This is a genomic window from Streptomyces daliensis, from assembly GCF_054782395.1.
The window spans coordinates 50,468-107,009 of the sequence record NZ_BAAGSO010000029.1 but is presented as its reverse complement, the minus strand read 5'-3'; the positions used below and the strand labels follow the sequence as shown (position 1 = coordinate 107,009).

The 56,542-nt window shown below is 72.0% G+C and carries 49 protein-coding genes and 1 pseudogene (1 of these 50 only partly in view); 31 read left to right on the top strand and 19 right to left on the bottom strand.

What is annotated here, in order from left to right:
• Positions 1-1,074, top strand: partial view of a HelD family protein gene (locus tag ACYVOO_RS06900; RefSeq protein WP_461014727.1) — the 3' end only. 1,245 nt of this gene lie to the left of the window's left edge; the window shows 1,074 of its 2,319 coding nt (coding positions 1,246-2,319); its start codon lies beyond the left edge, outside the window; its stop codon occupies positions 1,072-1,074.
• Positions 1,075-1,421: 347 nt separating this feature from the next.
• Here ACYVOO_RS06900 and ACYVOO_RS06895 read toward each other — a convergent pair whose 3' ends face one another.
• The 4 genes from ACYVOO_RS06895 to ACYVOO_RS06880 all read right to left on the bottom strand — a co-directional run bounded on the left by ACYVOO_RS06895 (position 1,422) and on the right by ACYVOO_RS06880 (position 4,121).
• Positions 1,422-1,916, bottom strand: a complete 495-nt coding sequence (locus ACYVOO_RS06895; RefSeq protein WP_461014726.1) for a hypothetical protein — start codon at positions 1,914-1,916, stop codon at positions 1,422-1,424.
• Between the two features lie 14 nt (positions 1,917-1,930).
• Positions 1,931-2,194, bottom strand: a complete 264-nt coding sequence (locus ACYVOO_RS06890) for a hypothetical protein (RefSeq protein WP_461014725.1) — start codon at positions 2,192-2,194, stop codon at positions 1,931-1,933.
• A complete protein-coding gene (locus ACYVOO_RS06885) occupies positions 2,191-2,601 on the bottom strand; it encodes a hypothetical protein (RefSeq protein ID WP_461014724.1) in 411 nt (136 codons plus the stop codon). Before ACYVOO_RS06885 ends, ACYVOO_RS06890 begins: the two co-directional genes overlap by 4 nt.
• 299 nt (positions 2,602-2,900) lie before the next feature.
• Positions 2,901-4,121: a helix-turn-helix domain-containing protein gene (locus ACYVOO_RS06880; protein WP_461014723.1), complete on the bottom strand. Its 1,221-nt coding sequence runs from the start codon at positions 4,119-4,121 to the stop codon at positions 2,901-2,903.
• 281 nt (positions 4,122-4,402) lie between these two features.
• Between ACYVOO_RS06880 and ACYVOO_RS06875 the strand changes: the two are divergent.
• Positions 4,403-5,650 (top strand): annotated as a pseudogene (locus tag ACYVOO_RS06875) (helix-turn-helix domain-containing protein).
• 100 nt (positions 5,651-5,750) lie between these two features.
• Here the strand turns inward: ACYVOO_RS06875 and ACYVOO_RS06870 are convergent.
• On the bottom strand, positions 5,751-5,957 hold the full coding sequence (locus tag ACYVOO_RS06870) for a cold-shock protein (protein ID WP_453348391.1): 207 nt from the start codon (positions 5,955-5,957) through the stop codon (positions 5,751-5,753).
• 300 nt (positions 5,958-6,257) lie between these two features.
• On the opposite strand from ACYVOO_RS06870, the gene ACYVOO_RS06865 reads away from it, so the two are divergent.
• Both ACYVOO_RS06865 and ACYVOO_RS06860 read left to right on the top strand, forming a co-directional pair.
• Positions 6,258-7,676 carry a malic enzyme-like NAD(P)-binding protein gene (locus ACYVOO_RS06865; RefSeq protein ID WP_461014722.1) on the top strand — a complete coding sequence of 473 codons (1,419 nt, stop codon included), beginning with the start codon at positions 6,258-6,260 and terminating at the stop codon, positions 7,674-7,676.
• A gap of 419 nt (positions 7,677-8,095) precedes the next feature.
• Positions 8,096-8,377 (top strand): HU family DNA-binding protein, encoded by a 282-nt coding sequence (locus ACYVOO_RS06860; RefSeq protein WP_453348389.1) that lies wholly within the window; start codon positions 8,096-8,098, stop codon positions 8,375-8,377.
• A 352-nt stretch (positions 8,378-8,729) separates the two neighbouring features.
• Here ACYVOO_RS06860 and murA read toward each other — a convergent pair whose 3' ends face one another.
• Positions 8,730-10,049: a UDP-N-acetylglucosamine 1-carboxyvinyltransferase gene (gene murA, locus ACYVOO_RS06855; RefSeq protein WP_453351269.1), complete on the bottom strand. Its 1,320-nt coding sequence runs from the start codon at positions 10,047-10,049 to the stop codon at positions 8,730-8,732.
• Between the two features lie 265 nt (positions 10,050-10,314).
• Here murA and ACYVOO_RS06850 point away from each other — a divergent pair, with 265 nt between their 5' ends.
• The 13 genes from ACYVOO_RS06850 (at position 10,315) to mycP (ending at position 26,581) form a co-directional block, all read left to right on the top strand.
• On the top strand, positions 10,315-11,055 hold the full coding sequence (locus tag ACYVOO_RS06850; protein ID WP_461014721.1) for a YqgE/AlgH family protein: 741 nt from the start codon (positions 10,315-10,317) through the stop codon (positions 11,053-11,055).
• A gap of 11 nt (positions 11,056-11,066) precedes the next feature.
• Complete coding sequence (locus ACYVOO_RS06845) at positions 11,067-11,372, top strand: DUF3039 domain-containing protein (protein ID WP_453351271.1); 306 nt, start codon at positions 11,067-11,069, stop codon at positions 11,370-11,372.
• Positions 11,373-11,671: 299 nt separating this feature from the next.
• A complete protein-coding gene (locus ACYVOO_RS06840) occupies positions 11,672-12,976 on the top strand; it encodes an extracellular solute-binding protein (protein ID WP_461014720.1) in 1,305 nt (434 codons plus the stop codon).
• Positions 12,973-14,013, top strand: coding sequence for a carbohydrate ABC transporter permease (locus ACYVOO_RS06835; protein WP_461014719.1), 1,041 nt, complete (start codon positions 12,973-12,975; stop codon positions 14,011-14,013). The genes ACYVOO_RS06840 and ACYVOO_RS06835 overlap by 4 nt, the downstream gene beginning before the upstream one ends.
• A complete protein-coding gene (locus ACYVOO_RS06830; protein ID WP_461014718.1) occupies positions 14,010-14,900 on the top strand; it encodes a carbohydrate ABC transporter permease in 891 nt (296 codons plus the stop codon). The genes ACYVOO_RS06835 and ACYVOO_RS06830 overlap by 4 nt, the downstream gene beginning before the upstream one ends.
• Positions 14,901-14,957: 57 nt before the next feature.
• The gene (locus tag ACYVOO_RS06825; RefSeq protein ID WP_461014717.1) at positions 14,958-16,511 is read left to right on the top strand and encodes a beta-N-acetylhexosaminidase; all 1,554 of its coding nucleotides are present in this window, start codon (positions 14,958-14,960) and stop codon (positions 16,509-16,511) included.
• Between the two features lie 492 nt (positions 16,512-17,003).
• Positions 17,004-17,864, top strand: a complete 861-nt coding sequence (locus ACYVOO_RS06820) for an FAD binding domain-containing protein (RefSeq protein WP_453348874.1) — start codon at positions 17,004-17,006, stop codon at positions 17,862-17,864.
• Entirely contained in the window at positions 17,861-20,608 is a 2,748-nt protein-coding gene (locus ACYVOO_RS06815) for a (2Fe-2S)-binding protein (RefSeq protein ID WP_461014716.1), read from the top strand. Before ACYVOO_RS06820 ends, ACYVOO_RS06815 begins: the two co-directional genes overlap by 4 nt.
• A complete protein-coding gene (locus ACYVOO_RS06810; protein ID WP_461014715.1) occupies positions 20,605-20,751 on the top strand; it encodes a hypothetical protein in 147 nt (48 codons plus the stop codon). The genes ACYVOO_RS06815 and ACYVOO_RS06810 overlap by 4 nt, the downstream gene beginning before the upstream one ends.
• Complete coding sequence (locus ACYVOO_RS06805) at positions 20,748-23,117, top strand: xanthine dehydrogenase family protein molybdopterin-binding subunit (RefSeq protein WP_461014714.1); 2,370 nt, start codon at positions 20,748-20,750, stop codon at positions 23,115-23,117. Before ACYVOO_RS06810 ends, ACYVOO_RS06805 begins: the two co-directional genes overlap by 4 nt.
• A gap of 203 nt (positions 23,118-23,320) precedes the next feature.
• Positions 23,321-23,818, top strand: a complete 498-nt coding sequence (locus ACYVOO_RS06800) for a hypothetical protein (RefSeq protein WP_461014713.1) — start codon at positions 23,321-23,323, stop codon at positions 23,816-23,818.
• Between the two features lie 41 nt (positions 23,819-23,859).
• Positions 23,860-25,332 carry a WXG100 family type VII secretion target gene (locus ACYVOO_RS06795; RefSeq protein ID WP_461014712.1) on the top strand — a complete coding sequence of 491 codons (1,473 nt, stop codon included), beginning with the start codon at positions 23,860-23,862 and terminating at the stop codon, positions 25,330-25,332.
• A 28-nt stretch (positions 25,333-25,360) separates the two neighbouring features.
• The gene (gene mycP / locus ACYVOO_RS06790; protein ID WP_461014711.1) at positions 25,361-26,581 is read left to right on the top strand and encodes a type VII secretion-associated serine protease mycosin; all 1,221 of its coding nucleotides are present in this window, start codon (positions 25,361-25,363) and stop codon (positions 26,579-26,581) included.
• Between the two features lie 7 nt (positions 26,582-26,588).
• Here mycP and ACYVOO_RS06785 read toward each other — a convergent pair whose 3' ends face one another.
• Complete coding sequence (locus ACYVOO_RS06785) at positions 26,589-27,467, bottom strand: alpha/beta fold hydrolase (RefSeq protein ID WP_461014771.1); 879 nt, start codon at positions 27,465-27,467, stop codon at positions 26,589-26,591.
• Positions 27,468-27,593: 126 nt separating this feature from the next.
• Between ACYVOO_RS06785 and ACYVOO_RS06780 the strand changes: the two genes are divergently transcribed.
• Complete coding sequence (locus ACYVOO_RS06780; protein WP_461014710.1) at positions 27,594-29,216, top strand: MFS transporter; 1,623 nt, start codon at positions 27,594-27,596, stop codon at positions 29,214-29,216.
• A gap of 160 nt (positions 29,217-29,376) precedes the next feature.
• Here ACYVOO_RS06780 and ACYVOO_RS06775 read toward each other — a convergent pair whose 3' ends face one another.
• Complete coding sequence (locus tag ACYVOO_RS06775; RefSeq protein ID WP_461014709.1) at positions 29,377-30,438, bottom strand: M28 family metallopeptidase; 1,062 nt, start codon at positions 30,436-30,438, stop codon at positions 29,377-29,379.
• Positions 30,439-30,656: 218 nt separating this feature from the next.
• Here ACYVOO_RS06775 and ACYVOO_RS06770 point away from each other — a divergent pair, with 218 nt between their 5' ends.
• The 4 genes from ACYVOO_RS06770 to ACYVOO_RS06755 all read left to right on the top strand — a co-directional run bounded on the left by ACYVOO_RS06770 (position 30,657) and on the right by ACYVOO_RS06755 (position 35,434).
• Positions 30,657-31,562, top strand: coding sequence for a LysR family transcriptional regulator (locus ACYVOO_RS06770; protein ID WP_453348851.1), 906 nt, complete (start codon positions 30,657-30,659; stop codon positions 31,560-31,562).
• A 100-nt stretch (positions 31,563-31,662) separates the two neighbouring features.
• On the top strand, positions 31,663-32,241 hold the full coding sequence (locus ACYVOO_RS06765) for a cysteine dioxygenase family protein (protein ID WP_461014708.1): 579 nt from the start codon (positions 31,663-31,665) through the stop codon (positions 32,239-32,241).
• Complete coding sequence (locus ACYVOO_RS06760; protein WP_461014707.1) at positions 32,241-33,392, top strand: YeiH family protein; 1,152 nt, start codon at positions 32,241-32,243, stop codon at positions 33,390-33,392. Before ACYVOO_RS06765 ends, ACYVOO_RS06760 begins: the two co-directional genes overlap by 1 nt.
• A 248-nt stretch (positions 33,393-33,640) precedes the next feature.
• On the top strand, positions 33,641-35,434 hold the full coding sequence (locus ACYVOO_RS06755; protein ID WP_453348848.1) for a DEAD/DEAH box helicase: 1,794 nt from the start codon (positions 33,641-33,643) through the stop codon (positions 35,432-35,434).
• Between the two features lie 85 nt (positions 35,435-35,519).
• On the opposite strand, the gene ACYVOO_RS06750 is transcribed toward ACYVOO_RS06755, so the two are convergent.
• Entirely contained in the window at positions 35,520-35,705 is a 186-nt protein-coding gene (locus tag ACYVOO_RS06750) for a hypothetical protein (protein ID WP_461014706.1), read from the bottom strand.
• Positions 35,706-36,057: 352 nt separating this feature from the next.
• On the opposite strand from ACYVOO_RS06750, the gene ACYVOO_RS06745 reads away from it, so the two are divergent.
• Positions 36,058-36,702, top strand: a complete 645-nt coding sequence (locus ACYVOO_RS06745; RefSeq protein WP_453348846.1) for an IclR family transcriptional regulator — start codon at positions 36,058-36,060, stop codon at positions 36,700-36,702.
• 149 nt (positions 36,703-36,851) lie between these two features.
• Positions 36,852-37,655, top strand: coding sequence for a S16 family serine protease (locus tag ACYVOO_RS06740; RefSeq protein ID WP_461014770.1), 804 nt, complete (start codon positions 36,852-36,854; stop codon positions 37,653-37,655).
• 54 nt (positions 37,656-37,709) lie between these two features.
• Here ACYVOO_RS06740 and ACYVOO_RS06735 read toward each other — a convergent pair whose 3' ends face one another.
• The 5 genes from ACYVOO_RS06735 to ACYVOO_RS06715 all read right to left on the bottom strand — a co-directional run bounded on the left by ACYVOO_RS06735 (position 37,710) and on the right by ACYVOO_RS06715 (position 42,257).
• Positions 37,710-38,762: a glycine betaine ABC transporter substrate-binding protein gene (locus tag ACYVOO_RS06735; RefSeq protein WP_461014705.1), complete on the bottom strand. Its 1,053-nt coding sequence runs from the start codon at positions 38,760-38,762 to the stop codon at positions 37,710-37,712.
• Between the two features lie 17 nt (positions 38,763-38,779).
• On the bottom strand, positions 38,780-39,706 hold the full coding sequence (locus tag ACYVOO_RS06730; RefSeq protein WP_461014704.1) for an ABC transporter permease: 927 nt from the start codon (positions 39,704-39,706) through the stop codon (positions 38,780-38,782).
• Entirely contained in the window at positions 39,703-40,995 is a 1,293-nt protein-coding gene (locus ACYVOO_RS06725; RefSeq protein ID WP_461014703.1) for a betaine/proline/choline family ABC transporter ATP-binding protein, read from the bottom strand. The genes ACYVOO_RS06730 and ACYVOO_RS06725 overlap by 4 nt, the downstream gene beginning before the upstream one ends.
• Positions 40,988-41,635, bottom strand: a complete 648-nt coding sequence (locus ACYVOO_RS06720) for an ABC transporter permease (RefSeq protein ID WP_461014702.1) — start codon at positions 41,633-41,635, stop codon at positions 40,988-40,990. The genes ACYVOO_RS06725 and ACYVOO_RS06720 overlap by 8 nt, the downstream gene beginning before the upstream one ends.
• A 115-nt stretch (positions 41,636-41,750) precedes the next feature.
• Positions 41,751-42,257: an Lrp/AsnC family transcriptional regulator gene (locus ACYVOO_RS06715; protein WP_461014701.1), complete on the bottom strand. Its 507-nt coding sequence runs from the start codon at positions 42,255-42,257 to the stop codon at positions 41,751-41,753.
• Between the two features lie 134 nt (positions 42,258-42,391).
• Here ACYVOO_RS06715 and hppD point away from each other — a divergent pair, with 134 nt between their 5' ends.
• Positions 42,392-43,534: a 4-hydroxyphenylpyruvate dioxygenase gene (hppD, locus tag ACYVOO_RS06710; protein WP_461014700.1), complete on the top strand. Its 1,143-nt coding sequence runs from the start codon at positions 42,392-42,394 to the stop codon at positions 43,532-43,534.
• A 146-nt stretch (positions 43,535-43,680) separates the two neighbouring features.
• On the opposite strand, the gene surE is transcribed toward hppD, so the two are convergent.
• Entirely contained in the window at positions 43,681-44,664 is a 984-nt protein-coding gene (gene surE, locus ACYVOO_RS06705; protein WP_461014699.1) for a 5'/3'-nucleotidase SurE, read from the bottom strand.
• Between the two features lie 211 nt (positions 44,665-44,875).
• Between surE and ACYVOO_RS06700 the strand changes: the two genes are divergently transcribed.
• Positions 44,876-46,243, top strand: a complete 1,368-nt coding sequence (locus ACYVOO_RS06700; protein WP_453348840.1) for an FAD-binding oxidoreductase — start codon at positions 44,876-44,878, stop codon at positions 46,241-46,243.
• A 45-nt stretch (positions 46,244-46,288) separates the two neighbouring features.
• Here ACYVOO_RS06700 and ACYVOO_RS06695 read toward each other — a convergent pair whose 3' ends face one another.
• Positions 46,289-46,843: a winged helix-turn-helix transcriptional regulator gene (locus tag ACYVOO_RS06695; RefSeq protein WP_461014698.1), complete on the bottom strand. Its 555-nt coding sequence runs from the start codon at positions 46,841-46,843 to the stop codon at positions 46,289-46,291.
• A gap of 79 nt (positions 46,844-46,922) precedes the next feature.
• On the opposite strand from ACYVOO_RS06695, the gene ACYVOO_RS06690 reads away from it, so the two are divergent.
• Positions 46,923-48,368: an MFS transporter gene (locus ACYVOO_RS06690; protein WP_461014697.1), complete on the top strand. Its 1,446-nt coding sequence runs from the start codon at positions 46,923-46,925 to the stop codon at positions 48,366-48,368.
• Positions 48,369-48,386: 18 nt separating this feature from the next.
• On the opposite strand, the gene ACYVOO_RS06685 is transcribed toward ACYVOO_RS06690, so the two are convergent.
• Both ACYVOO_RS06685 and ACYVOO_RS06680 read right to left on the bottom strand, forming a co-directional pair.
• Positions 48,387-48,884: a hypothetical protein gene (locus tag ACYVOO_RS06685; protein WP_461014696.1), complete on the bottom strand. Its 498-nt coding sequence runs from the start codon at positions 48,882-48,884 to the stop codon at positions 48,387-48,389.
• 192 nt (positions 48,885-49,076) lie between these two features.
• Positions 49,077-49,559, bottom strand: a complete 483-nt coding sequence (locus ACYVOO_RS06680; RefSeq protein WP_461014695.1) for an SsgA family sporulation/cell division regulator — start codon at positions 49,557-49,559, stop codon at positions 49,077-49,079.
• Between the two features lie 277 nt (positions 49,560-49,836).
• Here ACYVOO_RS06680 and ACYVOO_RS06675 point away from each other — a divergent pair, with 277 nt between their 5' ends.
• Both ACYVOO_RS06675 and ACYVOO_RS06670 read left to right on the top strand, forming a co-directional pair.
• Complete coding sequence (locus tag ACYVOO_RS06675; protein ID WP_461014694.1) at positions 49,837-51,699, top strand: RDD family protein; 1,863 nt, start codon at positions 49,837-49,839, stop codon at positions 51,697-51,699.
• 139 nt (positions 51,700-51,838) lie between these two features.
• Positions 51,839-52,519, top strand: coding sequence for an RDD family protein (locus tag ACYVOO_RS06670; protein WP_461014693.1), 681 nt, complete (start codon positions 51,839-51,841; stop codon positions 52,517-52,519).
• A gap of 91 nt (positions 52,520-52,610) precedes the next feature.
• Here the strand turns inward: ACYVOO_RS06670 and ACYVOO_RS06665 are convergent, their stop codons facing one another.
• Positions 52,611-52,967: a hypothetical protein gene (locus tag ACYVOO_RS06665; protein ID WP_453348833.1), complete on the bottom strand. Its 357-nt coding sequence runs from the start codon at positions 52,965-52,967 to the stop codon at positions 52,611-52,613.
• 290 nt (positions 52,968-53,257) lie between these two features.
• Here ACYVOO_RS06665 and ACYVOO_RS06660 point away from each other — a divergent pair, with 290 nt between their 5' ends.
• The gene (locus ACYVOO_RS06660; RefSeq protein WP_461014692.1) at positions 53,258-55,645 is read left to right on the top strand and encodes an immune inhibitor A domain-containing protein; all 2,388 of its coding nucleotides are present in this window, start codon (positions 53,258-53,260) and stop codon (positions 55,643-55,645) included.
• A 309-nt stretch (positions 55,646-55,954) separates the two neighbouring features.
• The gene (locus tag ACYVOO_RS06655) at positions 55,955-56,209 is read left to right on the top strand and encodes a hypothetical protein (protein WP_453348870.1); all 255 of its coding nucleotides are present in this window, start codon (positions 55,955-55,957) and stop codon (positions 56,207-56,209) included.
• The last annotated feature ends 333 nt before the right edge of the window (positions 56,210-56,542 follow it).

Here is a 56,542-nt window from a genome sequence, read left to right as displayed (position 1 = left end):
GAGGACATCGCGACGGAGGACGTCTTCACCGAGTTCCTCGACGCCTGGTGGCCCGAGCTGACCCCGCGCCGCGTGCTCGCTGCGATGGCGGACGAACGGCGCCTGGGCCGCTGGTCCCGCCGGGTGCTCAGGCCCGACGAGGTGCGGGCCGTGGCGCGCTCCCTGCGCCGCCTGGACGCGGAGGGCGCGGGCCCGCTGTCCGTGCACGACGTCGCGCTCCTGGACGAGCTGCACCTCCTGCTGGGCGCCCCGGCCCGCCCCAAGAAGCGGGACATGGACCCGCTGGACCAGCTCACGGGGCTGGACGAGCTGACGACGTACGCGGACCGCGAGGCGCCGCGCCGCGAGCGCGCCGAACGGCTGGCGGAGGAGCGCAGGGACTACGCGCACATCATCGTGGACGAGGCGCAGGACCTGACGCCCATGCAGTGGCGGATGGTCGGGCGCCGGGGGAGGACGGCCACCTGGACGGTCGTCGGAGACCCGGCGCAGTCCTCCTGGTCCGACCCCGACGAGGCGGCCGCGGCCCGCGACGAGGCCCTGGGCACCCGCCCCCGCCGCCGCTTCGAGCTGACGGTCAACTACCGCAACCCGTCCGAGGTCGCGGAGCTGGCCGACCGCGTGCTGGCCCTGGCGATGCCGGGCACGGCGCCGCCGAAGGCGGTGCGCTCGACGGGCCTGAGGCCGCGGTTCGCGGTCGCGGTCGCCGGGGGCGAGCCGGACGCGCCGGACGCGGAGGCGCTGGGTGCCGCGGTGCGCGAGGAGGCGGCGCGGATGCTCGGCGAGGTGGACGGCACCGTCGGCGTCGTGGTCGCGATGGGCCGCCGCGCGCAGGCGCGGGAGTGGCTGAAGGGGCTCGACGACCGCGTCGTCCCGCTGGGCAGCCTGGAGGCCAAGGGCCTGGAGTACGACGCAACGCTCGTGGTCTCCCCTGCGGAGATCGCCGACGAGTCCCCGGCGGGCCTGCGGGTGCTGTACGTGGCGCTGACCCGGGCCACACAGCGGCTCACGGTGCTGTCCAGTGCGCGGGACCTGCCGGACGCGGAGGGGGTGCCCGACCTGCTTCGGGACTGAGCGTTCCGGGCGGTGCGCGGGGCGCCCCGTGGGGCTGCGAGGGCGCCAAGACCCTTGCGGTCTGCGGGAATGCGTCCGAGAACCACAGTGTTAGCCTGGATGTGGCACCGGCCCGATCCATGCCCCCGGGCCCAACCATAGTCGCTTCGAGCGACCACTTGCCGCGAGGCGAGCTGGCGGGTCGGTGTCACTTACTTCGCAGATGAGAGCCCCGCCGGTCCTGTTGGACGGGCGGGCTCTCGCCTTGTGAGCCCGGCCGTCCGTGCCGGGGGCCGGGGTGCGGACGACCGGGCCGCGGGGCCCGGCCCCTGGGCCGCTGCCGACGGTTTCCCCAGGGGACGGGGGCTTTATGGCGTGGGTGCGACGGTGGTGAGTTGGAGTGTGCGTCCGCCGACGAGGGGTGCGGTGAGGATGACGGCCCGGCCCTGGTGTTGCAGGGCCTTGCCGATGCGGGTGTGGCGCGCCTGCCACCAGTGACGGGGCGCGAGCAGGGTGGACACGCAGTCGCGGGTGGTGCCGTCCACCGTGAGGCGCTCGCCCTTCTCGCGCAGGCGCAGGGGGCGGCAGGCGTGGGCGGTCAGCAGTGTCGCCAGGTTGCCTTCCATGATCTCGATGACTTGCCCGGATGGCAGGGGGCGCGGGTAGCTGGTGAGGAACGCGGGCCCCTGTGGCAGCTCGTACATGAGCCGCACGGCGCGGTCTTGGATGCGGCGCATCACGAAGTGCGCCTGCTGGCCTTCCAGAACGGCGACGGGAAAACCGGCGGTGGTGGCCCAGCCGTGGGGGTCGTAGAAGACATCCTCGGGGTCGGCGGGGATCAGGACGGTGTGGTCACGCGGCACGGGGCTGCTCCAGATCAGTTGCGGATGGGAGTCACGGTGGGTGTGGGGTCGACGGACTCGGTGTCGGTGCGGCGCTTGCCGGCGCCGGTGAAGACGGTGATGGCGCGGGCGACGGTCTCCCCGGTGATCTCGGCGCGGATCGCTGCGAGGGGGAGATAGGCGCCGTGCCCGGGGCACAGCCACACCGGGTTGTGCCACGGGTAGCGGGCTGTGGGCAGGTAGCGCATGACGGGGCCCACGTGGTCGTCGCCCTCCACCTCACATGCGTGGCCGGTCACCGGTCCGCCTCCGGCGCCTGTTGGCGTACGGCGTCCAGCGCGGCCCGCAGCGTCTCCGGCGAGGTACGTGCCCGCTCATGACCGCTGAGCCAGTGCACGCCGGGGCCCTGTCTGCGCTGTGGCCCTGGCATGAACAGCCATGCGCCGATGCTCAGGTACTCGGTGCCAGGGCCGAACCCGCCACCGCTGTCGTAGGGGACGAGGAAGATGAGGTCCCCGTCGTCGTAGTAGACCGCTGCCGCGTCGCCGAGCTGAGCGAGTACGGGGCGGCCCAGCGTGGCGGCCATGCGCACCGCGTCCCAGCCGCGTCCCGCGGGCCGGATCTCCCAGCGCATCCGCCCGGGCGGAATCTCGGCGCTCACTGGACCGGCCCTCCGGCCCGCGTGCGGCAGCGGCGGCACTCGCATGGCGGCCACACCTGGGAGATCAGCGGGCCGCCCGGTGTGGGGTCCACCGCTCTCAGGTCTGTCCGGGCCCCGGTGGACAGGCTGATGCGGTACACCCTCAACGTCATACCTGCGGCCGTCACTCCGGCCGTCGCCTTGCTCTCCACTGCGGCACCTCACTGTCGTGGGGTGCGGCGCCGGTCGGCCCTGGCGGGGGCCGCAGACCTGCACCGCTGTCCAGTGAGTGACGGTAGGAACACGGTGGGCGACCACCCAGGGGCGTGGCGTCCTACTTTCGCGGGCGGGTAGGACGCCGCGCCCTACCCGTCCAGGTGGAGACGCTGGGCCAGGTCGGTGACCGGGGAGGTGCGGCGGCGCTCCCGTCCCCGCAGTTCCGCCACCAGCCGCCGGGCCGTGGCGTGATACCTCATCCACTCCGGGGCGTTCTGCTCCGCTGCCAGCAGGGCCCGGGTGGCGCGGCCGTCCTGCTCCAGGTCCGCGTGGGCCAGGGCGCGGTCGACGTGGAAGCGGGCCTGCCACGTCGGGGGCAGCGAGGCCAGGCCGGGCACGGTGCGGGCGGCCGTGACCGCCTCGTGGTTCTTCTCCATCTCGACCAGGAAGTTGACCTTCGCGACCCCCGCGTTGGCCGGGCCGAACGGTGTCGCGTAGTCGAGCCGGTCGGCGCCGACGCTCGCTGCGGCGGCCGTCGCCATGCGCAGCAGGTCCTCGACGCGGTCGTAATGGTGCTCCCCCTGGCGGACGGTGGCCGTCGCCGCACGCAGCAGCAGAATTCCCCACAGGGAGAGGTCGACGGGCGCTGAGCGGAATCCGGGCTCGATCTCGTTCGCGTGCGCGAGGGCCACACGCCGCGCGTCTTCCAGCCGCCCCTGCTTGGTGAAGATCCATGCGAGGGTGGAGGCGCCGATGGCCTCCAGCCGTGGATCGTCGGAGCGGCGGGCCGCGAGACCGGCGCGCTCCATCGCGGTGAACGCGGCGTCTTCCTTCCGCAGCGCGGTCAGTGTGGTCGCGGCGACCTGGTACGCCTCGGCGAGCACGGCGTACGCCGCCCGCTGCTCGCTGCCGTGATGGTGGCGGACGGCCGCACGGGCGTCCCGGATGAGCTGAGGCAGCGTGCTGCCGATGGAGCCCATACGGCCCTCGCGCCGCACCCGCTCGGTGGAACGCAGCGCTGTGCGCAAGGCGCCGATGGTGGGCGGGTCCTCGGGATCCTCGTCCTCCCCGAGCAGGTCGGAGACGGGCGAGACGGCCTGCCGCAACGCGAGCACCGAGGGGGCGTCTTCGTCGGCCTTCGCCTCGAACGTGGTCGGGGTGCCGACCAGCGCGGACACGTCCACATCGAGCGCGCGGGCAAGCTGGTTGAGGGTGGACATGCGAGCGGTCAGCCGCCGGTTCTGCTCCAACTTCCGTACCGTATCGACCGATACGCCAGCGGCCTCGGCCAACTGCTCCTGGGTCAAGCCGCGCCGGTCACGGAGCCGACCGATCCGGTCTCCGATGCTCGTCTCGTACTCGTCGCGCATGTGCACCCCCACCAGGTGGATGTCCGTCCACGCTACGCCGGGGAAGCTGAGGCGAAAACACAAGAACGGCTCCCGTCCTACGGAAGGAGGACAGGGACACAGCTCATCGCCGTCGACTGTGATCACGTCAGCGCATCTGCCCTGCGAACGGCCGGGGCATGGCCAATGTTGCGAAGGGACATCAACTTGCCGTCGGTCGCGGGGTTCTTGCCGAAGACACTCGCGCCGGGCGTCAGTTGATCCCATCCTCTGGCCCTATAGCCGCGCCCTATATTGGAGATATGGGGGACTCACACATGGATCTGTGGTCTCATCCGACGCTCGCTGCCGCAGTCGCGAGCGGGAATTGGGGAGCGCTCTTCCGCGCGTACCGGAAGTTGACCGGGCTGAGTCAAACGGCGCTCGGCGAGCGCGTCGGCCTGGTCCAGCCCGACGTGTCCGAGATCGAGCGCGGTCGGCGCCGCGTGACCTCCGTCGAGGTGCGGCGGCGTATCGCCGCCGGGCTCAAGATCCCGCAGCATCTTCAAACCCCTGCGGAGCATCGTCGGTCCGCGCCGGTCGCGGCCCTCGCTCTTCCCGGCCCGGGGCCTGACGAGGACCTGCTGGCCCGCGTGACGAGCGTCGTGAACGCCGAGCACCGCGTCGACGCCGCCACGCTGGAGTGGCTGGACCGACTGCTCGCCGAGCACCGCCGGGCGGAGGACCTGATCGGGTCCCGGCCGCTCGTGGACGTGATGCGTCAGCAGCTCCGGACGGTCGTCGATATGTACGCGGGGGCGCGGGGCCCGCTCGCCGAGCGCGTGGTCCGGCTGGCCTCGGAGCACGCGCAGTTCCTGGGCTGGATGGCTGAGGACCAGGGCGACGAGCCTGCCGCCCTCCTCTGGTACGACCGCAGCCACGAATGGGCGCTGGAAGCGGGGGACGCCAACATGGCCGCCACCACGCTCAACATGAAGGCACACATGGCATGGGGAGACGGGCGTGCCAGCCGGTGCGTACGGCTGGCGGAGGCTGCCCGCTGGTCAGCGCCAGGCACGTCCCTCGGCGTGCAGGGCATGGCTGCGCAGATGGCAGGCCGAGGCCATGCGCGCAACGGTGAAGCCGACGACGCCGTACGGCTTCTGGACGAGGCGCAAGAATGATCAGTCGTGCGGCGCAGCGCCCGGAGGACGAGCCACCGTGGATGTACTTCTACGGGGAGAACTGGTTCACCCTGCAACGGGGCATGGCCGCGCTGCACCTGCGGGACCGGCGGGCGGCCGTGGATCACCTCTCGGTGGGTCTGACGGCGCTGCCGGACGAGTACCGGCGGGACAAGACCTGGTTCCGGGCCTGCCCTGGCACACGCGCTCGCCGGGGCCGGAGACGCCGCACGGTCCGGTTCGGTGGCCGTGGCGAGCGTGCCCGACGCGGCGGCGGTCGGCCGCCCGCACTCCTGGAACGAACTGCACGCGACGGCGGCCGTCCTCATGCGCCGGGGGGCGAAGGAAGGGCGGCACCTGATCGCCGCTCTCCGGGAGCACGACTGACGCGGGCGCCATCTCCGAGGGCCGCGGTGCGCAAGAGAAACGCGGGCCACGCCAGTGGAGTCGCGGCCCGCCGACATCATCGGCCCCCCATGCGTGGCGTTCAGCCGACGACGCGGACCCCTTCGGCCTGTGGCCCCTTCCGGCCCTCCGCGATCTCGAACTCGACGCGCTGGGTGTCCTCCAGGCTGCGGTAGCCCTCGCCGCTGATCGAGCTGTAGTGCACGAAGACGTCAGGCCCGCCGCCCTCTTGCGCGATGAAGCCGTACCCCTTCTCGGCGTTGAACCACTTGACCGTGCCCTGAGCCATTTTCTTGGTCTCCCGTGAGTGAACATGTGCGTGTGCGGGGGCGATCCTAGGGCGACATGGCGGCGATAACCGCGCATTGATGATGTTTCGTGTCGTTTTTCGCGCGAAGGGGTGGGGGTTCCGCTGCCTCGGCTCCCTCTCGTATGGTGGAAATATCTTTCCGTAAGGAGAGGGGCGTTACCGCGTACCGGGTGGTAGGTGGGAATATCTGTTGACGCGCCCCCTCTGGAGCCGCAGATCTCGCGGTCGGAGGACGGTGTGCGTCACCACGCGACAAGGGAAAGCAGAGGGAAGTCGGCAATGAGCTCGGCGCCAAGCGTCTCGTACTCGATGACGGTCCGCCTGGAGGTCCCCGCGGGCGGGACAGCGGTCAGTCAGATCACCACGGTCGTGGAGTCGTCGGGCGGTTCGGTGACCGGCCTCGACGTCACCGCCTCGGGCCATGAACGGCTCCGGATCGACGTCACCATCGCGGCCTCCTCCACCGCGCACGCGGACGAGATCGTGGCCAAGCTCCGCGAGATCGAGGGCGTCTCTCTGGGCAAGGTCTCGGACCGTACGTTCCTGATGCACCTCGGCGGCAAGATCGAGATGTCGTCGAAGCATCCCATTCGCAACCGCGACGACCTCTCCATGATCTACACCCCGGGCGTGGCCCGCGTGTGCACCCAGATCGCGGAGAACCCCGAGGACGCGCGCCGTCTCACCATCAAGCGCAACAGCGTCGCCGTCGTCACCGACGGCTCCGCCGTGCTCGGCCTCGGCAACATCGGCCCGCAGGCCGCGCTGCCCGTCATGGAGGGCAAGGCGGCCCTCTTCAAGCGCTTCGCGGGGATCGACGCCTGGCCGATCTGCCTGGACACGCAGGACACGGACGCGATCGTCGAGATCGTCCGCGCGCTGGCCCCCGGCTTCGCCGGGATCAACCTGGAGGACATCTCCGCGCCCCGCTGCTTCGAGATCGAGGCGCGGCTGCGCGAGGCCGTCGACATCCCCGTCTTCCACGACGACCAGCACGGAACGGCCATCGTCGTCCTCGCGTCGCTCTACAACGCGCTGCGCGTCGTGGACAAGCGGATCGAGGACATCCGCGTCGTCATGTCCGGCGCGGGCGCCGCCGGTACGGCCATCCTCAAGCTCCTCCTGGAGGCGGGCGTCAAGCACGCCGTCGTCGCCGACATCCACGGTGTCGTGCACGCGGACCGCGAGGACCTCGTCGGCGTCGGCCCGGACTCCGCGCTCGGCTGGATCGCCGACAACACCAACCCCGAGGGCGTCACCGGCACCCTGAAGGACGCCGTCGTCGGCGCGGACGTCTTCATCGGCGTCTCGGCACCGAACGTCCTCGACGGGGACGACGTGGCGAAGATGGCGACGGGCGCCATCGTGTTCGCGCTCGCCAACCCGGACCCCGAGGTCGATCCGGCCGTCGCCCGCGAGACGGCCACCGTCGTGGCCACGGGGCGCTCGGACTTCCCGAACCAGATCAACAACGTGCTCGTCTTCCCCGGCGTCTTCCGCGGCCTCCTGGACGCGCAGTCCAGGACCGTCAACGACGACATGATGCTCGCCGCGGCGCGGGCGCTGGCGGACGTCGTCCTGGAGGACGAGCTGAACCCGAACTACATCATCCCGAGCGTCTTCAACGAGAAGGTCTCGGGAGCGGTCGCGGGCGCGGTGCGCGACGCCGCGCGTGCGGCGGGCGAGGCGATCTCCTAGGGGCGGCGACGTGATGTCACGCGGCGTCACGTCACGCTCCGTAGCGGCCAGTCCCGGTTTCGCGTCCCGCGAAGGGGCGTGCGGGGCGCGCGGGCGGCGGAAAAGGGCGAAGCGTACCCGGTGGGAGCCCGGCGGGATACGGCGCGTCGCGGACTGCGGCGCCCGTACGGCCCCCGTAGGGTTGCGGGCGGACAAAGCCTATGGAAAGTCACCACAGCGAGCCACTGGCGCTTTTCGTGTGACTCCGTAGCTGCCCAAAGGGTGCCGGATTGGCTTTCCCGCCGCAGGTGGGGGCAGGATGCGTCACTGGGCGCGAGGGTCTGAAGGGAGACCCGGGTCCGGGGACTGTCCGAGGGCCCTGGCAGCATCGGCTTCGATCTCACGCCTCATCGGCAAGAAGAACACGGGAGTAACGAGTTATGAACCGCAGTGAGCTGGTGGCCGCTCTGGCCGATCGCGCCGAGGTGACCCGCAAGGACGCCGACGCCGTTCTGGCCGCCCTCGCCGACACCGTCGGCGAGGTCGTCTCCAAGGGTGACGAGAAGGTCACCATCCCCGGCTTCCTCACCTTCGAGCGCACGCACCGTGCCGCCCGCACCGCGCGCAACCCGCAGACCGGCGACCCGATCCAGATCCCGGCCGGGTACAGCGTCAAGGTTTCGGCGGGCTCCAAGCTCAAGGAAGCCGCGAAGGGCAAGTAAGCGGCACGGGGCGGCTGCCAGCCGCTCCGGCGCAGACAACAGCAGGGGCGGCCACCCGGACTCCGGGTGGCCGCCCCTTGTGCTGTCCTGTCCGGGCCCGCTGCTCAGGCGCGCTGTCAAGGGGGCCGGGCGAAGTGCGCGAGGCCCATGAGAGCCGTTGAGGGCCCTCGCACGGGCCTCGCGCGCTCCGTGTGGCCCTGCGGTGCGGCCGGGGCACGGCCGTGGGCCACGAGGCCCGCTCACGCGGCGCGGGGGCTCCGAAGCCGTGCCGCCCGCCCCACCTGCACGGGCGGGACGGGCGGCACGGGCACTACGGACGGTACGGGCGGCACGCGTCGGGCGGAGGGGCCCGTCAGGGGCGTTCGACCTTGGCGCCGAGTTCGGCGAGCTTCTCCATGAAGTTCTCGTAGCCACGGTTGATCAGATCGATCCCGTGCACCCGCGACGTCCCCTGCGCGGCCAGCGCCGCGATGAGGTACGAGAATCCGCCCCGCAGGTCCGGGATCACCAGATCCGCGCCCTGGAGCTTCGTCGGCCCCGACACCACGGCGGAGTGCAGGAAGTTCCGCTGCCCGAACCGGCACGCGGACCCGCCGAGGCACTCGCGGTAGAGCTGGATGTGCGCGCCCATCTGGTTGAGCGCCGAGGTGAAGCCAAGGCGCGACTCGTACACCGTCTCGTGCACGATCGACAGCCCCGTCGCCTGCGTGAGCGCGACGACCAGCGGCTGCTGCCAGTCGGTCTGGAAGCCGGGGTGGACGTCGGTCTCCAGCGCGATGGACTTCAGCGGGCCGCCCGGGTGCCAGAAGCGGATGCCCTCGTCGAGGATCTCGAACGCGCCGCCGACCCGGCGGAACGTGTTGAGGAAGGTCATCATCGACTTCTGCTGCGCGCCGTGGACGAACACGTTGCCCTCGGTCGCCAGCGCCGCGCTCGCCCAGGAGGCCGCCTCCAGGCGGTCGGGCAGTGCGCGGTGGGTGTAGCCGCCGAGCTTGTCGACGCCGGTGATGCGGATCGTGCGGTCCGTGTCCATCGAGATGATCGCGCCCATCTTCTGGAGGACGCAGATGAGATCTTCGATCTCGGGCTCGACGGCGGCGTTGGAGAGCTCGGTCACACCCTCGGCCAGCACGGCCGTGAGCAGCACCTGTTCGGTCGAGCCGACGGACGGGTACGGCAGCCGGATCTTGGTGCCGCGCAGCCGCTGCGGGGCCTCCAGATACTGGCCGTCGGCGCGCTTCTCGATCGTCGCGCCGAACTGCCGCAGCACGTCGAAGTGGAAGTCGACGGGCCGCCCGCCGATGTCGCAGCCGCCAAGACCCGGGATGAAGGCGTGGCCGAGGCGGTGCAGCAGGGGGCCGCAGAAGAGGATCGGGATGCGTGATGAGCCCGCGTGCGCGTCGATGTCGGCGACGTTCGCGCTCTCGACGTGCGAGGGGTCGAGCACCAGCTCACCGGGCTCGTCCCCGGCGAGTACGGTCACACCGTGAAGCTGGAGCAGGCCACGTACGACGCGCACGTCGCGGATGTCGGGCACATTGCGCAGCCTGCTGGGGCTGCTGCCGAGGAGGGCGGCGACCATGGCCTTCGGCACGAGGTTTTTCGCGCCACGGACACGGATCTCGCCCTCCAGCGGGGTTCCGCCGTGGACAAGCAGGACGTCGTCGGTCATGGATCTCCGCGTTCCTGAAGACGGGTTGGGACAAAAGGTAATCGTAAGGGGACGTGGGTCCGTTTACGTAAGGCCGGAATCCTCGTGAGCGCGTCACGGATACGCAATATCGCCCACGGTTCCCGCGCGTGCGCGTGCTGTCACCGGGTCAGGGGTGCCGTCGAGTTGCCGGGGGGCGGATGCCGAGTGGCCGGGCGGGTACGGCGGCCGGGCGGATATGGCGGTTGGGTCCCCGCGGGGGCCGCGGGTGGGGGATCATTGGCGCATGACCGAGGTGTCCTCGCTCACCGGGCGGCTGCTCGTGGCCACGCCGGTGCTGGCCGACCCGAACTTCGACCGCGCGGTAGTGCTCCTCCTCGATCACGACGAGGAGGGGTCGCTGGGAGTGGTCCTCAACCGTCCGACGCCCGTGGGTGTCGGTGACATCCTCGAACCCTGGGCCGCGCTCGCCGGTGAGCCCGGCGTCGTCTTCCAGGGCGGGCCCGTGTCCCTGGACGCGGCGCTCGGGGTGGCCGTCGTGCCCGCCGGGCACGGTGATGCCGACCGGGTGGAGGCGGCGGGGAGAGCCGGCGCCGGCCCACGTCGCGACGCCGAATCCGGCGCCGACCCCGACTCCGGCCCTGATTTCGACCCCGATTTCGCCCCTGACGGGGACGGGGACGGGGACGCGGACGGCGCGCTCGGCGGGGAGGCCGTCTCCGGGAGCGGCGACGGGCCGCTCGGCTGGCGCCGGGTGCACGGCGCCATCGGCCTCGTCGATCTGGAGGCGCCGCCCGAACTGCTCGCGGCCGAGCTGGGTTCGCTGCGCATCTTCGCCGGTTACGCGGGCTGGGGTCCAGGGCAGTTGGAGAACGAGCTGTCCGAGGGCGCGTGGTACGTCGTCGAGTCGGAGCCCGGAGATGTCTCCTCGCCCTCGCCCGAGGGCCTGTGGCGTTCCGTGCTGAGGCGTCAGCGCAGCGAACTGGCCATGGTGGCCACGTATCCGGACGATCCGTCTCTGAATTAGGCTTGGTATGCATGAGCACTCTTGAGCCCGAGCGCGGGGCGGGCACCGGCACACTGGTCGAGCCGACCCCGCAGACGTCACACGGCGACGGCGACCACGAGCGGTTCGCCCACTATGTCCAGAAGGACAAGATCATGGCGAGCGCGATGGACGGGACCCCCGTCGTCGCGCTCTGCGGCAAGGTCTGGGTACCGGGGCGCGATCCCAAGAAGTACCCGGTCTGTCCCATGTGCAAGGAGATCTACGAGACCATGGGCGCAGGCGGGGACAAGAACGGCAAGGACGGTAAGGGCGGCAAGGGCGACGGCAAGAAGTAGCCCGTCCGCTGCTCCCTCCCCCCTCAGTTCCCGCATCCGCACCCCGCGGCTCCGCGTAAGGCTCCTCGGCGCGCCCCGCCCCTCCCGTTCGACGGGAGCGGGCGGGGCGCGCTGTCGTGTGTGCGGGCCCGGACCGTCGCACCCCCGGTCAAGGTCCCGCCGGTCACGTCGTGGGCGCGAATTGGTCGAGACCTATTGCCGCGCGACGTGGGGGCTCGTAGCCTCCTGCAAAGTTGTGCGTAGCGAAACTTGCGTTGCGTATGGTGCAACGCCCAAGTCTTGGGGGTCTCGCCGTGAGAATGGCCGCACGATTCGCACGATTCGCCGTGTCCGCAGTGGCACTCGGCATGGCAGGGGTGGCGGCGACGGGGTGTGCCCCGTCGACGTCGGGGGACGGGTCGGGGAAGGACGAGAAGAGCGGGACCTTACGCGTCTGGCTCTTCCGCGAGGTCGGCAACAAGCCCAAGGAGCGGGTGGTCGACGCGGTCGTCAAGGACTTCGAGAAGCAGCACGAGGGCGTCGAGGTCGACGTCCAGTACATCCCCATTGACAGCCGCGCCGAGAAGATCAAGGGCGCGCTGAACGACCCCGAGTCCGCGCCCGACCTCATCGAGTACGGCAACACCGACACCGCCGGATACGTCGCGGACGGCGGACTCGCCGACGTCACGGGCGAGATCGGGAAGTGGAAGGCGGCCGGGGACATGGACCCGGCGGCCAAGGAGTCCGTCACCGTGGACGGCAAGGTCTACGGCGCGCCTCTCTTCGTCGGCGTCCGCGCCCTCTACTACCGCACCGACGTCTTCGACGACCTCGGCCTCAAGGCGCCCAAGACCCTCGACGAGGTCGTGAGCACCGCCAAGAAGATCCGCGCCGAGCGCCCCTCGCTGTACGGGCTGGCCGTCGGCGGCGCCTACACCTACGGCGCGATGCCCTTCATCTGGGCCAACGGCGGCGAACTGGCCACAGAGAAGGGCGACGGCGCCTACAGCGCCGCCATCGACAGCGCGGACGCCAAGAAGGGCATCAAGGCGTACACCGGCCTCTTCGGCGCCGACAACTGCCCGGCGGGCAAGTGCGCGCAGATGGGCGGCAACGAGAGCGTCGAGGCGTTCACGGCGGGCAAGGCCGGGATGGTCATCGGCGGCGACTTCAACCGTCAGGCCATGGAAGACGGGAAGGTGAAGGGCGACTACGCCGTCGTCCCGCTCCCCGGCACCGACGAGGGCGAGATCGCGCCCGCGTTCGCCGGAGGCAACAACGTCGGCGTGCTCAGGAGCAGCGACCACCGCAGCCTCGCCGTGGACCTGATGAAGGAACTGGCGGGCAAGGAGACCCAGCGGCGGCTCTTCGACGCGATGGGCTTCCTGCCGACGTTCACCGACACGCGCGCCCAGGCGGCCGAGGACGAGCCCTTCGTGAAGCCGTTCGTGCGCACTCTCGACGCCGGGGCCAAGTTCGTGCCCGTGTCGCCCGCCTGGGGCGAGATCGACGCCGGGCTCGTGCTGCCCACGATGTTCCAGGAGGTCGCCAGCGGCCGTAAGTCCGTGGACGAGGCGGCGGAGGGCGCCGCGAAGAAGATGGACGAGGCGTTCGCGAAGTGAGCGGTTCCGAGGTGATCGGCGCGGCCCTTCCCCGGAAGGGCGCGGGGGCCGGCCCTGCCGGGTCGGGCGCGTCCGGTGGGGCGCGCCCGGGGCCGGGGCCACGGCGCACGCCAGGCCGTTCCGACGGCGCACGCGCGCGCCCGTCCGCCGCTGCCGCCGCGCGCGGCGGACGGTGGACCCCCTGGCTCTACCTCGCCCCGGCCCTCGTGGTGCTGGGCGGGCTGCTGGTCTATCCCGTTTACCAGCTCGGCCTGATCTCGTTCCTGGAATACACCCAGGCGCAGGTCAGCGGCGGAAAGCCGACGTCCTTCCAGGGATTCGGGAATTACGCGGAGCTGTTCGGCGACCCGCAGTTCTGGGACGTGCTGCTGGCGACCGTCCTGTTCGCCGCCGCGTGCGTTCTGGGCACCCTCGCGGTGGGCTGCTCGCTCGCCGTCCTGCTCACGCGGATACGGGCCGTGCCGAGGCTCACGCTGATGCTCGCGGCGCTCGGCGCGTGGGCCACTCCGGCCATCACCGGATCGACGGTGTGGGTGTTTCTCTTCGACCCCGACTTCGGCCCCGTCAACCGGGTGCTGGGCCTGGGGGACTTCTCCTGGACGTACGGCCGGATGAGCGCCTTCGCGCTGGTGCTCTTCGAAGTGGTCTGGTGCTCCTTTCCGCTGGTCATGGTGACCATGTACGCGGGAATCAAGGCCATTCCGGAAGAGGTTCTGGAGGCCGCCGCACTGGACGGGGCGAGCGTCTGGCGCACCTGGCGCAGCATCATGGCGCCGATGCTGCGGCCCCTTCTCGTGGTAGTGACCATCCAGTCGGTCATCTGGGACTTCAAGGTGTTCACGCAGATCTATGTGATGACGGGCGGCGGAGGCGTCGCGAAACAGAATCTGGTGCTCAACGTGTACGCGTACCAGAAGGCGTTCGCCTCCTCCCAGTACAGCCTCGGTTCGGCGATCGGAGTGGTGATGCTGCTGATTCTGCTGGCCGTCACGCTCGTCCATCTCCGGCTGCTGCGGGGCAAGGGGGAGGAGCTGTGAGCGCTACGGAGCGGCTGCCTGCGGCCGTCGGCAGAACGAGGGGAAGAACCGGCCGTCGGTGGGTCCGCAAGCCCTGGCGGCTGGCGGCCGAGGGCGCCGCATTCCTCGTCGCGCTCGTCGTCGCCTTTCCGCTCTACTGGATGGTGCTCTCCGCCTTCAAGCCCGCGGGAGAGATCCAGTCCGACCGCCCCGTGCCCTGGACCCTGAATCCGTCGCTCGACGCCTTCCGCAGGGTCTTCGAGCAGCAGGACTTCGGCCGCTACTTCCTCAACAGCCTTCTCGTGGCCGGAACGGTGGTGCTCGCCTCCGCGCTGATCGCGTTCCTCGCGGCGACCGCGGTGACCCGTTTCCGCTTCCGGTTCCGTACGACGCTGCTCATCATGTTCCTGGCCGCGCAGATGGTGCCCGTCGAGGCGCTGACGATCCCGATGTTCTTCCTGATGCGGGACTTCGGCGCGCTCAATTCACTGGTCTCGCTGATCCTTCCGCACCTCGCCTTCTCGCTGCCGTTCGCGGTGTGGATGCTGCGCGGCTTCGTGAAGGCGGTCCCGGAATCCCTGGAGGAGCAGGCGTTCATCGACGGGGCCAGCAGGACCCGCTTCCTGTGGCAGATCCTCTTTCCGCTGGTCTTTCCCGGACTGGTCGCGACGAGCGTGTTCTCCTTCATCTCCACCTGGAACGACTTCCTCTTCGCCAAGTCCTTCATCATCTCCGCGACCGAGAACTCCACCCTCCCCATGGCCCTGCTGGTCTTCTTCGACACGGAGACCCCCGACTGGGGCGGCGTGATGGCCGGTTCCACGGTGATGACCCTCCCCGTCCTGGTCTTCTTCGTGCTGGTCCACAGAAGGCTGGTCTCGGGGCTCGGCGGCGCGGTCAAGGACTGACCTCCCCGTCGAGTCCCCGTACCACCCCACACCACCCCGAGAGACGAAGGTGATCGCATGCCGGAGACAGCCGAACCCGCACTGCTCCCGGCCCCCCGCAGCGCCCGCTACACGGGCGGCACATACCCGTACGAGGGCCGCCCCGGCGAGGTGCGCACCCGTACCGACAGCGCCCTGGGCCCCGAGGCGTACCGGCTCACCGTCGACGGCGACGGCGTCACCGTGACCGGCGGCGACGAGGCCGGGCTCTTCTGGGCGCGGCAGACCCTCAAACAGCTCCTCGGGCCCGACGAGTTCCGCCGCACCTCGGCGCCGACGGGCGAGGGTGCCGGAGCGGCCCCCGCGCGCCCGCTGCCCCACTGCGTCATCGAGGACGCGCCCCGCTTCCACTGGCGCGGCCTCATGCTGGACGTGGCCCGGCACTTCATGCCCAAGGCGGGCGTGCTGCGCTACCTGGACCTGCTCGCCGCGCACAAACTCAACGTGCTGCACCTCCACCTGACCGACGACCAGGGCTGGCGCCCCGAGATCAAGCGCTACCCGAAGCTGACGGAGACGGCGTCCTGGCGGGCCAGGACGAAGGTCGGCCACCGGGCCTCCGACATCTGGGACGAGCGCCCGCACGGCGGCTTCTACACGCAGGAGGACCTGCGCGAGATCGTCGCGTACGCGGCCGAACGCCACATCACCGTCGTCCCCGAGATCGACATCCCAGGCCACTCCCAGGCGGCCATCTCCGCCTACCCCGAGCTGGGCAACACCGACGTGGTGGACACCACCTCGTTCGAGGTGTGGTCCGAATGGGGCGTCAGCCCGAACGTGCTGGCCCCCAGCGACACCGTCCTGCGCTTCTACGAGGGCGTGCTGGAGGAACTGCTGGAGATCTTCCCGTCCCGCTATGTGCACCTGGGTGGCGACGAGTGCCCCAAGAGCCAGTGGCGGGAGTCCGACGCCGCGCGGAAGCGCGTCGCGGACCTCGGCCTGCCCGACGAGGAGGCCCTCCAGTCCTGGTTCACCGGGCACTTCGCCGGCTGGCTCGCCGAGCGCGGGCGGCGCCTCATCGGCTGGGACGAGATCCTGGAGGGCGGCGCCCTGGCCGACGGCACGGCGGTCTCCTCCTGGCGCGGCTACCGCGGCGGGATCGCCGCAGCGCGCGCTGGACACGACGTGGTCATGTGCCCCGAGCAGCAGGTCTACTTCGACCACCGCCAGGACGGCGGCGCCGACGAGCCGGTGCCGATCGGCTTCGTACGGACCCTGCGCGACGTCTACCACTTTGAACCCGTGCCGCCCGAGCTGGCGGGCACGGCCGAGGAGCGGCACGTGCTCGGCACGCAGGCGAACATGTGGACCGAGTGCACCGAGAACCAGCAGCGCGTCGACTACCAGGTCTTCCCGCGCCTCGCCGCGCTGGCCGAGGTCGCCTGGTCGCCGCTCCCCGCGCCCGCCGAGCGGGACTTCGCGGACTTCGAGCGGCGCATGACCGGGGGCCACTACGCGCGGCTCGACGCGCTGGGCGTCGACTACCGCCCGCCGTCGGGGCCCAGGCCCTGGCAGCGGCGCCCCGGCATCCTCGGACGTCCGATCGAGGGGCCGCCCCCGATCGTGTGAGCCCCGCCGAAGGGGCGGCCCCCTCCGGGCCGCCCCTGGGAACGTGGGGAGCATGTGCCCGAATTGCGTACAAGATTCCCCCAGTCCGCGCGCGCCGGGCGCCCGGCGCACGCCTCCCGTCGCGCGACCGCGGCGCCGGTCAGCTCGGCGCGCGGGCCCTGAAGCGCGGCGGCGGGCGGGAGTTCGGGCCGACGGGGCGGCAGGACCGGTCCGGCCGACGCGCCGCCCGCCGCGCCGCGCGAGACCGACGACCGTGACGAGACGGGCGAGCTGGACAGTAGGGACGACACGGGCGAGCGCGACCTCAGCGACGGATCCACCCTTCCCGGACCCTCGCGTCAGCGGGCCCGTGAGATGTGCCAGAGTTGCCACGTCCGGGCTGTGAGCACGTACCGTACGGGCACGGCAGCCGGGGCGATCGGGGAAGGGGCAGCGGGATTGAGCACGCACGCACAGCATGCGCCGCAGGAAACACGGGCCGTGCCGTCCGTCATGCTGCCGGCCACGCTCGACGAGGCCGTGGCGGCGCTCGAAGCCGTGCCCGCGGCGGTGCCTGTCGCGGGCGGCACCGACCTGATGACAGGCGTGAACTCCGGTCAGCTCCGCCCGGCGGCGCTCGTCGGCCTCGGCCGGATCAGCGAGATCCGCGGCTGGCAGTACCTCGACGGACACGCCCTGCTCGGCGCGGGCCTGACCCTCGCACGCATGGGCCGTCCCGACTTCGCCGCGCTCATCCCGGCGCTCGCGGCCAGCGCCCGCGCCGCGGGCCCACCCCAGATCCGCAACGCGGGCACGCTCGGCGGCAACATCGTCAGCGCGGCCCCTACGGGTGACACGCTGCCCGTGCTCGCCGCGCTGGAGGCCACGCTCGTCATCGCGGGGGCCGAGGGCGCCAGGCGCGAGATTCCGGTCAGCCATCTGCTGGCGGGCGTCGAGATGCTGAGCCCGGGCGAGATCGTCGGTTTTGTGCGGGTGCCGCTGCTGCACGCGCCGCAGACCTTCCTGAAGTCCACGGGGCGCACCGGCCCGGCGCGCGCGCTCGCCTCGGTCGCCGTGGTGCTGGACCCGGCGCGGCGCGGGGTGCGCTGCGCGGTCGGCGCCGTCGCGCCGATGCCGCTGCGCCCGCTGGAGGCCGAGCGCTGGATCGCCTCCCTGATCGACTGGGACGGGCAGCGCGGCCTGGCACGGGAGGCGCTGCACGCCTTCGGCGACTACGTCGCCATGGCCTGCATCCCGGACCCCGCGCCCGCCGAGGAGGGCGGGGAGGCTCCCGCACTTCCGCCCGCGGCGCTGCACTTGCGGCGTACGGTGGCCACATTGGCCCGCCGAGGACTCGGGAGGGCACTCTCATGAGCAACGGTCACGGCAACGGCAACGGCCACGACGCCGGGTACGGAGACGCCGGGTACGGAAACGGCCACGGTCACGACAACGGCCAGGGCTACGACACGAACGGCCGCGGATACGACACCAACGGCCAGGGTTACGACACCGGTGGCCGGGGCGAAGACGGCGGGCACGGCTACGGGAACGGGCACGGTTACGGGCAGGGCCAGCACCAGGGCCAGGGCGGTGCCGGGACGTACGCGCCGACGCCGATGGTGAGCTGGGGCACCGACTACGACGCCGAGGCCACCGGCTTCGTCCAGCTCCCCGCGAACGGCTTCCCCGGCGACCCGACGGCCGGTCCGTACGCCGACCCGCTCGCCGCGCCCGGCACAGGACAGGGCGGCTACACCCCGCCCCCGATAGACCCCTCGCCGCACCCGGGCCCGGGCTCCGCCGATCCGGGTGCCGCCGACCTGGGCCCGTCCGGCATGGGCGCGGGCGGCATGGGCGGCGCGGACTACGGCGGCCCGGCGGGCCACGTCGAGTACGCGAACGGCCCCGGCCCCGGTGCGCCCGGCGGTCAGGGCGCCGAGGGCTACGCGGGCGCGCAGTACGCGGGTCCGGGCGCCGAGGCGGGCTCCGGCTCCGGCTCCGGCGGGTCGCCGTTGACGTTCGGGGCGACGACGGACCCGGCGGCGACGGGACACTGGTCGCTGCCGTACCAGCCCTCGCAGCCGTACCAGCAGCAGGCGCAGCAGGCGCAAGAACCGTCGCAGTACCAGCACGAGCAGCAGCAGGCGCAGCCGCAGCCGCACTACGGGCAGCAGCCGCACCACGAGCAGCCGGGACACCCGCAGCAGCCTCAGCAGTCCCAGCAGCCTCGGGCGGAGGCGCACGGGGCAGCGGGTGCGGGCTCCGTGGCCGCGGCCATGGGGCAGGGCGCTGCCGCCGCGCTCGCGGGTTCCCACGAGGCGCGCACACGCCGCCCGCTCGGCACGGGCGGCGGCACCCCGCCCGAGGGTGTCTCCACCGCTCCGCAGCAGCCGGGCGCCCCCGACCAGTCGCAGCTCGCGGAGGCGCACGCGCGCCGTCAGGTGCGGTACGAGGCGGGACCGGCCGGTGACGACGCCGCAGCCGGGGCCCCCGGGACCGCGCCGCAGCCCATGCCCCCGGCGCAGGACGCGGGTGCGGAGGCAGGTGCGGAGGCAGGTGCGGAGGCAGGTGCGGACGGCGCGGGCCAGGAGCAGGGGCCGCCTCCGGCCGAGGCGATGGCGCCTGACGCGGCGCCGGACCCGGGTTCCGCTTCCGCTTCGGGTTCCGCTTCGGACCCCCGACCGGGTTCCGGCCCCGGCTCGGGGCCTGGCACCGAGGTGGCGCCCGACCCGGGGCACGGCCCCGTCGCCGACCCGTACGCGGCCGTCGGAGCTCCGGGCGCCCCCAGCGGGCCCCCCGCTGGGCCCGGCATCCCCTGGACCCCCTCCGTACCGACCTCGTCGCCCGCTCCCGCCGTGCCCGAACACGCGGTCGGCGAGGCGTGGTCGAGCGACCCGACCCGCCCGGACGCGCACGGCTACCAGGGCGCCTCGGCCGTGCCCGGCGCCGCGCCCGTGAGCGGCGCGGACTGGGGCGGCGGCGTGCCAGCGCCCGCCCCTGCCCCTGTGCCCGGTGACGAGCAGCCGCCGCACCCGCAGCAGCCGCTTCCCCCGGCTGAACCCGGAACGGAGCCCGGCGCGCCCGCCGGAACGGAACCCGCGGCCCCCTTGGACACCGAGCGGCACGCCGAGCACCCCGTGACTCCCGTCGAGGAGGGGCCGGTGGACACGTCGTCGGCGGCCCCCGAGGGGGCCCCGGAGCCCGAGGAGTCCGCGCAGGACGCGTCGGACGCACCGGACACGGCGAACACGCCGCCCCAGGAGGCGCCCGTACCCGCGCAGGAGGCGCCCGTCGCGTCCACCGCGCCCGAACCGGAAGCGGCGGAGCAGGACGTAGCGGAACCGGAAGCGGCCGTCCCCGAGGCGGAGGCGCCCGCGCCGGAGGAGGACGAGCAGTCCCTCGTCCACGACGCCGTGCCCGCGCTCGACGACGAACACCCGCACACCTCCTACGTCCTCCACGTCAACGGCGTGGACAGGCCCGTCACCGACGCCTGGATCGGGGAGTCGCTCCTCTACGTGCTGCGCGAGCGCCTCGGCCTCGCGGGCGCCAAGGACGGCTGCTCGCAGGGCGAGTGCGGTGCCTGCTCCGTGCAGGTCGACGGGCGCCTCGTCGCCTCCTGCCTGGTGCCCGCCGCGACGTCGGCGGGCAGCGAGATCCGTACGGTCGAGGGCCTCGCCACGGACGGCGCGCCCTCCGACGTGCAGCGCGCGCTCGCCTGCTCGGGCGCCGTGCAGTGCGGCTTCTGCGTGCCGGGCCTCGCGATGACGGTGCACGACCTGCTGGAGGGCAACCACGCGCCCAGCGAGCTGGAGACCCGCCAGGCGATCAGCGGCAACCTCTGCCGCTGCTCCGGCTACCGCGGGGTGCTGGACGCCGTGCGGACGGTCGTGGACGAGCGCGAGGCGAAGGCGGCCAGGGAAGAGGCGGAGGCCCACGGTCAGGGCCAGGGCCACGGCCAGGGCCAGTACGCCGGGCACGGTCACGAGTACGAGCACGGCCCGTACCAGGGCCAGGGGGGCCAGGACGGCCACGGCGGTCCCGCGCCGCAGATCCCCCACCAGGCGGGCCCCGGCACGGGAGGCGCGCACTTCCCCGACGGAGGCGGAGCGTGACACGGCAGGACGCGGGCCGCGCCCGCACGGACGCCCCGGCGACCGGCACCTACGGCGACACGTACGGCGGCACGTACGTCGCCACGTACAGCGGAGCGCGCACCCGCACCCATGGCGGCACACACGGAAGGGCGGCGGCATGACGGACACGGCTGACGGCTTCGGCGCCGCGACGACGGCCACACCGGCCGGGGGCACCCCCACGGGGGGAACGCCAGCCGGAGGCACTCCGCTGCCCTCGGCCTCGCTCGGCGCGGCCCCCGAGGCGCACGGCCTCGGCGCCTCCGTCCCCTCCCTCGACGCCCCGGCCAAGACCGAGGGCACCTTCCCGTACGCGGCCGACCTGTGGGCCGAGGGCCTGCTGTGGGCGGCGATCCTGCGGGCGCCGCACCCGCACGCGCGGATCACCTCGCTCGACGCGTCGGCGGCGGAGTCGATGCCGGGCGTACGGGCCGTCGTCACCCATCTCGACGTCCCCGGGGACGCGAGCCACGGGCGCCGCGTCGCCGACCAGCCCGCGTTCGCGCGGGACATGGTGCGCTACTACGGAGAGCCGATCGCGGCCGTCGCCGCCGACCACCCCGACGCGGCGCGGCTCGCGGCGGCGGCCATCGCCGTCGAGTACGAGGTGCTGGAGGCCGTCACCGACCCGGAGAAGTCCTTCGAGTCGGAGCCCCTCCACCCCGACGGCAATCTCATCCGCCACATCCCGCTCCGCTACGGCGACCCGGACATCTCCGGGGAGATCGTGGTCGAGGGCCTGTACCGCATCGGCCGTCAGGACCCGGCGCCCATCGGCGCCGAGGCCGGGCTCGCGGTGCCGCGCCCCGACGGCGGCGTGGAGATCTACACCGCCTCGACCGACCCGCACACCGACCGGAACCTGGCCGCAGCCTGCTTCGGGCTGGCCCCCGAGCAGGTCAAGATCGTCGTGACCGGGGTGCCCGGCGCGATGGGCGACCGCGAGGACACCGGCATGCAGGTGCCGCTCGGGCTGCTCGCGATGAAGACCGGCTGCCCCGTGAAGATGGCGGCCACCCGCGAGGAGTCCTTCCTCGGCCACGCGCACCGGCACCCCACCCTGCTCCGCTACCGCCACCACGCGGACGCCGAGGGCAAGCTGTTGAAGGTCGAGGCGCAGATCCTGCTCGACGCGGGCGCCTACGCCGACACCTCGGCCGACGCGCTCGCCGCCGCCGTCTCCTTCGCCGCGGGACCCTACGTCGTCCCGCACGCGGTGATCGACGGCTGGGCCGTCCGCACGAACAACCCGCCCTCGGGCCATGTGCGCGGCGAGGGCGCGATGCAGGTGTGCGCGGCGTACGAGGGCCAGATGGACAAGCTGGCCGCGAAGCTGAACATGGAACCGGCCGAGCTGCGCATGCGCAACGCGATGGCCACAGGCGACCTCCTGCCCACGGGCCAGACGGTCACCTGCCCCGCGCCCGTCGCCGAACTGCTGCAAGCCGTACGCGACGAGCCGCTGCCCGCGCTGCCCAAGGACGGCCCCGAGCGCGACTGGCTGCTGCCCGGCGGCCCGGAGGGCGCGGGCGAGCCTTCGGCGGTGCGCCGGGGCGTCGGCTACGCGCTGGGCATGGTCCACATGCTGGGCGCCGAGGGCGCGGACGAGGTGTCCACGGCCACGGTCAAGGTCAGCGGCTCCGTGGCGACGGTCATGTGCGCCGCCGTCGAGACGGGGCAGGGCTTCTCGACACTGGCCCGTCAGATCGTCCAGGAGACGCTCGGCATCGACGAGGTGCACGTCGCCTCGGTGGACACCGACCAGCCCCCGGCGGGCGCGGCGGCGCGGGGCCGCCACACCTGGGTGTCGGGCGGTGCGGTGGAACGCGCGGCGAAGATGGTGCGCACGCAGCTCCTCCAGCCCCTGGCGGCGAAGTTCGGGATGTCGACGGAGCTGCTGTCGATCGCCGACGGCAAGATCACGTCGTACGACGGTGTCCTGTCCACCACCGTCGCCGAGGCCCTGGAGGGCAAGGAACTGTGGGCCACGGCCCAGTGCCGCCCCCACCCGACCGAGCCCCTGGACGAGACGGGCCAGGGCGACGCGTTCGTGGGCCTGGCCTTCGCTGCGGTACGGGCCGTCGTCGACGTCGACGTCGAGCTGGGCTCGGTGCGGGTCGTGGAGATGTGCGTGGCGCAGGACGTGGGCCGGGTGCTGAACCCGCGCCAGTTGCGGGCCCGCATCGAGGCGGGCGTCACCCAGGGGGTCGGCGCGGCGCTGACGGAGCACCTGCGCGTGGCGCGCGGCGTCGTGCGGCACCCCGACCTCACGGCGTACGCGCTGCCGACGGCACTGGACGCGCCGGACATCCGCATCGTCAGGCTGGTCGAGGAACGGGACGTGGTGGCGCCGTTCGGCGCGAAGGCCGCGTCCGCGGTACCGGTCGTCGTCTCCCCGGCCGCGGTCGCGTCCGCGGTCCGCTCGGCCACGGGCCGCCCCGTGAACCGCCTCCCGATCCGGCCCCAGGCGGCCGTGGTCCAGGGGTGACGGGGCACTTCGTGCCGGCGCTTGTCGTCGAGGACGGTGGCTGAAAACCTGCCACGTGGCCTGTTGTTGCGGTCCGGTGGAGACTGGCCGGGGCGGTGGCGGGCTGTCAGTGGCGGTCACTACGGTGGTTATCAACGTGTACGCAGTGACACGTGTGCTGGATGATGTGACCGGCTCACAGTCGGTGAACGGGGAGGATGGACATGGGGGTCCCGGACGACGAGGCGGGCCGCGCCGCCGCGGAAAAAGGACGGCTGCCCGGTACGGCGGGTTCGCTGAAGACCGGGCTTGAATCCCTCCAGGGGTTCAAGAAGCGGGTGGACCGGCTGCTCGACGAACTGAAGGAGTCCGAGGCCGAGCCGACGCGCATCGGCAGGGACCGGATCGCCCCGAACAACCTGGGCACGGGCTTCGGCGAGGCCCACGGCCTCTACACCGCCTACGAGACGGTCCACGACCAGTTGGAGACCCTCTCCCGCCTCCTCTCGGGCCAGATCGACGGCCTGACCATCGCGATGCAGCACTCCCACCGGGGCTACACCGACATCGACCTCGACACGCAGCGCCGCATGTGGCAGATCCAGTCCGACCTCCAGCGCCACTACGACCCGAAGCGCGACCCGTACGCGGACAAGGACGAGCCCAAGGGCAAGGGCGGCGAGAAGCCGGTGGAAGAAAAGCCGGACAAGTACGGCCTGTAGCGGTCCATTGGTGAACAGGGAAATGAGGGAGGATCAGCCCAATGGGCGGCTCTAACGGTGGGGACGACGGGTTCTTCTCTGCGCTGAACCCGGCCCGCATGATCCAGGATCTGTTCGTGGAGACGGACTTCGAGTCCAAGGGTCACCCGGACATGGAGAAGATGATCGAGAGCGCCGACCCGGAGAAGGCCGAGCGGCTCGGTGCCAAGCTGGTCAAGGCGGCCAAGACGATCGAGGAGATCGGCGACGACCTCAAGCGGAGCAAGGACAAGGTCGACTGGGACAGCGAGGGCGGCGATTCTTTCCGCACGTGGGTCATCCAGATGTCCAGCGCGACCCTGAGCCTGGCCGACCTGAGCAAGAACTCCGGCGAGAACCTGCGGAACGCGGCGCAGACGCTGCGCGAGGTGAAGCGGGACATGCCGAAATACTCGGCGTCCTCGAAGGCCGTCCTCGACGAGTATCTGAAGCACAACCCGGCCGGATTGCTGAGCCTTGCCAGCCGCCAGCCGGACCCGCCCGGGTCGAACAGCGTCCTGACGGGCCCTTCGCAGTCGTCCGCGTACGACGCGCAGAGCAAGCTCAACGACGACCACGGCGAAGCAGTGCGGCAGATGCGGAAGCTGGCGCAGTCGTACTCGATGTCGTCGATGGTGATGAACGCCTCGGAGCCGCCGACGTTTCCGCCGATTCCGAAAGGCATGATGCCGCCGAAACCGGACGGCCTTCACGACTCTCCGGTTTCGTCAAATAACGCGGACTCTTCAACGAATTCCGCGGCAAGGGTTCCCGGAGGCCAGAGCGGAAGCTCTAGCGCGATCCCGTCGTCTCATGTCAAAACCCCCGACCATCAAGTAGGCACGAACATCGACGGGGGCGTCACCGCACCGCACCCTCCGACCACATCGCCCGTGACCCCGACGCCGAACGGGCCCAGCAACCCGCCGTCGCCAGTCAGCCCCATGCCTATTCCGGGTGTGCCGACGCCTTCGCCGCGCTCCCCGTTCGCCAAGCCGGTGACGGGCACGGGGCGCTCTGCAACGACTCCTGGTCAGTCGCGGCCCTCGCGTCCCGGCGTTCGTATGCCGGGCGACGGCAATGGGATCTACGGCGGTCGGCCCGGCACCCCGAACAATGGGCAGCCGCCACGTGGCCTGCCCCGTGGCACGGTCGTGGGCGGCGAGGCCGGACAGCAGGGCCGTGGTGCGATGGGCGGTAGGCCGGGTGCTCCCGGTATGGGCGGTCCTGGTGGTAACAAGCCCGGTGTTGTCGGCGGGCGTCCCCTCGCCACGCGCCCGGGCGGCACGTTCGGGGGTTCCCAGCCCCGTCCCGGTGCGGCCGTAGGACGTCCCTTCACACCTGGCGGTACGGGCCTCACTCGTGGCCCTGGCGGTCCGCGCAAGCCGGGGGAGCGGCGCGAGGAGAACGGGGAGCGGCCCGACTACCTCGTCGAGGACGAAGAGACGTGGCAGCAGCCGAGGAGCCAGCGGGCTGCCCCTCCGGTTGTCGACTGAACGCGTAGGAAGAGAGTCAGAGGAACGCATGGGACGCACGGATCTCCGCTCGGGGCGGCTGAGGAAGGCCGCCGTCGGGTGCCTCGGCGTATTGCTCGTTGGTATGGCCGCGACACCTGCTCACGCGGAGAGCGTGCGGTCCCAGCAGTGGCATCTGGACGCGATGCACGCCGAGGAGATGTGGAAGACCAGTAAGGGCGAGGGCGTGACGGTCGCAGTGATCGACTCGGGCGTGGACGCCTCCGTGCCTGACCTTCGCGGTCAGGTGCTCAAGGGCGAAGACATGACGGATCGTTCGGGCGACGCCCAAGATGATCTTCGAGGCCACGGCACCAGCATGGCGGCGTTGATCGCGGGAACTGGCAAATCGAGCGAAGGCCAGGGCGCTTATGGCCTTGCTCCGGCCGCCAAGATTCTCCCGATCCGCCTGGAGGACAGCACTCAGGACAGCAAGAACCAGGCTGAGGCGGAGAAGAACTTCCCCAAGAAAGTCGCTCCTGCCATCCGGCGTGCAGCCGATTCGGAAGCGAAGATCATCAACATTTCCCTGGGCTCCGAGGGAACCTCGAAAGAGCTGACCGCCGCAGTCAAGTACGCCCTCTCGAAAGACAAGCTGGTATTCGCCGCAGTAGGCAACGAGGGCGATGTGATGAACCCCGTCGGCTATCCGGCAGCCACGCCCGGCGTGATCGGGGTCGGCGCGATCGGCAAGGACTCCAAGGTGACCAAGGAGTCGGTCACAGGGGAACAGGTCGATCTTGTCGCCCCCGGCAAGGACATGGTGGCCGCCTGCACCGAAGGCTCTGGCGTCTGCACGAGCCACGGCACCAGTGACGCCACCGCCATCGCGTCGGCCTCCGCCGCGCTGATCTGGTCCAAGCACCCGGACTGGACCGCGAACCAGGTCACGCGGGTCTTGGTGAGCACCGCCGGTGGGGCCCAGAGCGGCAAGGAGCGTACCGATGAGGGCGGCTATGGGGCCGTGCGGCCCAGGATCGCTCTTGCCGAGCCCGGCGACCCCGGGGATCCGAAGACCAATCCGTTGCCCGGGCCGTACTACGAGGGCGACAAGTCCGGTGGGGCGGAGAAGGAGAACGGGAAGGGTTCCGGGGCGGATCAGGCCGCTGCCGCGTCCGGGGGAGACGGCGGGACGTCCACCGGGCAGTGGGTCGGGTATGGGGTCGGGGGAGTGGTCGTCGTCGGGGCGGTCGTAGCCGGCGTTGTGGTCGTGCGGCGGTGGCGCGCCTGAGCGGGGCCTACGCCCGTAGGAAGTCCTCCACCGCCCCCACCAGCGCCTCGGGCGCGTCCACCCACGGATAGTGGCCCACTCCGGGCAGGAGGTGGACCCGGGCGTGGGGGAAGGAGGAGGCGACCGCGTCGCCCGCGTGGGTGCCGGTGACCGCGTCGAGGGCGCCCGTGACGACGAGGACGGGCGCCTTCACGGCGCTCAGGCGTTCCAGGAGGGCCAGCCGGGTGGGGTCGTCGACGCCCTGCCAGAAGCCCGCGCGGGGGACGGGGTTGAGCTGTTCGCCCTCGGACTCCGCGTGGGCCCGCTGTTCCGCGCCCCACGCGCCGTACGCCATGGGCGCGGCCCGCAGCAGCAGCCGCCGGATCTCGTCGAGGTCGTCGGCGCGCTGGAGGAGCTGGACGGCGACGTACGCCTCCTCCCACCAGTCCTCGTCGGCCGCGCGGGACTCGAAGATCTCGCGGGCGTCGTCCGGGAGTTCGCCCTGGAGGCGTGAGCCGGGGTTCAGCAGGACGAGGTGGCTGAGGGTTTCCGGGTGGCTGGCCGCGTACGCCTGGGCCGTGGCCGTCGCCGCGTCGTGGGCGAGCAGCGCGAAGCGCTCCAGGCCCAGGTGTGTGCGCAGGGCTTCGACGTCCTCGGCCAGGTGCGGGAACGCGTACGCGACGGGGTCGGCGGCAGCCGGGGACGCGCCCGTGCCCCGCGCGTCCGGGACGATCAGCCGACGGTGTGCGCTGAGTCCGCCGAGGTCGCCCAGGTACTCCGCGTCGCGCGCCGGGCCGCCCGCGAGGCAGACCAGGGGCGGCCGAGCGAGTGCGTCGGGGTGGTCCGAGGTGTCGTCGAGGACGCGGTAGGCGAGTTCGGCTCCGTCGTACGAGGAGAAGTGGGGCATGTCTTCCAGCCTGCCCCACTTGCCCTGGAGGACGCCGTCCGCCATCGGGACGTAGGCCCAGCGGATGAGGCGATCACCGTCCCCCGACAGGGGCCAACGCGGGTTTCGGCACTTACCGTAAGGCTCATGGGTGCATTTGAGGATGTGGGTGCCGACGCGAAGCACACCGTGGACGGCGTGGAAGGGCCCGTCGACTCCGCGAGCAAGGGCGACATCGAGGGCGTGCCGACGGTCCCGGAGGTTCCGGATCCGCTTCCAGATCCGCTTCCGGACCCGGCCTCGGCCCCGGCCCCGGGCCCCGTCGGCCAGGAGACCGTGCTCAGCCGCAGCTACCGCGCGCTGACGCTCGGCATCGTCTCCGTCGTCCTCCTCATCGCCTTCGAGGCGACGGCCGTCGGCACGGCCATGCCCGTCGCGGCGCAGGAACTGAACGGGATCTCCGTCTACGCCTTCGCCTTCTCCGCGTACTTCACCACCAGCCTCCTCGGCATGGTCGTCTCAGGGCAGTGGAACGACAGGAGCGGGCCGCTCGCCCCGCTCGGTACCGGAATCGCGGCGTTCGCCGCCGGGCTGCTGCTGTCCGGCACGGCCACCGCGATGTGGGTCTTCGTCCTCGGCCGCGCCGCGCAGGGCATAGGGGGCGGGCTGGTGATCGTGGCCCTCTACGTCACCGTCAGCCGCGCCTATCCCGAGCGGCTGCGGCCCACGGTCATGGCGTCCTTCGCGGCGGCCTGGGTGGTGCCGTCGGTCGTCGGGCCCCTCATCTCCGGCACCGTCACCCAGCAGCTGGGCTGGCGCTGGGTGTTCCTCGGCATCCCCGTGCTCGTCCTGCTCCCGCTCGCGGTCATGCTCCCCACGCTGCGCCGCGCCACCGGAAGCACCGCCACCGCGAGCACCGCAACAGGCGCCGTGGGCGGGAGCCCCCGGGCCCGGGGGCGAATACGGCTGGCGTTCGCCGTGGCCGCGGGCGCCGGGCTGATCCAGTACGGGGCGCAGAAGCTGACGATCCTCTCCCTCGGCCCCGTGGTCATCGGCGCCGTGCTGCTCGTGCCCGCCGTGCTCCGGCTGCTCCCGCCCGGCACCTACCGGGCCGCGCGCGGCCTGCCCGCCGTCGTTCTGCTGCGCGGCATGGCGGCGGGCGCCTATGTCGTGGCCGAGAGCTTCATCCCGCTCATGCTCGTGACCCAGCGCGGCCTGTCGGTGACCATGGCCGGGCTCACCCTCGCCGCGGGCGGCGCCACCTGGGCCCTGGGCTCGTTCACCCAGTCGCGGCCCCGCCTCACGCCGCACAGGGAGCGCCTGACGCGGTTCGGGATGGTGCTGGTGACCGCGTCGATCGCGTACACGCCCGCCGTACTGGCCGACGGCGTTCCCGTGTGGACACTGGCCGTCGCCATGGCGGTGGGCTGCTACGGGATGGGCCTGGTGATCTCGTCCACCAGCGTGCTGCTCCTCCAGCTCTCCGCGCCCGAGGAGACCGGCAAGAACTCGTCCTCGCTCCAGATGTCCGACAGCCTCTCCAACGTCCTGCTGCTCGCGGCCACCGGCGCCGCGTTCGCCGCTTTCGGGGGCGGCGCGGTCAGCACGGCGCACTCCGCGACCGCCTCCGCTTCCCCCTCCGCTTCCGAGGCCGCCGCGCACGCGGCGTCGGGCGGCGGGGCCCAGCCGGCGGCGTTCGTCGCGGTCTACATCCTGTCGGCTGCCGTTGCGGCGCTGGGCATCGTGGTGGCGGGCCGCCTGCGCAAGTGACCTGGGCGCGACGGGCCGCGGGCCGCGTAAGGGGCCGGTGTGGCCGGTGACGGGTGTGGCCTCCCCGACCTGACCGGGGAGGCCACACTTCTGTGCTGCGCCGTCGCGCCGTCGCGCCGTCGAACCGTCGCGCCGGCGGCCCGGCGCCGGGGTCACCTCGTCACTCGGACAGCTTCCACACCGACTTCGCGATGGCGTCCGCGTTCACGTCGAGCGCCTTCTCGTCGACGTTCTCCGTCGTGTCGCAGTCGGCGTGGTAGCAGGGGTCGAACGCCTTGCCCGCCTCGCCGCCCCACTTCTGCGCCTGGGCCTCGGTCTTGATCTCCTCGGCCCCGGTGAAGATGCCGCCGTTGGGGATGCCGGCCTCCGAGAAGGCGGCGTGGTCGGAGCGGCCGTTGATGTCGGTCGCCTCGGCCTCGACGCCGCCCTCGTCCAGGAACCCGGTGAGGGTCTTCTGGACGTCGGCCGAGCCCTCGGGCTCGTTCGCGCTGTCGTAGACGAAGTAGCCGGGGTTCGGGGAGCCGGTCATGTCGAAGTTCAGATACGAGTTGATCTTCGACTTGTCGTCGTCCGACAGGCTCTTGACGTACTCCGTACTGCCGACGAGCCCCAGCTCCTCCGCGCCCCACCAGGCGAACCGCAGATGCTTCGTGGGCTTGTAGCCGGAGTCGGCGGCGGCGAGGGCCGTCTCCAGGAGGGTGGCGGAACCGGTGCCGTTGTCGTTGATGCCGGGGCCCTCGGTGACGCTGTCGAGGTGGCCGCCCGCCATCAGGACGTTGTTCTCGTCGCCGCCGGGCAGGTCCGCGACGAGGTTGTAGCCCGTCGCGCCGCCCTCGGTGAACTCCTGCACCTGTGTCGTGAACCCGGCCGCCTCCAGCTTCTCCTGGAGGTAGGTGACGGACGCCTTGTAGCCGGGTTCGCCGTGCGCGCGGTTGCCGCCGTTGGCCTCGGCGATCTTCTGCAACTCGGTCAGATGGCCCTGGACCTTCTCGACGGAGATGTCGGGCGCGGCCTGGGCGGCCGCCGCGTGGGGCGGGGCTGTCGTCGTCGCCGTCGCCTGGGTGAGGCCCAGGCCGCCCGCGGTCAGCGCCATCGCCGCCGCCGCTGCCATGGAGAGGGTGCGCTTGCGCGTCCGCGTGATCCGCGTGCCGTCAGCGCGCTTGCCGTCGGCGTGCGTGCTGACGCCGGATGTGCGACTGGCTATGTGAGGGGTGCCTCGCAACTCAGAACTCCTCATGTTCGGCCGCTGGTTCGCGGCCTGTTGTGTGGGGGGTTACGCCCGCGTACGGGCCAGGCCGATGCTGCCAGCAAAGACCGGGGTGAGGAAGGGGGCGTACGTCGACGCAAGGGGTTCCCGTGACCTCTGGGGCAGGAGCGATGATCCAAAAGCTGGCCGAGGGTAGGTGTTGAGTCTTCCCAAAATCCGCTTATGGTTCAGCCATGTTCGACTCGCGGCACATCAGGACGTTCCACGAAGTGGTGCGGGCCGGTTCCTACTCCGCCGCCGCACGAGCCCTCGGCTACACCCAGCCCGCGATCACCCAGCAGATGAAGGCGCTGGAGCGGTCCGTCGGCACGCCCCTGTTCCTGCGCGTCGGGCGCCGCATGCGGCTGACGGAGGCGGGGGAGGCGCTGGCCCGGCACGCCGGGGTGATCCTCGACAGCATGTCGGCGGCGCAGCAGCAGATGACGGCGATCACACGGCTGCGGGCCGGGCGGGTGCGGGTGTGCGCGTTCCCCAGCGCGGGGGCCACGCTGGTGCCCGAGGCGCTGGCCAGGCTCGCCGTCGACCATCCGGGCGTGCGCGTCGAACTCCAGGAGGGGGAGCCGCCGGACTCGCTCCAGCGGGTGGTGGGCGGCGAGTGCGACATCACGCTCGCGTTCACGTACCCCGGGCTGCGGGAGCAGGTGCCCGAGGAACTGGTCGAGATCCCGCTGATGGAGGACCAGTTGACCGTCCTGATGCCCGCCGGGCATCCGCTGGCGCGGCGCCGTGCCGTCAAGCTGGGCGAGCTGGCGGAGGAGCGGTGGATCGCGGGATGCCTGCGGTGCCGGGCCAACTTCCTGCACGAGTGCGCCGAGCTGGGCTTCGCGCCTGACATCGCCTTCACGACGGACGACAACCTCGTCGTCCAGAGCCTCGTGGCCGAGGGGCTCGGGATCGCGATGATGCCGGGGCTCGTGCTGTCGTTCCTCGTCCACCAGAAGGTCCAGGGGCGCGCACTGGAACCGGCGTCGCGGCGTCAGGTCTCCGCGTATGTGCTGCGCGAGCACCTGGAGATACCGGCGACGGCGCTGGTCCTCGAAGAGCTGAAAACGGTCTCCGCCAACCGCGTGGGCTGCTAGAGATCCCCGTCGCGCCGGAGGGGACGCATAAGCGTGGGTGAGGGGGAAGCCAAGGAATCGTCGTTGGACGTAATGGATCGGGCGGCGCGAATCTGCCCGCATGGCCACTTCGACGAACCCCACGACCGCCCCCGCCACGAGCCCGCGCCTGCGCGCCCTCGTCGAGGACGTGCGCGCAGCCGTCGGACGTGGTCTGCCCCCGGACGTCACGGCGTACCTCGTCGGCGAGAAGCTGGCCCCGCACCTGGGCACGACAGGCCTGCTCACCCCGGGCCAGACCGAGGGCGACCCCGGCCACTACCGCCAGCACCTGCTGCACGCCGAACCCGACGGCAGCTTCTCGGTCGTCGCGCTCGTGTGGCTGCCGGGGCAGATGACGGCCGTCCACGACCACGTCTCCTGGTGCGTGACCGGCGTCCACCAGGGCGAGGAGCACGAGCGCCGCTACCGGCTGCTCCCCGCCGAACCGGAGCCCGGCGGAGCGGGCGCGCGGCTCGTCGCGACCGAGGAGGTGGTCAACCCGCGGGGCGCCGTCTGCGGGTTCGCGCCGCCCGGTGACATCCACCGGGTGTGGAACGGCTGCCAGGAGAAGGCCATCTCCCTCCACATCTACGGCGCCGACATATCTCGCCTCGGCACCAGCGTCCGCCGCGTCTACGAGCTTCCGGCCGACCGCTGATGGCGCTCCTGGGGGAGCGCCCCGGAACCGGAACCGGAACCGGCCGCCGCACGGGCGCGACGGCCCCCGCACCGCTCCGCAAGGCCCCGCCCCGCGAGCCCGCGTCCCGCGAGCCCGCAGCCCCGCGTCACGGCCACGGGCCGCTCCCCGGACTGGCGCTCGCCGCGGCGGGGGTGGCCGTCGCGGCGGCCGTGCACCTGCTGGTGCCCGCCGTGCCCATGCTGACCGCCGCCGTGGTGCTCGGCATCGGCGCCGCGCACCTCCCCGGCGCCCGCGCCCTCGTACGGGGCCCCGCGCGCCCCGGCCTCTCCCTCGCCGGGAAGCGGCTGATGCGCGTCGGCATCGTGCTGCTCGGGCTCAAGCTGAGCGTCGGCGACGTGCTGGGCATCGGCTGGTCGACGGTCGCGATGGTGGCCGTCGTCGTGGCCGCGACGTTCGCCGGGACGCTGTGGCTCGGCCGCAGGCTCGGACTGCCAGGCGACCAGCCGCTGCTCATCGCGACCGGCTACTCGATCTGCGGCGCCTCGGCCATCGGCGCCGTCAGCGAGGTGCGCGAGAGCGACGAGCGCGACGTGGCGACCTCCGTCGCCCTCGTCACGCTGTGCGGCACCCTCGCCATCGCCGTACTGCCGCTGCTGCACCAGCCGCTGGGCCTGGACGCGGGCCAGTTCGGGCGCTGGGTCGGGGCCGGGGTGCACGACGTCGGGCAGGTCGTGGCCACCGCGCAGACGGCGGGGCCGCACGCGCTGGGCCAGGCCGTGCTCGTCAAGCTGATGCGGGTGGCGCTGCTGGCGCCGCTGGTGGCGGCCGTCGCGCTGTCCGTACGCAACCGGCACCGGCACACGCACCGGGACGCGCAAGCGCACGCGGCCACCGCTCCCGGTACCAAGCGCCCGCCCCTCGTGCCCCTCTTCGTCCTCGGCTTCCTCGCCATGGTCGCCCTCCGCACCACGGGGCTGCTCCCGGGCGCGGCCCTGGACGCCGCGCAGTTCGCGCAGGAACTGCTGCTCGCCGCAGCCCTCTTCGGCCTCGGCAGCGCGGTGCACCTGCCCTCACTCGCGCGTACGGGCGGCAGGGTCGCCGCACTGGGGCTCTGCTCGTGGGTGGTCATCGCGGGCGTCTCGTACGCGGGCGTCCTGCTCACGGCATGACGGGCCGACGGCGGCGGCGACGGTCACCGCTGCCGTCCCCGTGACCACCCCGCCACTCGACGTACGCACATGGTGTGAGCTGAGTCGCACCCGGTGCCGCGGTCCGTGCCTCAGCCGGAAGCGCGTGCCGTGGCACGGGTAGGCTGACGCGGTTGCTTTGACCGTTTGAGACGTGAGACGTGAGACCGCGACACGCGATACGCGCACCCTCGCGAGCGCCGACGCGGACGCCGACCCCGACGGAGACCGTGACTACCACCACCCCCTCCTCGAACCACCACCTCTCGCCCGCCTTCCCCGGCCGCGCCCCGTGGGGCACGGCAGGCAAGCTGCGCGCCTGGCAGCAGGGGGCGATGGAGGCGTACCTCGACCAGCAGCCGCGCGACTATCTCGCCGTCGCCACCCCCGGCGCCGGCAAGACGACCTTCGCGCTGACGCTCGCCTCGTGGCTGCTGCACCACCACGTCGTGCAGCAGGTCACGGTCGTCGCGCCCACCGAGCACCTGAAGAAGCAGTGGGCGGAGGCCGCGGCCCGGATCGGGATCAAGCTGGACCCGGAGTACAGCGCGGGCCCGCTGAGCAAGGAGTACCACGGCATCGCCGTGACCTACGCGGGCGTCGGCGTCCGCCCTATGCTGCACCGCAACCGCGTCGAGCAGCGCAAGACGCTGGTCATCCTCGACGAGATCCACCACGCGGGCGACAGCCGCTCCTGGGGCGAGGCGTGCCTGGAGGCGTTCGAGCCCGCCACGCGCCGCCTCGCCCTCACGGGCACGCCCTTCCGCTCGGACACCAACCCGATCCCGTTCGTGGAGTACGGCGAGGACGCGGACGGCGTGCGCCGCTCCGTCGCCGACTACACCTACGGCTACGGCAGCGCGCTCGCCGACGGCGTCGTGCGCCCCGTCATATTCCTCACGTACAGCGGCAACATGCGCTGGCGCACCAAGGCGGGCGACGAGATCGAGGCGCGGCTCGGCGAGCCGATGACCAAGGACGCGGTCTCCCAGGCGTGGCGCACCGCGCTCGACCCGCGCGGCGAGTGGATGCCCTCCGTGCTGCGCGCCGCCGACCACCGGCTGACGGAGGTCCGCAAGGCGATCCCGGACGCGGGCGGCCTGGTCATCGCCAGCGACCAGGACTCGGCGCGCGCGTACGCGAAGCTGCTGCGCGAGATCACCGGGCACGCGGCGACCGTCGTCCTCTCCGACGACACCGGCGCCTCGCAGCGGATCGAGGACTTCCGGCAGTCGGAGGACCGCTGGATGGTCGCGGTCCGGATGGTGTCCGAGGGCGTGGACGTGCCGCGCCTCGCGGTCGGCGTGTACGCCACCACCATCTCCACGCCGCTGTTCTTCGCGCAGGCCGTAGGCCGTTTCGTACGGTCCAGGCGGCGCGGCGAGACCGCCTCCGTCTTCCTGCCCACCATCCCGATGCTGATGAGCTTCGCCAACGAGATGGAGGTGGAGCGCGACCACGTCCTCGACAAGCCGAAGAAGGACAAGGACGAGGACCCGTACGCGGAGGAGGCCGAGCTCCTCAAGGAGGCGGAGAAGGAGCAGGACGAGGACACCGGCGACCAGGAGCAGTTGCCCTTCGAGGCGCTGGAGTCCGACGCGGTCTTCGACCGGGTGATGTACGACGGCGCCGAGTTCGGCATGCAGGCGCACCCGGGCAGCGAGGAGGAGCAGGACTACCTCGGCATCCCAGGCCTCCTGGAGCCCGACCAGGTGCAGATGCTGCTCCAGAAGCGGCAGGCCCGGCAGATCTCGCACAGCAAGAAGCGCCCCGCCGAGGAGGCGGACCTGCTGGAACTGCCCGCGGACCGGCGGCCCGTGGTCACGCACAAGGAGCTGCTGGAGCTGCGCAAGCAGCTCAACACGCTGGTGGGCGCGTACGTGCACCAGAGCGGCAAGCCGCACGGCGTGATCCACACCGAGCTGCGCCGCGTGTGCGGGGGCCCGCCGAGCGCGGAGGCCACGGCGGGCCAGATCCGTCAGCGCATCGACAAGGTGCGCGAGTGGGCCACGCGCATGAAGTGACCCGTCACATGAGGTGACCCTCGGCGCGGGGCCCCGTGTGCGGCCCCGCGCCCTCGCCTCCGCCTCGCGCCGCTGCCTCGCGCCTCTACGGCGTGCGGCGCCGCGCGGCCCAGGCCACCCCCGCCGCCGCGGCGAGCGTCACCAGCAGCGCGGCCAGCACCCAGGGCAGCGACGCGCTGGTGCCCGCCGCCGCGTGCGCCTTCGCTCCGAGCGCTCCGTGCTGTCCGAGCGTTCCGAGCGTGCCGAGTCCGAGTGCTATGCCGGATGCCATGGGGGCAATGTATGCCCGCCGGACGCCCGTGCGGCGCGGCGAAGGTCCCCTCGTCCAGGGACGGAAGTCCGAAAGGGCCCGCGATTCTCTCCGTCGGCCGGGCGAACCGACCCGCCTTTGCCCGGATTCTGGACAGGCTCTTCCGGTCAGCGGAGCCTGTCGCTAAGTTTCCGGTCACACACGCCCCGTGGCAACGTCGCCGCGGAGCGCAGCCGGTGACGTTCGTACGTACTGCCAGTGCCACCGCGACCGGCGGCTTCTGGCGCTGAGCTGCGCTGCCGACGGGACCGGCAGCGGCACGCACCGGCCGCGTCGGACGTCGGCCACCACACACCCGGAGGAGGGGGGCGTCGTGACCGCGGAGACCTCTCAGACGCTCGACCGGGGACTGCGTGTCCTCAAACTGCTCGCCGACACCGATCACGGGCTGACCGTGACCGAGTTGTCCAACAAGCTCGGCGTCAACCGCACCGTCGTGTACCGACTGCTCGCGACCCTGGAGCAGCACGCCCTCGTCCGCCGCGACCTCGGCGGGCGCGCCAGGGTGGGGCTCGGGGTGCTGCGGCTGGGGCGGCAGGTGCACCCCCTCGTGCGCGAGGCGGCGCTGCCCGCGCTGCGTTCGCTGGCCGAGGACGTGGGGGCCACGGCGCATCTGACACTGGTCGACGGCACGGAGGCGCTGGCCGTCGCCGTCGTCGAACCGAGCTGGACGGACTACCACGTCGCCTACCGCACCGGGTTCAGGCACCCCCTGGACAGGGGCGCCGCCGGGCGGGCCATCGTCGCGGGGCGGGGCCCCGACCAGGAGCTGGGGCCCGGCTTCGTCCTCACCCACGGCGAACTGGAGGCGGGCGCGAGCGGCGCAGCGGCGCCGGTGCTCGGGGTGAGCGGGATAGAGGGGAGCGTGGGCGTGGTGATGCTCTCGGACGCGGTGCCGAGCCAGGTCGGGGAGCGTGTCGTGCACGCGGCGCAGGAGGTCGCGGACGCGCTTCGGTGAGGCGCGGACCCGTCGTCTAGATTGCGGGGGTGACCTCTCGCCCCGCCTCGCCCAGCACCGACCCGTCCAGCACCGACCCGTCGAGCACCGGCTCGGCCCGTCCCTCCCGGCTCCGGTTCCGGCTCTCGCCGCGCCGCCGCACGCTCGCGCTGTGCGCGGTGCCCGTGGTGGCGCTGTTCGCGGTGGTCGCCGCCGCGCCGCTGCCGTACTCGGTCGCCGAGCCCGGCATCACGGCGGACGTGCTCGGTGAGAACAAGGGCAAGCCGGTGATCACCCTGTCCGGCGACGCGGCGCGCGACGCCGCCGAGGCGGAGGGCGAAGGGGAGGGCGGCAAGGGCGGCGGTGGCAAGGGCCAGCTCCGGATGACGACCATCGCGGCGACGCCCCCCGACGCGACGGTCCGGGTGTCCGACGTCGTCAAGAACTGGTTCGCCACGGACCACGCCGTCATGCCCCGTGACGCGGTCTACCCGGTGGGCGGCAACACCGAGGAGATCAAGAAGTACAACGCGGACGAGATGAAGCAGTCCCAGGACGAGGCGGTCAAGGCCGCACTCTCCCAGCTCCATCTGTCGTCGGACGACGTGAAGGTCAGCCTGCGGCTCGCCGATGTCGGGGGGCCCAGCGCGGGGCTGCTCTTCTCACTCGGCATCGTCGACAAGCTGGACGGCGACGGCAGCGGCGGCGGCCTGACCGGCGGCCGTACGGTCGCGGGCACCGGCACCATAGACGCGAGCGGGAAGGTCGGCGCCGTCGGCGGCGTCCCCCTCAAGACGCAGGCGGCGAAGCGGGACGGCGCCTCGGTCTTCCTGGTCCCGAAGGCGGAGTGCGCCGACGCGCGGGCCGAGCTGCCCAAGGGGCTGCGACTGGTGCCGGTGACCAGCCTCGACGGCGCCGTCGAAGCGCTCAAGGCGCTCAAGGACGGGGACCAGCGCCGCGTCCCCTCCTGCTGACGGGACCCGTACGGGGAAGCCCCCCGCACGGGTCCGGGCCCCGTCGTCCGCCGCTCAGCCCTCCTTGATGAACCCCTTCTCCACCAGCCACTCCTTGGCGACGTCGTGCGGGTCCTCGCCCTCCACGTCGACCTTGGCGTTCAGCTCGCGGGCCACCTCGTTGTTCAGCGACTTGGTGATCGGGTCGAGGACGTCCGCGATCTCCGGGTGCTTCTCCAGCGTCGCGCTGTTGATCTCCGGTGCCGCGTCGTAGTTCGGGAAGAAGTGCCGGTCGTCCGCCAGGACCTTCAGGCCCATCGCCTTGATGCGGCCGTCGGTCGCGTAGACCTCGCCGAAGGTGCAGGGGGTGCCCTTGGCGGTCTGGGTGTAGACGACGCCGTTGCTCATCTTGTGGACCCGTGAGGCGGGGATCTTCATCCCGTACTTCTTCATCAGCCCTGGGAGCCCGTCGTCGCGCGCCGCGAACTCGTTGTCCACGCACAGCGAGGCGGCCTTGGGGTTCTTCTTCGACAGCTCCGCGACGTCGGAGAGCGTCTTGACGCCGTACTTCTTCTGGAGCTTCGGGCTGACGGTCAGCACGTAGGTGTTGTTCAGCGTGGAGGGCCGCAGCCAGCTCAGGCCCTCCTTCTTGTCCTCCTCGCGCACCGCCTCCCACTGCTCGTGCGAGTCCACGATGGGCGTCTCGTGCCCGAGGTAGGTGATCCAGCTCGTGCCCGTGTACTCGTACATCGCGTCGGCCGCGCCGGACTTCACCGCCTCCCGCGAGCCGATGGAGCCCTGGATGGCGGTGCGGTCCACGACCTTGGCGCCCGCCGCCTGGAAGGCCAGGCCCATGATGTGGCCCAGGATGATCGACTCGGTGAACTCCTTTGACGTCACGGTCAGTTCGGCCCCCTGGAGCGGTTCCCCGCGGCCGAGGGTGCCGGGGTGCACGTCGTCGGCCATGGGGCTGCCGCTGACCAGGCCGCAGCCGCTCAGGGCGACGGAGAGCGCGAGCGCGGCGGAGGCGCCGGCGAGGGCGCGCTTACGCCCGCGTCGCGGCAGGACGGAACGTCGCGCCGGTACGGAGCGCGCCGGTACGGAGCACACAGCTACGGAGCGTCGCATCGGGACAGGACCTCGCATCAGGACGAAACCTCCAGGCCGCGCGGGCGCAGCAGCAGTTCGGCGAGCGAGGCCACCCAGTCGACCAGCAGCGCGAGGGCCACGGTCAGCACGGAGCCGAGGACCAGGACCGGCATCCGCTGGGTGGTGATGCCCGCCGCGATCAGGTCGCCGAGCCCGCCGCCGCCGATGAAGGTGGCGAGGGTGGCGGTGCCGACGTTCAGTACGAGGGCGTTGCGCACGCCCGCGAGGATCAGCGGGACGGCGAGGGGCAGTTCGACCCGGCCCAGGACGCCCAGCGGCGACATCCCGATGCCCCTGGCCGCCTCCACGAGCCCCGGGTCGATGGCGCGCAGCCCCGCGATGGTGTTGGCCAGCACGGGCAGTACGGCGTAGACGACCATGCCGACGATGGCCGTGCTCGGGCCCACGCTCAGCCAGAACACCAGCAGCACGAGCAGCCCGAGCGAGGGGATCGCCTGGCCCAGGTTGGCGACGGCCATGGCGACGGGCGCCGCCCTGCGCAGCTTGCCGCGGGTGAGCAGGATGCCCAGCGGGATCGCGATGACCAGCACGAAGAAGGTGGAGACCGCGGTCAGCTCGATGTGCTTCCACAGTCCGGAGGCCACGCTGCCCTCGGCCAGCGCGTTGCGCGCGATCGAGTCCAGGTCCGCGCCGCGGAACCACAGCCAGGTGCACAGCAGCACCAGCGCGAGCCCGCCCGGCAGCAGGGTCAGCTTCTGCCAGGTCAGCCTGGCCAGCGGCCGGTCGGCGGCGCGCTGCTGCGCGGGCCGCGACTCGTCGGGCGCCTCGTCCGGGGCGAGCGTGTACCGGGGGACGTCGGCGTCGGCCGCCGCCGGAGCGCCGCCGCGCCCTCCGGTTCCGCTTCCGGTTCCGCTTCCGGTTCGGTCGCCCCTGCCGCCCCCGCCGGGCTTCGACGCGCTCACGCGAGCCCCTCCTGCGCCGCCCGGGTGCGCTCGGCCCGCTGCTCCTCCAGCTGGTGCTGGTGCTCGATGGCCTCCAGCCGGTCCGCGTCGAGGAGTTCGTGCACCGAGTTCATCAGGGTCTCCATGTCCACGACCCCGATGTACTCGCCGCGCCGCCCGGTGACGGCGACCCGGCCCGCGTTGTCGGTGAGCACGGCCTCCAGCGCGTCGCGCAGGGTGGCGTCGCGGGTCACCGTGTCGTTGACGAGCGTCCCGGCGCGGGCCAGCGAGCCCTTGGCGCGCATCAGATCGCCGCGCCGCAGCCACTTGTACGGGCGCCGCCGCTTGTCCAGCAGCAGCACCTCGTTGTGGGTGCCCGAGCGCAGCGAGTCGAAGATCTCCTGGAGCGGTTCCTCGACGGTGACCGTCGGGAAGTCGACGACGCCCACGTCCCGCACCCGGGTGAGGTTGAGCCGCTTGAGCGCGGCGCCCGCGCCGACGAAGCCGGAGACGAAGTCGTCGGCCGGGTTGGTGAGGATGGCCTCGGGGGCGTCGAACTGGGCGATGTGCGACTGCTCCCTGAGCACCGCGATGCGGTCGCCGAGCTTGATGGCCTCGTCGAAGTCGTGGGTGACGAAGACGATGGTCTTGCGCAGCTCGTGCTGGAGCCGGATCAGCTCGTCCTGGAGGTGGTCGCGGGTGATGGGGTCCACCGCGCCGAAGGGCTCGTCCATCAGCAGGACGGGCGGGTCGGCGGCGAGCGCGCGGGCCACGCCGACGCGCTGCTGCTGGCCGCCGGAGAGCTGGCGCGGGTAGCGGTTCCTGAACTCGCCCGGGTCGAGGCCCACCAGGTCGAGCATCTCCTCGACGCGCGCGGTGACCTTGGACCTGGACCAGCCGGTCATCTTCGGCACCTGCGCGATGTTCTGCGCGACGGTCATGTGCGGGAAGAGCCCGGACGACTGGATCGCGTAACCGATCTTGCGGCGCAGCTTGACCGCGTCCATGTCGGTGACGTCCTCGTCGCCGATCTTGATGCGGCCCGAGGTGGGCTCGATGAGCCGGTTGATCATCTTGAGGGTGGTCGACTTGCCGCACCCGGAGGGCCCGACGAAGACGACGAGTTCGCCCGCGCCGATCTCCATCGTCACGTTGTCCACGGCGGGCAGGGCGGAGCCCGGATAGCGCTTGGTGAGGCCCTCCAGGCGGATCGTGGCGCCGGAGGCGGGCCCCCGGGCCGGTCCTCCAGCGGCGGGTGCGGGCGTCTCGGGCGTCTCGGGTGTCCCAGGCGTCTCGGGTGTCTCAGGCACGTATCCCCCTCGGGATGGTCAGGCGTCCGATGAGGACGTACGCGGCATCGAAGAGCAGGGCGAGCACGACGATGCCGAGCGTGCCCGCGAGGACTTGGTTGTGGGCGTTGGCGCTGCCCAGCGAGGCCACGCCCCGGAAGATGAGGTTGCCGAGCCCGGGGCCCGAGGCGAAGGCGGCGATGGCCGCGATGCCCATCAGCATCTGCGTGGAGACGCGGATGCCCGTGAGGATGGGCGGCCAGGCCAGCGGCAGCTCGACCTTCACCAGCTGCGCCAGCCGCGACATGCCGATGCCGCGCGCCGCGTCGACCAGCGAAGGGTCCACGCCGCGCAGCCCGACGACGGCGTTGCGGACGATGGGCAGCAGCCCGTACAGCGTCAGCGCGATGACCGTCGGTGCGACCCCGAGCCCGACGAGCGGGATCAGCAGGCCGATCAGGGCCAGCGAGGGGACGGTGAGGATCGAGGCGGTGGCGGCCGTGGCGAGGTTGCCCGCCCACTCGCTGCGGTAGGTGAGGACGCCGATCAGTACGCCGATGACGGTGGCGGCCACCATGCACTGGAAGACCGCGCTGGCGTGCTGGAGCGAATCCGTCAGCACCTGGACATGCCGGTTGCTGAGGTACTCCCAGAAGCTCACTCGGCTTCTCCCTACGTGTTCAGTGTTCAGGTGTCCCCGGCGACGTGGTGACGCGGTGTCCCGCGAGGGTGCGGCTCCGGCAGGCCGCTGGCAACCCTGTCGGCCGGACTGGTGCTCAGAGGGCCTCGGGGGCCGGGTGGGCCGTGGGGCCCGTGGACGTCCCCGCGGCCTGGCGGACGAGGGGGACGATCCGGAGGGGGACGGGGTTCTCCATGACGATCGCGGTGGAGGCCCGCATGATGCCGTCGTAACCGACGACCTTGTCGATCACGCGCTGGAGGTCGGCGTTGGAGCGCGCGACCAGACGGCACAGCATGTCACCGTGACCCGTCGTGGTGTGCAGCTCCAGCACTTCCGGTACGGAAGCGAGATGTGCCCGCACGTCGGGGCCCTGGCCCTGCTTGATCTCCAGGGTGGCGAAGGCGGTGACGGGATAGCCGATGGCCGCGGGGTCCACGTCCGGGCCGAAGCCGCGGATCACTCCCGCTGACTTAAGCCTGTCCAGGCGGGCCTGCACCGTCCCACGCGCGACACCGAGGCGGCGGGACGCTTCCAGCACCCCGATCCTCGGTTCCTCGGCGAGCAGTTCGAGCAATCGACCATCGAGCCGATCAATACCCATGAGTTGCCTCTCAGTAACCACCACGTTGCACACCTTGTGCAGATCGCCCGATCGGATCCGTAAAGTGCTGGACAGAGTGTCCAGTAGATACGAGAAGTATTGCGCACCTTGTTGGCGCGGGGGAACCTTCGTTCATGACTGAGACCACGCACGCAACCCCTGACACAGCCCGGCAGGCGGACCCCTTCCCGGTGAAGGGGATGGACGCGGTCGTCTTCGCCGTGGGCAACGCCAAGCAGGCTGCGCACTACTACTCCACCGCCTTCGGCATGAAGCTGGTCGCCTACTCCGGACCGGAGAACGGCTCCCGCGAGACCGCCAGTTACGTACTCGAATCGGGCTCCGTCCGCTTCGTCCTCACGTCAGTCATCAAGCCCACGACCGACTGGGGCCGCTTCCTCTCCGGCCACGTCGCGGAGCACGGCGACGGCGTGATCGACCTCGCCATCGAGGTGCCGGACGCCCGCGCCGCCTACGCCTACGCGCTGGAGCACGGCGCGCGCGGCATCGAGGCGCCCCACGAGGTGCGGGACGAGCACGGCACCGTGGTGCTCGCCTCCATCGGGACCTACGGACAGACCCGGCACACCCTCGTCGAGCGCGGCGCCTACACCGGCCCCTACCTGCCCGGATACGCCGAGGCACAGCCCATGGTGGAGCCCGGCCGCCGCCGCTTCCAGGCCGTCGACCACTGTGTGGGCAACGTCGAGCTCGGCATGATGGACGAGTGGGTCAAGTTCTACAACAACGTCATGGGCTTCACGAACATGAAGGAGTTCGTGGGTGACGACATCGCCACCGAGTACAGCGCGCTGATGTCGAAGGTCGTCGCCGACGGCACCCGCAAGGTCAAGTTCCCGCTGAACGAGCCCGCCGTCGCCAAGAAGAAGTCGCAGATCGACGAGTACCTGGAGTTCTACGGCGGCCCCGGCGTCCAGCACATCGCCCTCGCCACGAACGACATCGTCGCGACCGTCCGCGCGATGCGCGCGGCGGGCGTCCAGTTCCTGGACACCCCGGACTCGTACTACGACACGCTCGGCGAGTGGGTCGGCGAGACCCGGGTGCCGGTGGAGACGCTGCGCGAGCTGAAGATCCTCGCCGACCGCGACGAGGACGGCTATCTGCTCCAGATCTTCACCAAGCCGGTCCAGGACCGCCCGACGGTCTTCTTCGAGATGATCGAGCGGCACGGCTCGATGGGCTTCGGCAAGGGCAACTTCAAGGCCCTCTTCCAGGCCATCGAGCGCGAACAGGACCGCCGCGGGAACCTTTGAGCCGCGCGGCTCATCAGACCGACGGGGGACGGGCCACGGCCCAGGTCCGTTCCGCTCCGCCGGGGGGCGGAACGGAACGGACCCCGTGGGGCGCGCGTCTCGCGGGGCTGCGAGGGCGCGGATGGCGCCGGGCTACGGGCGTCGGGCTACGGGTGCAGCCCCGCCAGCCGGGCCCGCGTGCGCCGCACGTCGCGCTCGTCGGGCGGACGCTCCCCGCGCGCCCACCCCGGCGCACCCCAGTCGCCTGTGAGCAGCGACAGCGACACGTCCCCCGCGCGCAGCGCGCTCGTATCGGCGCCGCCCACGGGCTCGGGCGCCGAGGGGTCCAGGCCGACGGACACCGTGTAGCAGGTGGCGCAGGTGTCCGGCGCGGGCACGAACTCGCGGGTGATCTCCTGGGCCCTGCCCAGGTGGGTGAAGGCGACGCCGCCGTCCGGCTTCGCCGGGACGTTGACGTTCAGTGCGGTGTACGCGGGCAGCAGCGCCCCGCGCCCCGCCGTGCGCGCGAGCCGGTCCACCGTACGGGCGGCGAAGTCCGCCGCCAGCGGCGCGGAGGGGAAGGGGTCGTCCGGTGAGGTGAGGTCGACGCCCGCGCTCACCGCGAGCGCCGGGACGCCCAGCTCCTGCGCGGCGACGGTCGCGCCGACCGTGCCCGAGTGGTTGGCGGTCGGGCCCGTGTTGGGGCCCGGGTTGACCCCGGAGACGACGAGGTCGGGCGGGTCCCCGGCGAACACGTGCTGGATGCCGAAGGCCACCGCGTCACCCGGCGACCCGGAGACCGACCACACCCCCGGCCCGGTCTCCTCGGCCCTGACCGTCGCGCCCCGCTCGTAGTTCACCCCCGTGCCGCTGCCCGACCTGTTCCCGTCCGGGGCCACGATCACCGCCTCGTGACCGGCCCGCCGCAGTGCTTGCGCGAGCAGGCGGATGTACGGGTGCCGGTAGCCGTCGTCGTTGGAGACCAGCACCCGCAGCCCCGCCTCAGCCCTGACCCGCGATTCCGGCTCCGCCGGGCGCGCCCCCGCGACCCCCGACCCCGCGAGGAGGACGAGCGCGAGCGCCCCGCCCGCGCCCGCCGCCCACCCCGCGCCGCTGCCGGTCCTGCCGGTTCTGCCGGTTCTGCCCTTCATGCGCGCCCTCCCCTGTGCGAGCCGTACGCGCCGTACGCGAAAGTCGCCGCACTGTAGAGCTGACGGGTCGTCACCACAAGGCGCGCGGTGCCGCTGCCGCGGGGCGCACGGGAGCGGGCGTCCGCGGGAGGGGGCCGGGCGTCGCTGACCGTCGCTGACCATCCGCTTCACGCGGGTTCCCGACGCGCTGCCCAGGTGTCAGGGTGTACGTATGAGCGATCTCCTCGTCCGCTTGCGCGAAGGGCTGCCGGAGGATGCGGTGCTGACCGACCCCGACGTGGTCGGCGCCTACTCCCACGACATGGCCAGCTTCTGCGAGGCGGGGGTCCCCGCCGCCGTCGTCATGCCCAGGACCGTCGAGCAGGTCCAGCACGTCATGCGCACCGCGACCGAGCTGCGGGTGCCGGTCGTGCCGCAGGGCGCCCGCACGGGTCTTTCGGGCGCGGCGAACGCGAGCGAAGGCTGCGTCGTGCTGTCCCTGGTCAGGATGGACCGCATCCTGGAGATCAATCCCGTGGACCGCGTCGCCGTGGTGGAGCCGGGCGTCGTCAACGCCGCGCTGTCCCGCGCCGTCAACGAACACGGCCTCTACTACCCGCCGGACCCCTCCAGTTGGGAGGAGTGCACGATCGGCGGCAACATCGGTACCGCGTCCGGCGGACTGTGCTGCGTGAAGTACGGGGTCACCGCCGAGTACGTACTCGGGCTCGACGTCGTCCTCGCCGACGGCCGTCTCTTCTCGACGGGCCGCCGCACCGCCAAGGGCGTCGCCGGATACGACCTGACCAGGCTCTTCGTCGGATCCGAAGGCAGCCTCGGCATCGTCGTGAAGGCCACGCTCGCGCTCAAGCCGGAGCCGCCGAAGCAGCTCGCGCTGGCCGCCGAGTTCCCCTCGGCCGCAGCCGCCTGCGACGCGGTCTGCCGGATCATGGAGAGCGGCCACGTCCCCTCGCTGCTCGAACTCATGGACCGCACCACGCTGCGTGCGGTCAACGCGCTGACGCACATGGGGCTCCCCGAGAGCACCGAGGCACTGCTCCTCGCCGCCTTCGACACCCCGGACCCCGGCGCCGACCTCGCGGCCGTGGGCGAGCTGTGCGCTGCGGCGGGCGCGAGCGAGGTGGTGCCCGCCGAGGACCACGCCGAGTCGGAGCTGCTGCTCCAGGCCCGCCGCAAGGCGCTCGTCGCGCTGGAGGCGGTGACGGGGACGACGATGATCGACGACGTGTGCGTACCGCGCTCGCGCCTCGCCGACCTGCTGGCCGGCACCGCCGCCATCGCGGAGAAGCACGACCTCACCATCGGCGTCTGCGCCCACGCGGGCGACGGCAACACCCACCCCACCGTCTGCTTCGACCCGAACGACGAGGACGAGTCGCGTCGGGCCCGCGAGTCCTTCGACGAGATCATGGGCCTGGGTCTGGAACTGGGCGGCACGATCACGGGCGAGCACGGCGTGGGCGTGCTCAAGAAGGAGTGGCTCGCGCGTGAACTCGGGCCCGTGGGCGTCGAGTTGCAGCGCGGCATCAAGCAGGTCTTCGACCCGCTGGGCCTGCTGAACCCGGGCAAACTGTTCTGACGTCGCGGGCGCCTCTGACGCCTCCGACGTCGCGGCCCCGCACGGTCACCGCTCCGGCGCGGGTTCCGGTTCTGGCTCCGGCTCCAGTGGCTGGAGCAGCCTGCGCGGGCGCAGCAGCGCGCGGCTGACGGGGTCCTCCGGCGTCGGGTCCAGGGCCGGTCCTGGCCGCATCTCGATGTCCCTCGGCGGTACGAGCCCGCCGCACGCCGCGCAGTTGCCGCCCGCGTCCAGCGGGGAGCCGCACGCGGTGTGCCGGAACTCGCGGTGCGGCCCCCGGCCCTCCGCGAAGTACCGCTCGCCCCAGGTGGCCAGCGCGTAGACCGCGGGCCACAGCCGCTCGCCCATCTCGGTGAGCACGTACTCGTCGCGGGGCGGCGACTCCTGATAGCGCACCTTGTCGAGCACGCCCGCCTCCGTCAGCGCGCGCAGCCGCGTGGAGAGCACGGCGCGCGGGGCTCCGAGCCGGACGAGGAAGTCGCTGTAGCGGCGCACGCCGTAGAAGGCGTCCCGGACGACGAGCAGCGTCCAGCGCTCACCGACCAGCTCCAGGGCGCGCGCGATGGAGCAGTGCTGCGCGGCGTAGTCCTTCCCCAGTGCCATGCGGGGAGTCTAACAGCGAGGGTTCAATGAGCGAACTACTAGGTTCGGTGACTGAACTGACGCTGCTAGGGTGCTCGCCATGACAGTGAGTTCATTCACCGAACCTAGCTCGCTCCCGGCTCCGGACGAGGTCAGGCCCACGGGCCTCCCGGGCGCGCCCCGGCACGCGTCCCCGCACACGGGCAGCGCCACCCTCGCCGTCACCGTCGCGGCGACCTTCCTCGTGCTGCTGAACTACAACGCGCCCATGACCGTGCTCCCCGCCATGGCCGCCTCGCTCGGCACCGGCGTCTCCGGGCAGGCGTGGCTGCTCAGCGGCATCGCGCTCGGACTGTCCGCGCTGCTGCTCGTCGCGGGCAGCCTCGCCGACGACTACGGGCGCAAGCGGGTCTTCGTCACCGGCGTGCTCACTCTCGCCCTGACCACCGCGCTCGCCGCCGTCACTACCGGCACCCTCGCCTACACCCTCGCCCGTGTCGCGCAGGGCGCGGCCAGCGCCGCCGTCCTGGCCAGCAGCCTCGGGCTCCTCGCGCACGCCTTCCCCGCCGGTCCGGGACGCGTCCGCGCGACCACGCTGTGGGGCGCCTCGATCAGCGGCGGCATAGCCGTCGGGCCGCTGGTCTCGAGCGCGCTGGAGCCGCTGAGCTGGCGCGCCTGCTACGTCCTCTACGCCCTGGCCGCGCTCGCCCTCGGCACCGTCGCCGCCCGCGGGCTCCAGGAATCGCGGGCGCCGCGTGCAGGGCGCCCCGACCTCCTCGGCGCGGTCACCCTGGGCCTCGCGCTCTCCGCGCTCTTCGCCGCGCTGACCATAGGGCGCGACGGCTGGCTGCGCGCGCCCGTCGCCGTGCTGCTGGGCGCTGCCCTCGTCCTGGGCGCCGCCTTCGTCCTGACCGAGCGGCGCAGCGCGGCGCCCATGCTCGACCTCGGCCTCTTCCGCCGCCCCCTGTTCCTCGCCGCGACGGCGGGCGCGCTGTTCACCGGGCTCGCGGTGATCGGGTTCTTCAGCTACCTGCCGACGGTCCTCCAGATCACCCTCGGCCTCTCGCCGCTCGGCACCGCGTGGCTCGTCGCGCTGTGGTCCGGGGCCGCGCTCGCCGCGTCGATGCTGACGGGGCGCCTCGCGACCCGGCTCGGCGCACGGCACCAGCTCGCCCTGGGGTTCCTGTTCTCCGCCGCCGGGCTGGCCGCGCTCGTGGGGGCCGTGGACGAGTCCTGGGTACGGCTGCTGCCGGGGCTCGTCGTCAACGGCGTCGGCAGCGGGCTGCTCAACGCCGCGCTGCCACGGCTCGCCGTCGAGAGCGTCCCCGCCGAACGCGCGGCCATGGGTTCGGGCGCCAACCAGACGGCCCGCTACATCGGTTCGACGACGGGCGTCGCGCTCACCGTCGCGCTCGCCACGGCGCACGGGGGCGGCGACCCGGCGAAGGCCCTGGCGCACGGCACCGACGCCGCGCTGCTCGTCGCGGCCGGACTCGCGCTGGCCGGGGCGCTCGCCGCGCTCGTCCTGCGGGAACGCGCGGCCTGAGGCCTGAGGCCTGCGGGCTCATGGGTCGTGGGGGTGGCCGCGGGCCGTCGGGCGCGGGTCGCGGCGACTGTTCCGGTCCCGGTCGCGGTCGCGGTCACAGGTTCGGGAGGTGCGGAGGGTGAAGCCCGTCACGCGGTCCGACGGGATGCCGGTCTTCTCCAGGAGGGTGACCAGCTCCCGCTGGAACTGCGGGGTGCACAGCTCCTGTTCCTCCGGGGTCAGCTCGATGTCGACGTACTGATTGTGCTGCGCGAAGGCCCTGTTGAGCCCCGCCATGACCTTGAGGAACAGGGCGAAGGAGTCGGGGTCGAGGCGCTCGGCGAGTTCCGCGATGTGCCTGCCCACGCGGAACTGGATCTCGGCCGTCGTCTCCGCGTCACGCTCCGGCCTCTCTGGCCGCTCCGGTCGCACCCGGGGTGCCGGGTCCCCGCCCGTCGCTTCCATCTCTTCCGCCTCATTCGCTGCTTCCCCCGCTTCTGCCACTTCCGCCTCTTTGCGGGCTTCGTCCTCTGGCATGGCCGAAATAGTGACGGAATTTCGCTTGCGGCGCCCCCCATACATAGAACTTTCAAACGGAGGGTCGGAAGGCGGAGGAGGGAGCGAAGAGAGTGCGGGGACAGGCGAGGCGGATGGGACGGAGCGCGGCCGGGCGGTGTGCGCGACCGCGCCCGTACGACCGCCGGATGCGGCGTCGGTGACCTCCACCTCTCAGGCCCCGGCCTCTCCGGCGCCGGACTCGTCGGACGGCCATGGATCGCGGAGGTAGAGGTCGTCGCTCGGTGTCGGGGTGAGCAGGTCGCGCAACTCCTCGTCGATGCCCAGCGACTCGTGCTCACTCCCGGGAGGGACCGCGCGCAGCGTCCTTTCCAGCCATGCGGAGACGGCCGCCGCCGGTGCCTCCAGCAGCGCGTCCCCGTCGGGCGAGGAGAGGGCGAGGCAGATCACGCTGCGCGAGTCCACCTTGGTGGGCCACACGCGCACATCGCCCTGCCCGCAGGGCCGGAAGACGCCCTCGACCAGCAGCTCGCGCGCGAAGGTCCAGTGGACGGGGGAGGCGGAGCCGATGTGGAAGGCGATGTGGACGGCGTACGGGTCGTCGGCGCGGTACGTGAGGCGGGCGGGGACCGGGATGCTGCGCTCAGGGGAGAGCACCAGCTTCAGTTCCAGCTCGCGTTCGACAACGGTGTGCATGTGCTGCGCCCTTTCGTGGTCGCTCGTGCCCGCCCGGGTGGGCGTGCACCGGTGAGAGAGCGCAGGCCGTACTTCATTACACGACTTCGCGGACTTCTTTTTCCCGGAAGAGCGGATGCGCCCATTCGGGGCGGGCAAGCGGTCGGCCCCTTCTGGTAGATGTGGACCCTGCGCTTCGTGGGCCGTGGCTCGATACGCGGTACGCGGGGCGGTAGAGGCGGTACACGTACACGCCACAAGCGAAATAACGGTCGAACAGATACGGGACCCGGACATCATGAGTGCGCCACCCTCAGGATCTGCCAGCGGCAGCCCCCAGGCCGGCTTCTATCCCGACCCGTCCATTCCGGGATACATCCGCTACTGGAACGGTTCCGCATGGGTGCCGGGCACCAGCCGCCCCGAGCCACGCGAGGGCGACCCGATGCCGGTCCCTCCCGCCGCCGGTCCCGGCGCGCCGGGACCCGCGCCGACGCCGCCCACGGCGGCCGAGCCCGCGCCCGCCGAGGAGACGGGGCCCGTCTTCCTCGACGAGGGCCAGGGGCAGGGGTCAGGGCAGGGGCCGGAGGGGCGTGACCGCTCGGCGCTGCCCGAGGTGCGGCCCAGCGGTGAGGTCGCCCCCGTGGACGGGACCGTCGACTGGGACGACCCGTCCCGCCTGCACGGCCAGCGCCCCGAGCCCGCCTCGGCCTGGGGCGCGGACGCCGCGCGGCAGCAGGGCTTCGCAGGCCAGAGCGACGACCGCGTCTCCTGGGGCCAGCACGGCGAGGAGGGCGGCCAGGGCGGCCAGGGCGGCCAGGGGAGCGGTGCCGGAGCCGGTGCCGGTACGGCCGACCCGCGCGGCGGCTGGGGCCGCCCCGCCGAGGCGGGCAGGGCCGACGAGGGCACGCCCGCCGCCTCGTCCCCCGCGACGGGGGGAGGCCAGGGGCAGCCGCCGCGCGAGGGCACCTTCCAGATGCGGGCCCTGAGCCCCGAGCAGCTCAAGCGCCAGGCCAGCGAGGCGAGTTCGGCATCGGGTTCGGGTTCGGGTCCGGCGTCGGGCGGCGACGCGCAGGTGCCGCAGCACACGGTGGGCCTGCGCCGCTCGGAGGTCCTCAAGGCCGGCCGTGAGGCGGCGCAGGCACGGCAGGCCCAGGAGCCAGGCGCCACGGGCCAGGGTCCCGCACCGGCGGCCAACCCCCACATCCCCGCGCAGGGCGCGAGCGGAAACGCTCCGTCTGCCCCGTCGGCCCAGTCCGCGCAGGCACCGGCCCCGCAGCCGGGCGTGCCCGCGCAGCAGACGCCGCCCGCGCAGGGCGGGCCCCAGGCCCAGTCCATGGAGATCCCGTCGGCGCAGCACGCCCCGCCCGCGCAGAGCCAGCCGCTCCAGGTCCCGCCCCCGTCGCAGATGCCGCCCCCGCAGGTGCCCCCGCAACAGGCACCGCAGCCGTCACAGCAACAGGCACCGCAGCAGGCTCAGCAACAGCAGCCGCCGCAGTCGTGGGCGCAGCAGGTCCACGATCTGGCCGCGCACTCGGCGGGCCCCGGCGGCCCCCAGCCGGGCGGGCTCCCGGCGCAGCCGCAGAGCGGCGGCCCCGAAGCGGTCACGCCCTGGCGCCCGCCGGTCTCGGACCCGTTCCTCCAGGCCGCGCAGCAGCAGGCCCGCCCCGCCGGACTCGGCAAGCGCTTCGGCGCCCGGCTCGTGGACGGCGTCCTCACCGCCGCCGTGGCGGCCGGTGTCGTCTTCCCGTTCGTCGGGAAGACGACGGACCACATCCAGGGGAAGATCGACGCCGTCCGGCAGTCGGGGGAGACCAAGGAGGTCTGGCTGATCGACGGGACGACCGGCGGCTATCTCGCCATCGTCCTCGGCGCCCTGCTCGTCTTCGGGCTGCTCTACGAAGTGCTGCCGACCAGCCGTTGGGGCCGCACCCTGGGCAAGAAGCTGTTCGGGCTCAAGGTGCTGGACCTCGAGGGCCAGGACAAGCCCGGGTTCCGCGCCGCGCTGGTGCGCTGGCTGGTGTACGGGGTGCTGTCGCTCGTCGTCGTCGGTGTCGTCAACATCATGTGGTGCCTCTTCGACCGGCCCTGGCGCCAGTGCTGGCACGACAAGGCGGCGCGCACCTTCGTCTCCCGCGACTCCGGAGGGGTCAGGCTGTGACGGTGAGGGCCCCGGCCCCGGCCGGTTCCGGTGTGACGGGCTGACGGGCCCCGCGCCGTCTGCGTCAGACGGACCAGGCCCGTACCTCTAACGGCACGCGCCGGATGCGCGGGGGCCCCGCGCGCGGTCCACTCGGGCCATGAGCACGGAGCAGCCTGAGAACGATCCCTTCGGGAAGCCGGGGCAGTCCGGTCAGCCGGAGCAGCGGCCAGATCCGTACGGGCAGGGCCCGCCACCGCCACCCTCGGGAACCGGCTCGCCCTACGACAGCGCGCCCCCGCCCCCGCCGGGCGGGGGCGGTCCGTACGGTGGCCAGGGGTACGGGGACCCGTACGGCGCGAACCCCTACGGGGGGCCGGCCGGCGCCGCCGACCCGCTCGCCGGGATGCCGCCGCTCGCCTCCCGGGGCAAGCGGCTGCTGGCGCGGATCATCGACGCGCTGGTCGTCGGAATCCCGGTGGCCATCGTCATGGGCTTCGCGCAGAACGGCTACGACGCGGCGGACACCGGTCGTACGTACTCGCAACAGGCCGTCTACACCCTCGTCTACCTGATCTACGAGGGCATCATGCTGACCCAGTCCGGCCAGACGGTGGGCAAGAAGCTCGTGAAGATCCGGGTGGCGGTGCTCTCCAACGGCGCGGTGCCGCAGGGGACTCCGGGCTGGTTCCGTGCGGCCCTCTACTCGCTGCCCGCGCTCGTGCCCTGTCTGGGATCGCTGTTCTGGCTCGTCAACGTGCTGTTCTGCACCTGGGACAAGCCGTACCAGCAGTGCGTGCACGACAAGGCGGCGAAGACGGTCGTCGTCGCCACCGAGTAGGCGGCATCACCACCGCATAGGCGTCGTCGCCACCGCGTAGGCGGGACGGCCGTCCCCAGGGGGGTCTGGCCGCCCCTGGGGACTCGGCGGCTCAGTCCCAGGCGGAGGACCGAGCGCCGCCCGTGCCCGTCCCCGCTCCTGCTCCCGCCTTGGCGGGGACGGGAGCGGCCGGGTAGGCCGCGTGCGCCGAGGAGGGCGCCGCGCCACCCCGCGCGGTGACGCGCGACCCGGCGGACGCACCCGCGCCACGGGCGCGCCTGGCCGTATGGAGCAGGGGAGCCGTGGCCGCGGCGAGCAGCCCGAGCGCGAACGAGGACAGGGCGATCACCACAGCTCCGGTACCCGACCGGGTTCCCGAGAGCAGCAGCATGGCGAAGGCCGAGCAGACGACAGTGCCCGAACCGTAGGCGAGAGCGAAGGCGAGCTGTGCGGGAGCCGGACGCGGCATGGCGTTATCCGTCCTCGAAATTCTGGATGGGGGATGCGCGGGCCGATCGGCCCGCGAGTCGATCGACCCGGTACAAAAGGTGCGCCGTCGAACGACCCTACGATGCCGAATGCCCGAGCGGACACCACGGTAAGCGTGACCTAACCCACGCCGCAGTTGCACAGGGGGCGCACAGTCGCACGGCGTCCCTCCTGTCCCAACAGGCGGACAGGCGCGGTCACTTCTGTGCATCACTCGCATCGGGGTCTGTCTTTTCCCCACACGCTGCTGTCGAATACCTCTGTCACAACATGGCATTCGCAGGGGAGGGCACCACAGAGGTGAACGGCAGACGGAGATCCAAGAGATCGAGAACGGCCGCTCTGGCCACGGCGGTGGCGGCGCTCGGCGCCACCGTGCTGCTGTCCGCGGCAGGCGCACAGGCCCAGCCGCAGGCGGAGACAGGCACAGCCGCGAAGGCGGACAAGGCGAACAAGGCGGGGAAGGACACCGGCGACAATCTCGACGGACCCTTCAGCGCCAAGCAGCGCGACCAGCGCCAGGCGGCGCTGGAGAAGGTGGCGGCCGGTGAGGCGAAGACCTTCAGCCGGGGGGGCTCGGAGGTCATGAAGCTCGACGACGACAAATACGTCGAGCTGGGGCGCGAGAAGACCGACAAGATCTTCACGATCCTCGTCGAGTTCGGGGACAAGATCGACGACAAGTACGGCGGCACTCCGGGCCCCGTCCACAACACGATCCCCGAACCCGACCGCGCGAACGACAACTCCACGTACTGGCAGAAGGACTTCAACCGCGAGCACTTCGAGGACCTCTACTTCTCGGACGCGACCGAGGACTCGGTCAAGAGCTACTACGAGAAGCAGTCCTCGGGCCGCTACTCCGTCGACGGCGCCGTCTCCGACTGGGTGAAGGTCGACTACAACGAGGCGCGCTACGGGTCCAACCACTGCGGCGACACCAACTGCCCCAACGTGTGGGACGCGGTGCGCGACGGCGTCAACAAGTGGGTCGCGGACCAGAAGGCGGCGGGCCGCACCGACGAGGAGATCAAGAAGGCGCTGGCCGAGTACGACCTCTGGGACCGGTACGACTACGACCAGGACGGCGACTTCAACGAGCCGGACGGCTACATCGACCACTTCCAGTTCGTGCACGCGGGCGAGGACGAGTCGGCGGGCGGCGGCGCACAGGGCACCGACGCCATCTGGGCGCACCGCTGGTACGCCTACGGCACGGACGTCGGCCGCACGGGCCCCGAGCAGAACAAGGCGGGCGGCACCCAGATCGGTGACACCGGCATCTGGGTCGGCGACTACACGGCGCAGCCGGAGAACGGCGGACTGGGCGTCTTCGTCCACGAGTACGGCCACGACCTGGGCCTGCCGGACCACTACGACACCACGGGCACCGGCGAGAACTCGGTCGGCTTCTGGTCGATCATGTCCGTGGGCTCCTGGCTCAACAAGGGCAAGGACGCCATCGGCGACTCCGCCGGGGACATGAACGCCTGGGACAAGCTCCAGCTCGGCTGGCTCGACTACGACAGGGCGAAGGCGGCCACGCGCTCGAAGCACACGCTGGGCACGCACTCGTACCAGACGAAGAACAAGCAGGCCGTGGTCGTCGAACTCCCCGAGAAGGACGTCACGACCACGATCACCAAGCCCGCCGAGGGCACCAAGCAGTGGTGGAGCGGCAGCGGCGACGACCTGCGCAACACCCTCTCCCGGCCCGTCGACCTGACGGGCAAGTCCAGCGCCTCCCTGGACTTCAAGGGGTGGTGGGACATCGAGGAGAACTACGACTACCTCTACACCGAGGTCTCCGAGGACGGCGGCCAGAACTGGCGGCCGCTCGACGGCACGGCCGACGGAAAGCCGATCCCGAGGGACGGCGGAGGGCAGCCCGCGCTGCACGGCGTCTCGGGCCAGTACCGCGATCTCTCCTTCCCGCTCGACGACTTCGCAGGGAAGAAGATTGATGTTCGCTTCCGTTATCTGACGGACAGTGGAGTGGCCCAGAAGGGCTTCACGGCCGACGCGATCCGGGTGACAGCGGACGGCGCCCCGGTGTTCGAGGACGGGGCCGAGGGCGACGGCGGCAACGGGTGGCAGGCGAACGGCTTCTCGCGCATCGGCGAGTCGTTCACCAAGAGCTACCCGCAGTTCTACATCGCGGAGAACCGCAACCACGCCTCGTATGACAAGGCCCTCAACTACGGCCCGTACAACTTTGGTTGGCCCTCCACACGGCCCGACTGGGTGGAGCGGTACGCGTACCAGAAGGGCCTGCTCGTCTGGCTCTGGGACACCTCCCAGCAGGACAACAACGTGGGCGTCCACCCCGGCGAGGGGCTGATCCTGCCGGTCGACGCGCACGCCAAGCCCGAGAAATGGGCGGACGGCGCGGTGATGCGGAACCGCATCCAGTCGTACGACTCGCCCTTCAGCCGGTACCCGACAAAGGGGATGACTCTCCACAAGGGCGGCAAAGCGGCAAAGGTGAAGGCCAAGTTGCCCGTTCCGGTCTTCGACGACCGGAAGGGGACGTACTGGTACGCCGGCAACCCGACCGGAGGGGTGAAGGTGCCGGACACCAACACCAGCATCAAGATCGCGAACCAGCCGCTCTCCGGTAAGACGATCACCGTCCAGGTGGGTCCCTCAAGAAATTAATTTGCATCGTTGCAGGTCAAAACATGATCGGCCGTTGCCCCCCTGGCGGGCAGCGGCCGATCGCGTTTAGATGCGTCTTGAGGGCCTCGTCCGGGGCCCTGTCGAAGAAGTCTCGCGGGGGAGATGTTGATCATGGCTAGAGGCGGATACGCCCAGCTTCCCGACGGGAGCGTGATCGTCGCGCTCTCGCTGCCCGACCCGTGCCCGAGGGCAGGCAGGGGCCCTGACCAGGCCCCTGCGGCGACGCCAGAGCGGCGCGAGAGGTCCGTGCGGCGGCGCTGGTCCGCGCACACCGATGAGGCGCACACGGTGCGTGCGGCGAGCGCGGGCGGTGGTGACGAGCCGCGCGTCCGCGTCCTCGTCCACGCTCTGAACCGGTCCAGGGCCCTGACCAGGCTCCGGAACCTCGGGCTGCGCGCGGTCTATCTCAACGGCAACGCGGACCCGCCCACGGCCGACGAGATCACGGCGGTCCTCCACCACCCGGAGGGCCTCGTCTGGCGCACCACGCCCGACGACGACCGCGAATCCTGGCACCCCATAGCCTCCCTCCTCCGCGCGTAACCCCTCCGCGGGGTACGGCTCCCTTCGCGGGGTGCGGAATGAAACGAAGGGTTCCCCCTTCACCGGGTCGCGCCCCTTCACGGGGTACAAGGTGAAGCCTTCCCGGGGTGCGCCTCTCCTCGCAGGGGTGCGCCTTCCCTGGGTGCCCCTTTGGGGGTTCGTTCGCGGCTGCGGGCCGGTGGGTGGGTTGTGCCCACCCGTTCCGCCATGCGGAACGCTTGCCCACAACAGTGGGGTGAGCCGTCGCCGTCAGCTCCCCCGCCAGGGGCGGAGCCCCTCCGGTACGGCGCCGGTGCACAGCGTGGGAACAAGCGGAGGGGGCACCGGCCTGCT

Coding starts and splice junctions, on each gene's coding strand:
- ACYVOO_RS06885 (WP_461014724.1), bottom strand. CDS start 2,601: ATGCGAGTGCCGCCGCTGCCGCACGCGGGCCGGAGGGCCGGTCCAGTG.
- ACYVOO_RS06880 (WP_461014723.1), bottom strand. CDS start 4,121: ATGCGCGACGAGTACGAGACGAGCATCGGAGACCGGATCGGTCGGCTC.
- ACYVOO_RS06870 (WP_453348391.1), bottom strand. CDS start 5,957: ATGGCTCAGGGCACGGTCAAGTGGTTCAACGCCGAGAAGGGGTACGGC.
- ACYVOO_RS06865 (WP_461014722.1), top strand. CDS start 6,258: ATGAGCTCGGCGCCAAGCGTCTCGTACTCGATGACGGTCCGCCTGGAG.
- ACYVOO_RS06860 (WP_453348389.1), top strand. CDS start 8,096: ATGAACCGCAGTGAGCTGGTGGCCGCTCTGGCCGATCGCGCCGAGGTG.
- murA (WP_453351269.1), bottom strand. CDS start 10,049: ATGACCGACGACGTCCTGCTTGTCCACGGCGGAACCCCGCTGGAGGGC.
- ACYVOO_RS06850 (WP_461014721.1), top strand. CDS start 10,315: ATGACCGAGGTGTCCTCGCTCACCGGGCGGCTGCTCGTGGCCACGCCG.
- ACYVOO_RS06845 (WP_453351271.1), top strand. CDS start 11,067: ATGAGCACTCTTGAGCCCGAGCGCGGGGCGGGCACCGGCACACTGGTC.
- ACYVOO_RS06840 (WP_461014720.1), top strand. CDS start 11,672: ATGGCCGCACGATTCGCACGATTCGCCGTGTCCGCAGTGGCACTCGGC.
- ACYVOO_RS06825 (WP_461014717.1), top strand. CDS start 14,958: ATGCCGGAGACAGCCGAACCCGCACTGCTCCCGGCCCCCCGCAGCGCC.
- ACYVOO_RS06820 (WP_453348874.1), top strand. CDS start 17,004: ATGCTGCCGGCCACGCTCGACGAGGCCGTGGCGGCGCTCGAAGCCGTG.
- ACYVOO_RS06815 (WP_461014716.1), top strand. CDS start 17,861: ATGAGCAACGGTCACGGCAACGGCAACGGCCACGACGCCGGGTACGGA.
- ACYVOO_RS06805 (WP_461014714.1), top strand. CDS start 20,748: ATGACGGACACGGCTGACGGCTTCGGCGCCGCGACGACGGCCACACCG.
- ACYVOO_RS06800 (WP_461014713.1), top strand. CDS start 23,321: ATGGGGGTCCCGGACGACGAGGCGGGCCGCGCCGCCGCGGAAAAAGGA.
- ACYVOO_RS06795 (WP_461014712.1), top strand. CDS start 23,860: ATGGGCGGCTCTAACGGTGGGGACGACGGGTTCTTCTCTGCGCTGAAC.
- mycP (WP_461014711.1), top strand. CDS start 25,361: ATGGGACGCACGGATCTCCGCTCGGGGCGGCTGAGGAAGGCCGCCGTC.
- ACYVOO_RS06785 (WP_461014771.1), bottom strand. CDS start 27,467: ATGCCCCACTTCTCCTCGTACGACGGAGCCGAACTCGCCTACCGCGTC.
- ACYVOO_RS06780 (WP_461014710.1), top strand. CDS start 27,594: ATGGGTGCATTTGAGGATGTGGGTGCCGACGCGAAGCACACCGTGGAC.
- ACYVOO_RS06770 (WP_453348851.1), top strand. CDS start 30,657: ATGTTCGACTCGCGGCACATCAGGACGTTCCACGAAGTGGTGCGGGCC.
- ACYVOO_RS06765 (WP_461014708.1), top strand. CDS start 31,663: ATGGCCACTTCGACGAACCCCACGACCGCCCCCGCCACGAGCCCGCGC.
- ACYVOO_RS06760 (WP_461014707.1), top strand. CDS start 32,241: ATGGCGCTCCTGGGGGAGCGCCCCGGAACCGGAACCGGAACCGGCCGC.
- ACYVOO_RS06750 (WP_461014706.1), bottom strand. CDS start 35,705: ATGGCATCCGGCATAGCACTCGGACTCGGCACGCTCGGAACGCTCGGA.
- ACYVOO_RS06735 (WP_461014705.1), bottom strand. CDS start 38,762: ATGCGACGCTCCGTAGCTGTGTGCTCCGTACCGGCGCGCTCCGTACCG.
- ACYVOO_RS06715 (WP_461014701.1), bottom strand. CDS start 42,257: ATGGGTATTGATCGGCTCGATGGTCGATTGCTCGAACTGCTCGCCGAG.
- hppD (WP_461014700.1), top strand. CDS start 42,392: ATGACTGAGACCACGCACGCAACCCCTGACACAGCCCGGCAGGCGGAC.
- surE (WP_461014699.1), bottom strand. CDS start 44,664: ATGAAGGGCAGAACCGGCAGAACCGGCAGGACCGGCAGCGGCGCGGGG.
- ACYVOO_RS06700 (WP_453348840.1), top strand. CDS start 44,876: ATGAGCGATCTCCTCGTCCGCTTGCGCGAAGGGCTGCCGGAGGATGCG.
- ACYVOO_RS06695 (WP_461014698.1), bottom strand. CDS start 46,843: ATGGCACTGGGGAAGGACTACGCCGCGCAGCACTGCTCCATCGCGCGC.
- ACYVOO_RS06690 (WP_461014697.1), top strand. CDS start 46,923: ATGACAGTGAGTTCATTCACCGAACCTAGCTCGCTCCCGGCTCCGGAC.
- ACYVOO_RS06685 (WP_461014696.1), bottom strand. CDS start 48,884: ATGCCAGAGGACGAAGCCCGCAAAGAGGCGGAAGTGGCAGAAGCGGGG.
- ACYVOO_RS06680 (WP_461014695.1), bottom strand. CDS start 49,559: ATGCACACCGTTGTCGAACGCGAGCTGGAACTGAAGCTGGTGCTCTCC.
- ACYVOO_RS06675 (WP_461014694.1), top strand. CDS start 49,837: ATGAGTGCGCCACCCTCAGGATCTGCCAGCGGCAGCCCCCAGGCCGGC.
- ACYVOO_RS06670 (WP_461014693.1), top strand. CDS start 51,839: ATGAGCACGGAGCAGCCTGAGAACGATCCCTTCGGGAAGCCGGGGCAG.
- ACYVOO_RS06665 (WP_453348833.1), bottom strand. CDS start 52,967: ATGCCGCGTCCGGCTCCCGCACAGCTCGCCTTCGCTCTCGCCTACGGT.
- ACYVOO_RS06660 (WP_461014692.1), top strand. CDS start 53,258: ATGGCATTCGCAGGGGAGGGCACCACAGAGGTGAACGGCAGACGGAGA.